This window comes from Hydrocarboniphaga daqingensis, from assembly GCF_900129825.1.
Lineage (GTDB): Bacteria > Pseudomonadota > Gammaproteobacteria > Nevskiales > Nevskiaceae > Hydrocarboniphaga > Hydrocarboniphaga daqingensis.
On sequence record NZ_FQWZ01000002.1, the window covers coordinates 270,680 to 327,563 of the forward strand.

Genomic DNA, 56,884 nt, shown 5'->3' on the forward strand with positions numbered 1-56,884 from the left:
TCCCTCACCCCTGCCCCTCTCCCGGGGGGAGAGGGGTTCTGAGTCACCGGGCTTCGGCTGGCGGTGCTGCTGGCTTTGCTCCCTTCCCCCACCGGGAGAAGGTGGCGCGGCAGCGCCGGATGAGGGTGTTTGAGGATTGAGCCTGGCTTGAGTCTGCGAGTCCCTCACCGCTGCCTCTCTCCCGGGGGGAGAGGGGTTCTGAGTCAACGGGCTTCGGCTGGCGGTGCTGCTGGCTTTGCTCCCTTCTCCCGCCGGGAGAAGGTGGCGCGAAGCGCCGGATGAGGGACTTTCAGAGTGACGCGGTCTTGAACCTGTGAGCCCCCGGCGCTGCAGGCGCCTCACTCCATCCCGAGTTCCTTGATTTTACGGGTCAGCGTGTTGCGGCCCCAGCCCAGCCGGCGCGCGGCCTCCTGGCGTTGGCCATGGCAGGCTTCCAGTGCGACTTCGATCATCGTGCGTTCGAACGCCGGCGTGGCTTCGGCCAGCAGATCGCTGCGTCCGGACTTGAGCTCGATTGCAGCCCAGGCGCGCAAGTGGGCTGCCCACTGACCCTCGTGAGCCGGCGCTGTGGTCGCGGTCGGGATCGTGACCATCGGCAAGCCGATCGCGGCAGCGCTCAACGATGGCGGCATCACAGGCGGGGTCGTGACGACCGGAGGCGCCGGAACCGGCGCGGGTTCAGGAATGGTCTGGGCCGGTGGCTCCGTCGTGCGCTTGGCATCGCGCAACTCGGGCGGCAGGTCTTGCAGGTGCACGTCCTGGCCCGGCGCCATCACCGTCAGCCAGCGGCAGGTGTTTTCGAGCTGGCGGACGTTGCCCGGCCAGTCGAATCGGCACAGCCGCTCCATCACCTCGGGCAGCAGGCGCTTGGGTTCGGTCTTCAGCTCGCGACCGGCCGCGACCAGGAAGTGCCGCATCAGGTGCGGAATGTCTTCGGCGCGTTCGCGTAGCGGCGGGATTCGGACGCGGATCACGTTGATCCGGTGGAACAAGTCTTCGCGGAACTTGCCTTCGCGGACCAGCGTTTCGAGGTCCTGGTGCGTGGCGGCGATCACGCGGACGTCGACGCGCACGGGCGCGACGCCGCCGACGCGGTAGAACTCGCCGTTCTGCAGCACGCGCAGCAAGCGCGTCTGCAAATCGGACGGCATGTCGCCGATCTCGTCGAGGAACAGCGAGCCGCCGTCGGCTTGTTCGAAGCGGCCCTTGCGCTGCATCTGCGCGCCGGTGAATGCGCCGCGTTCATGGCCGAAGAATTCCGATTCCATCAAATCTTTCGGAATCGCCGCCGTGTTGACGGCGATGAACGGGCGGTTCGCGCGCGGCGAATTGTTGTGCAGCGCGCGCGCGACCAGCTCTTTGCCGGTACCGGATTCGCCGGTGATCATCACCGTGATCTGGCTTTGGCTGAGACGACCGATGGCGCGGAACACGTCCTGCATCGCCGGCGCTTCGCCGATGATCGCGGTGGGCGTGGCGTCTTCCTGCGGCTCGATGGCAGGGCGCTTGGATGCGGCGCGGCGCACCAGCGCGGCCACACCGTCGACATCGAACGGCTTGGGCAGGTATTCGAACGCGCCACCCTTGTATGCCGCGACGGCCGAGTCCAGGTCGGAATGCGCCGTCATGATGATCACCGGCAGCAGCGGCTTGCTGGCGCGTACGCGCTCCATCAGCTCCAGGCCGTTGACGCCGGGCATGCGGATGTCGCTGACCAGCACGTCGGGCGTGCCGTCGGACAGCGCGTCGAGCAATTCGGCAGCACCAGGGAACACCGTGACCTGCATGCCCTCGCGTGCCAGCGAGCGCTCCAGCACCCAGCGGATCGACTCGTCGTCGTCGACGACCCAGACCGTCAGTGCCGGGCTCATGCCGGCGTCCCGGCCGAAACGTCGAGCGGCAGGTAGATCGAGAAAACGGTGTTGCCCGGGCGAGACTTGCACTCGATGACTCCGCCATGCGTATGGATCAGGTATTGCGAAATCGGCAATCCAAGTCCCGTGCCTTCGGCACGCATGGTGACCATTGGGTAGAAAATTTTATCGATCATGGCGGGGGGTATTCCGTGGCCGTCGTCTTCGATGTCGATCTGGACGACGAGTCGGTGGCGGATGCCGCCGATGGTGTATTGGCGCCGCGTCCGTGAGCGCAGCGCGATCGCCCCTTCATCGCCGACGGCTTGCAGTGCATTGCGCAGGATGTTGAGCACGGCTTGTACCAACTGCTCGCGATCGCCGATCAGTTCGGGAATCGACGGGTCGTAGTCGCGCATGAAGCTGACGCCCCGCGGCGCCTCGGCTTCGACCAGTTGGCGAACGTGCTCGAGCACTTCGTGCACGTTGACGGCCGTTTTCTGCGGCACCCGGTTGGGGCCGAGCAAGCGGTTGACCAGGTTCTGCAGGCGGTCGACCTCGCGAATGATCACGCGCGTGTACTCGCGATGTTCGCTGTCGGGGAATTCGCGCTCCAGCAACTGAGCGGCACCGCGGATGCCGCCCAGCGGATTCTTGATTTCGTGCGCCAGACTGCGGATCAGCTCGCGGCTGGCCTGTTGCTGGGCCAGCAGCAATTCATCGCGCGAGATCCGCAGGTGGCGATCCATCGGCAGGATTTCGATCAGCAGCCCGACGTGCTTGCCGAGCTGCATCGGCGTTACCGTGCAGTCGACGGTGATCGCCTGGTCGCCGCTCTTGCGCAGCTGCAGTTCGCGCTCGATGAAGCCGGTGCCGGCGCGTAGCGCTTCGCGCAGCCGTTCGGCGTGGGGGATGAACTGGGGCACGGCGTGCGTGAACAACTCACCGATCGCGTAGCGTCGGCTGACGCCGAACACCGATTCGGCCGTGGAATTGATGAACACGACGCGCAAGGCCGAGTCGAGACTGATTACCGCGGTCGTCTGCGCATCCAGAATGTGCGCCGGCGCCGCACTTTTGCTGGGGGCGAGTTTCATTGCTCCGTTTTAGCAAAAGCTGGGCCAAAAAAGAGCCCTAAAAACCGCCGCTTCCGCTCGAGATGCACCGATCTGGTGCGCCGTTACTTCAGCCCGGGCGGGAGTAGGTGCACCAGGACGGGCGCGGCGCGCCCCAACTCCTTGCCGCGACCATCGACGACCGCCGCGCTGACCATGTGCGTGCCCCGGTCGACGTCGGTGATCGCATAACTGAGGTCGCGGATCGGCGCCGGCGTACGCGGGTTGCCGTCCAGCAGGTATAGCAGTCCACCGCCCTCGGGCAGCGGCTGGCTCAGTTGGACCGACACGCGCAGCGTGCGGTCGGTGTTGCGCAAGGTTTGATCGGGTGTCGGCGACACGACGCTGATGCCATGCGCCGGTGTCGTCGGTGCCGGCGCGGTGCCTGCGGCTGTCGACGGCCGCGTCGCGGAGCTGCTACCGGGGATCAGCTGCAAAGGCGGCAGCTGGGCTGGTTTGGCCCCAGGCGTCGGAGGGCGGTCGCCGTAGTGAACCGCGCCTTGAGCGTCGGTCCATCGGTATACCTCGGCGTACGTGGCCGGCGGCAGCAGGGCCAGCAGACACAGCGACCAGCGCAGCAGGGGGCGGAGCGGTTCGAGCATCGTCGTACTGTGGCAGTGCGGTGCTCGGCCTCACTCGAAGCGCAGTCGAACGTCTGCGGATTTCAGATAGTCGGCTTCTTGCTGCAGGTCGGCTTGAGTCAGCGGATGCGCCGCCAGCCAACCGCGCGGAAACGCGAGATCGATCTGCCGCCGCGACTGGCCGCTGCCGCTGCGGATGCTGACCGGCGGGTCCAGCTCCGGTGCCCGGCTTCGGTGCAGCAGCGTGGCCAGGCGCAGCAGCGTGGCCAGCTTGCGGATCGTCTCGGCCTGCGTTGCCGGCAAGTCGTTGAGCGCGCTCTCGCTGAACTTGCTGCGGTGCAGCCGCACCAAGGCTGCGAGCTGCTTCTGGTCGGTCTGAGAAAACCCCTGAAGATCGGCATGCCGCAGGATGTACTCGCCATGCTTCTGGTACGAGGAATGCGCGATCACCAAGCCGATTTCGTGCAGCGTCGCCGCCCAGCCGAGCAGCGTCGTCGCCGCCTTGCGCTCCAGTTGCCACGGTCCGCAGATCTGCCCGAGCAGCTTAAGCGCGGTCTTGTTCACGGCCGCCGCGTGTGCGGCGTCGACGCCGTAACGCAGTGCCATCGCTTGCACCGACTCGTCACGAACGTCGTGATCGGCCAACCGCCCCAGCAGGTCGTAGATCAGGCCTTCGCGCAGGGCTCGGTCGGAGGTCTGCATGCGCTGCAAGTCGAGTGCGTCGAACACGCCGGCCAGTACGGCCAGCCCGCCGGCGAACACCGGACGGCGGTCGTCGCGCAACGCCGGGAAGTCGATTTTCGACACGTGGCCGCGGTCGATTACCAACTCGACGGTCTTTTCCAGGCCGTCGCGCGTGATCTGCTCGTCGGCCCAACCCTGCTCGCGCATCACGCGCCAGACGCCGCGAACGGTGCCGCTGGCGCCGATGGCCACATCCCAGCCGGCGCGGCGATAGCGGTTTTCGAGGAATTCCAACTCGAGCCGGGCCGCGAACCGAGCCTGACGGAACCGCGATCGGCTGATCGTGCCGTCGGCGAAATGTGCGGTTTGATGCACGACGCAGCCCATGCCGACCGACTCCATCAGTTCGGCTGTGGCGCCGCGACCGATGATCACCTCGGTGCTGCCGCCGCCGATGTCGACGACCAGTCGCCGCTGATCTTCCGACCCGCCCATGCCGTGGATCACGCCGCCGTAGACCAGCCGTGCCTCCTCGACACCCGAAATGATCTCGATGCTATGGCCCAACGCCGCTTCGGCCCGTTCGACAAAGCCACCGCTGGCACCGCCCGCTTCCTGCAAGCGACGCAGGGTGTTGGTACCCACGGCGCGGACGCGTTCGCGAGGGATGTGGCTCAGGCGCTGACCGAAGCGTTGCAGGCAAGCCAACGCGCGCGACTCCGCTTCACTGGTCAGGCGCCGCCGCGCGTCGAGTCCGGCCGCCAAGCGCACTGGCTCGCGTAGCCGGTCGATCACTTGCAGATCGGTCCCGGCGCTGCGCGCCACCATCATGTGGAAGCTGTTGGAGCCGAGGTCCACCGCAGCGACGACGGTCGGGTCGGGCGCGGCGCCGAGGCGGTCGGCGTGAGAGCTCATAGTGATAAACCCGACATCAAAAACGTATTAATGCAGAAAAGATCACAAACCACTGTGATCCGGCCGACGAGCGTGTCGACTATATCAACCGCCGGTTCCATACGGCTTTCATTGACCCACGATGCTAAAATCCTCGACAATTTCAAGCTGCTGCCAGCCCCGTCGGCGAATCTCGCCCGCACGAGTGCCAGCGGCCTTAGAACCAACCGTATCCTGGGAGTCGATGGTATGAAACTCGCGCGTCGGGGCATCATGGCCCTTGCCGCTTTGCTGAGCTTGCCTGCCGCAGCTGCGGGCGATCCCGCCGCCGGCCGCGACAAGTCGGACACTTGCGTCGGGTGCCACGGCATCCCGTTCTACGTCAACGCATACCCGAACTACCGCGTGCCCAAGCTCGGCGGCCAGCAGCCGGCGTATCTGGTGGCGGCGCTGAAGGCGTACCGCTCTGGCGAACGCCCGCATCCGACGATGCGCGCCCAAGCTTCCAGCATGACCGACCAGGACATGGAAGACATTGCTGCCTTCCTGACCCAGGCCCCCCGCCATCCGTCCGACAAGGCCGAAAAGTGAAGCGCGCCGTGATCCGTCTCGACCTCAAGACCCTGCTGATCGGCGCCGCTGCGTTGGCGCTGCCGAGCCTGTCGGCCCAGGCGGCCGACCACGGTGCCGCTGGCGCCGCGATCGACCAGCTGTTGCCGGTGTGCCAGTCCTGCCACGGCGAGCATGGCGCCAAACCGATCGTGCCGGAGTACCCGGTGCTGGCCGGCCAGTACGCCAGCTACATCGAGCACGCGCTGAAGGACTATCGCTCCGGCGCCCGCAAGAACGCGGTGATGAAGGCCCAGGCCGCCAATCTGACCGATGCCGATATCGCGGCCTTGTCCCAGTACTTTGCGCACCAGGCGAGCCCGATCTACACGTTCAAGCTCGAGCAGCAGAAGTAGTCTTCAACATCAAAAAAAGGCCGGCGCCGCCGGCCTTTTTTGTGGCCGCGCGGCCGGACGCCGGCGATAGGTCCGGACCGCGACACAACTGATTAGAAAAATGGGTTTTGGGGTGTCATTCGTTATGAAGCGATGGTTAGGAATTGCGCTCGTCGCCGCGTGCCTGAGCGCCTGTGGCGGTAATGTCAGCGACCCGACGGTCCCCGGTGACGATACCGGCACGCCGCCACCGGCGACGGGCGGCGGCGGCAATGGCGGTGGTACCGGTGGTGGAGGGACTGGTGGCGGCGGTAATCCACCACCGCCACCTCCGCCGCCTCCACCACCGCCACCACCTCCGACGGCGAAGAGCTGTGAAGCCGAGTTCGATCCGGCGCGCATCGCGGCCGGCGACGACTGCTCCAACAAGGCGGGTCAGTACTGCGCGCTGCCGCAGGGCTTGTTTGCTCTGTCCGGCTCGGTCGCTCCCTGCGATGGCGTTACCGTGCAGTCCATCCAGTTCACCAGCCGCAGCGGACAGGTCTCGCACTATCTGGTGCTGAAGGGGAGCCGCCAGCCAGCCAGCATCTACATGGCGCTGCACTACCTGGCGTCGCGCGTCGAAACGTTTTCCAACGTCATTCGTCTGCAGGAGCTGGCGCGCGAACGCGACGCCCTGGTCATCGTCCCTCAGGCGCCGTCGGCTTTCGGTCTGGATTCGCTGGGCCTGGATTCGCTCGGACTGGAGGCGCTGGGCCTGCCACTCGGCGGCGTGCTGGACGCGCCCGGTTCTCGCTGGCCGGTCTACCCGGCGGTGGAGGCGGTCGAGCCGTTCATCGAGTTCCTCGACGACGTGGTCTCCGACGTGCGCAACCGCTTTGACGCCGATGGTTTGCCGCTGCTGATCAGTGGCCTGTCCAACGGCGGCGCCATGGCCTACCAGTACGCCTGCCTCGCGTCGGACCGCGTTGACGCGGTGCTGTCGGTGGCCTCGTCGATGAGCGCCGAAATCGCCCGCCGCTGCGCGCCGTCCCGCGCGGTCGGTACGGTGATCGTCCACGGCACCGCCGACGTCGTGACGCCGTACGACGGCGCGCTGAACCTGGGTCTGTCGATTCCGGACGTGCACGCCAAGTTCAAGGCCGCCAACGGCTGCACCGGCAACGACATCCGCTATCAGACCGCACCGGACGACACCCGGCTGACGACCGTGTTCGACGAGGCCAGCAATGGCTGCCGCCAGAATCGCCGGCAGTACCTGGTCACGATCCAGGACGGCATCCACCGCTGGCCGAGCCAGGTGACGGCGATCGAAGGGGCGTTGCCGAGCCAGCTGAACACCAAGCCGGACTCGTTCGACGCCACGCTGCAGGGCTACGACCTGCTCAAGCTGGCCTCGGGTCGCTACTGAGCGTACCGGGCAGCGGCGGCGTCGCCGTCGCTGCCCAGCTTGCCGTCGTTACAGTCGGTGGTCGCGCAGGAAGCCGTCGACCGGCGCCACACTGCGCATCGGATCTTCTTCCTGCGGTACGTGGCCCAGCTCGTCGAACACGATGCGGCGGCTGCCGGCGATGTCGCGCTCAAAGCGCTCGCCTAGCGGCGGCGGAATCAGCCGGTCGCGCCCACCCCAGAGAATCAGTGTCGGTAGCGTCAGCGTCGCGATTCGTGCGACCCACTCGGGGCCAGGGGCACTCTGCTCGAACCGCGCCGCCAGCGCGGCCCGGTTGCCGGTTCGCAGCGTCAGCTCCCAATAGCGGTCGACCAACGCATCGCTGACGCTGGACGGGTCGCCGTAGACGTTGCGCAAGCTGGATTCGATGAAGGCACGCGGCAGCACCTGCCGCATCAGCAGGCGCAAGCCGGGTGTCTGCGCGATGCGGAATCCGATCGGCACCGACTTGGCCGCGCGCGGATAGCCGGCTGCGTCGACCAGCACCAGCGCGTCGATGCGGTCGGGCAGCGCCAGCGCCGTGGTCCACGCCACCTGGCCGCCGAATGAATTGCCGATCAGCACGGCGTGGTCGATTGCCAGGCGGTCGAGCAGCGCGCGCATGAATGCCACGTAGCGCTCGACCCGGTAGTCGCCGTCGGGGAACGGACCGGTCAGCGCAAAGCCCGGAAGATCGAGCGTGATCACGCGGCGCTGCGCCGACAAGGCCGACACCCAGCCTTCCCAGGTGTGCAGGCTGGCCGAGGTGCCGTGCAGCAAGACCAGCGGATGCGCATCGCCGCGCGGCCCGACGTCGCGCAGGTGCACGCGCATGCCGTCGATGTCGACGAACTGCGATGGCGGCGGTGCCCAGCGCGCTGCCAGGTCTTCGACCGGACGATCGGGTGCCAGCGTCAGTGCAACCGCGGCCAACGCGGCTGCCAGCACCAGCAGCGCGGCCGACAACAGCCGCCGGCCGAGCCGTGTCACGACGGTTCGATCGCGGCCAGGTGGCGGCTGACGGTCCACCACGCGCCGGCCACGCCCAGCAGCACGCCGCCGCCGATGATCAGCAGGATGGTGCCGGCACCCGGTCCCTGGACGGCGAAATCGCTGTGGTACAGCGCGGCCAACTGCGCGGCCGGCGTCTGCAGCACGGCCAGCCCGACCGCCAGCATCAGCAGCGCCACCCAGCTGCCGAGCAGCCCCAGCCAGCAGCCGCCGTACAGAAACGGCAGACGGATGAACGCATCCGGCGCGCCGATCAGCTTCATGACTTCGATCTCGTCACGGCGCGCTTCGATGTCGAGTCGCAGCGTGTTGCCAACGATCACCAGCACCGCCACGCCCAGCAGCGCCGACACCAGCAGCACGACGCGTTCGACGATGGTCAGCAGCGTCTGCAAGCGCTGCAGCCATTGCTGGTCCATCTGCGACAGCTCGACTTCGGGCAGCGCCGCCAGCTCTTTGGCCAGCGCTTCGACCTGATCGGCGCTGCGCGACGCATCGGGAGTGACGACGATGACCGCCGGCAGCGGGTTGCGTTCCAGCAGGTCCAGCACTTCGCCAAAGCCCGACAACTCGCGAAACTCGGCCGCGGTCTGCTCGCGCGACAAGTAGCGCGCCTGCTTGACGCCGTCGCGCTTGATGAACGATACGGCCAGCGCCTGACCGCGCGCTTCATCGACCTCGTCCTTCAGAAACAGCGACAGCTGCAGCTCGTCCTGCCAGCCGTAAGCCAGCCGCTGAAAGTTGTTGACCGCCAGATGTAGCGCGGCCGGCAGCGCCAACGCGATGCCGATCACAGCCGCCGTCAGCAGCGCGGCGCCCGGCTGCGACACCAGCTTGCCGAGCGAGAAGAAGAACACCCGGGCGTGATCCTGGGCGATGCGCGCCAACCAGCCCGGCGCTTCAACCTGCATGTCGGCGTTGGGACGCACGGCCATCACAGCACCCCCAGCGACAGCCGCGACGCGGCTTCCATCCCGGCACCCGCGACGACGCGGCCGTCTTCCAGATGCACGATCCGGTGTCCCATGCGCTCGATCAGATCGATCGCGTGCGTGGCCACCAGCACGCTGACGCCGACGTCGTTGAAGCGCTCGAACAAGCGCATCACTTCCTGCGCCATCACCGGGTCGAGATTGCCGGTGGGCTCGTCGGCCAGTAGCAGCAGCGGCTTGGTGACCACGGCGCGCGCAATGCCGACGCGCTGCTGCTCGCCACCGGACAGCGTCGCCGGACGGGCGCGCTCGCGGTGCAACAAGCCGACCGTGTCCAGCGCGGCGCGCACGCGCCGGCCGATGTCCTGGTGCGAATAGCCGCGGATCACCAGTGGCAGCGCCACGTTGTCGAACACGCTGCGGTCGTTCAACAAGTTGAAATTCTGGAAGATCATGCCGATCTGCTGGCGATACAGCGGCACTTGCCCGCGCTTGAGCTGGGCCAGGTTGTTGCCGGCGACGACGACCTGACCGCGGTTGGCGCGCGACAGCAGCGCCAGCAGCCGCAGCAACGTCGACTTGCCGGCGCCCGAAGCGCCGGTCAGGAACACCATCTCGCCGGCGTCGAGCTGAAAGTCGACGCCCTTGAGCACGTCGCCGTTGCCGCCGGGATAGCGATGGAACACCTGCGAAAACTGCACCAGCGCCTGGCTCATGCGCCCGTTCCTCCGATCAGCGATTCCACGTACAGGCCGGCGTCGAACACTTCCAGATCGTCGACCGCCTCACCAAGTCCGACGTAGCGGATCGGCAATGCCATGCGCCTTGCGATCGCCAGCAGAATGCCGCCCTTGGCCGTCCCGTCGAGCTTGGTCACCGCGATGCCGGTCAGGCCAATCGCCTCATGAAACTGGATCGCCTGGTTCAGCGCGTTCTGGCCGGTGGTGGCGTCGACCACCAGCAACACTTCATGCGGCGCGAATGCGTCGTGCTTCTGGATCACGCGCTTGATCTTGCGCAGCTCTTCCATCAAGTGGCTCTGCGTATGCAGCCGCCCGGCCGTGTCGGCGATCACCATGTCGATGCCGCGCGCCTTGGCCGACTGCACGGCGTCGAAGATCACGCTGGCGCTGTCGGCGCCTTCGCCCTGGCTCAGGATCGGCGTGCCGGTGCGCTCGGCCCAGGTCGTCAGCTGCTGCACGGCCGCAGCGCGGAACGTGTCGCCGGCGGCCAGCAAAACGGACAGTTTGTCGTTCTTGAAACGCTGCGCCAGCTTGCCGATCGTCGTGGTCTTGCCAACACCGTTGACGCCGACGACGAACAAAATGTAAGGCCTTACGAATGCCGGGATCTTCAACGGCTTGGCGATCGGCTGCAGCAGCTCCAGCAATGCCTTGCGCAGCGCGTCGCGCAGCTGCTTTTCGGTCTTGATCCGCCCGCCGTCGACATCGGCGCGGACCTTGTCGATCAGCCACTGCGTGGCTTCGAGGCCGGCGTCGGCCATCAGCAGCCGGGTTTCCAGCTCTTCGAGCGCGTCGGCGCTCAGCGCCGCGCCGCTGAACAGCGTCGAGATGTCTTTCGTCAGCCAGCTGTCGCCACCCAGGCCCTTGTTGAGCGTGGTGCGGAACTTGGAAAGCAGGTCGGCCATGCCGGGGGGCGTCGTCTACGGAATCGGGGAAGGGAGCGGCGTCGGAACCACGGCGCCGGTGTCGCGATAGGCGGCAGTGTATAGGCTCGGGTTCTCGGCGATCAGCCACAGCGGGCCGGTCGGGGGCTCGACCTGGCGCTGCTCGTATGGCGGCGGCGCCTTGAAATCGAGCGGCACGGCGCGGTCGGTGACCGGGTAGCGGAACAACCGGTAGTAGGTGCGCGCTGTCTGCGTGCTCAGTGCGCCCAGCCAAACCGCTTCGCTGCCGCCGCCGTCGAGGCCGAGCTGAAAGCCCGAATCCCACAGCCGGATCACGCGCTGATGCTCGTCGTCGATCGGCTGGCGCAGCGCCAGTGCCGGGTGGCGTCCAGCGTGCACCAGCGGCAGCAGCGGCAGGAGGTCGACGCTGCTGGTCGTCGTCAGCCAGCGCAGCAGGTTGCCGCCGGACGGCTCGGCCAGCGGCTGCCAGCCGTCGGCCTTCAGCGCCGCTGCGATCGCGGCCAGATCACCAGCCCATTGCAGGTTGAACGGCGCGCCGCTGCGGCCGCGCAGATCGACACGCTGCAGCGGCAGTTGCTGCCAGCCGCCGGTCCACCAGGTCGCCGGCTGGATCGGTTGCTCGTGGGCGATCGCGAACGGCCGTTCTGGCAACGGGGCGTCGCTGCTCCAGCGCGCGCCGGCGGCGACGAAAAACACCAGACCGACCGGCAGCAAGAAGCCGCGCACGAACAGCCGCTCCGGCTGGTGCCGCCGATAGCCCAAGCCCAGTGCGCCCAGCCAGGTCAGCGACACGACGATCGAGAACAGCGTCAGGCTCCACCATTCGATGCCCAGATACAGCCGCGACAGCAGGATCATCGACACCAGCACCGTGCTGCCGACGTAGAAGCGCCGTCGCAGCCGCTGCGGCCGCTGCGTGGCCAGCAGCACGGCGGCGAAGCCGTAGATGACGATGACCATCACCAGGTCGCGCGGCAGCGCCGCCGCGCCCAGGCCGTGGTAGTAGGTCGCCGGCGCCGGCCGGATCGGCACCGCGTGCAGCCCCAGCGAGATCAGCGCGCCGAACGCCAGTGCCGCCACCCAGTGCGCCGCCGCGCGCGGCTTGCGCCGCGCCACCAGCGAGCCGAGCACGGCCAGCGCCACCGGGCCGTAGACCCAGGGGCTGCCCAGCTGGGCGATCGCATAGGCCAGCAGGTTGCCCCAGGGCGTCTGCAGGTCGTGCAGCGTCTGGTAGATCAGCGCGTCGACCGGTGACGGGTACGGGTGCTCGGCTGCATCGGCCAAGCTGAACAGCCACAAGCCGCCGAGCACGACCAGACTCAGCGCGACGCCGGCCAAGGCCGGCGTTTCCGGCTGCTGCGGATCGGCCAGCGTGGCGCCGAAACGGCCCAAGTGGCGGTGGCGCCGGCTCCAGTCCAGCACCGGGCCCAGCCACCGTTCGCCGCGCTGCTGCAGCGCGGTCATCAGCAGCGGCACCAGCCAGAAGATCAGCCCGCCGAGCACGAACACCAGCACCAGCAAGCCGGCCAGACGGGTCGCCACTTCGGCCGCCAGGCCCATGCTGGCGCCGAACAGCACACCCGGCAGGATGTAGATCAGCGCCCATAGATAAGCCGCGCTGCTGTCGATCAGCACAAACTGCCACAGCGGCAGTCCCGAGGCGCCGGCCATCGCCGGCGTGACCGAGCGCACCGGCCCCAGGAAACGCGCCAGCCAGACGCCCTTGCCGCCATGCCGTTCGAAAAACGCACGGCCCTGGGCGACGAATTCCGGATGGCGGCGCATCAGCGCCATGTTGAACAGCCGCTCGCGGTAGTGGCGGCCGACTCCGAACGAAATCACATCCCCGATCAGCGCACCGGCTGCGGCCACGCCCGCCGCCGGCCACAGGTCGAGCGTGCCCAGCGCCACCAGCGCACCGACCCCGAACAGGAAGATCGACGCCGGCACGAACGCGCCGATGATGAACAGCGCATCCAGCAGCGACGCGGCGAACAGCAGCGCTAGCGCCAGCCCGGGGTGGGCGGCGATCCAGTCGAGAAACGCTTGGGCGTTCGCCAGCACGGCGGCGCTGCGCGGCGGGCTCAGGCGGCAGCGAGGGCAGCGAAGCTGGCGCGCGCCGCGTCCAGCGTATGGGCGATCTCGTCGGGCCCATGCGCGGCTGACAGAAAGCCGGCTTCGTAGGCCGACGGCGCCAGGTACACACCACGGTCGAGCATCAAGTGGAAGAAGCGCTTGAAGCGGTCTTGGTCGCAGGCCGACACGTCGGCCAGTCCGCGGATCGGCCCGTGGCCGAAGTACAAACCGAACATGCTGCCGACCTGGGTCGTCGTGAACGCGATGCCGGCCGCGTCGGCGGCCTGCTGCAGCCCGGCCAGCAGCGTGGCCGTGGTCGCATCGAGCCGCTGGTAGATCGTCTCGTCGGCCAGCGCGCGCAGGATCGCCAAGCCCGCCGCCATCGCCAGCGGGTTACCGGACAGCGTGCCGGCCTGGTACACCGGGCCGATCGGCGCGAGGTGGCGCATCACGGTCGCTGCACCGCCGAACGCGCCCACCGGCAAGCCGCCGCCGATGATCTTGCCCAGCGTGATCAGGTCGGCGCGGACGCCGTAGACGCCGGTGGCGCCGCGCGGTCCGACGCGGAAGCCGGTCATCACCTCGTCGAAAATCAGCAGGCTGCCGCTGTCGTCGCACAGCTGGCGCAGGCCTTCGAGGAAGCCCGGCGCTGGCGGCACGCAGTTCATGTTGCCGGCCACCGGCTCGACGATGATCGCGGCGATCCGGTCGCCGTACTCGGCGAAGATCGCCTGCGCCGAGGCCAGGTCGTTGTAGGTCGCCGTCAGCGTGTACTTGGCCAGGTCGGCCGGCACGCCCGGCGAGGTCGGTACGCCGAACGTCAGCAGGCCGGAGCCGGCCTTGACCAGCAGCGCATCGCCGTGACCGTGGTAGCAGCCTTCGAACTTGAGGATGTGGTCGCGACCGGTAGCGCCGCGCGCCAGCCGCAGCGCGCTCATCGTCGCCTCGGTGCCGCTGTTGCACATGCGCACCATCTCCAGCCCCGGCACGCGCTCGCACAGCAGATCCGCCATCTGCACTTCCAGCTCGGTCGGCGCGCCGTAGGACACGCCGATCTGGGCCTGACGCAGGATCGCCTCGCGCACCGGCTCGCACTGGTGTCCGAGGATCATCGGCCCCCAGCTGCCGATGTAGTCGACGTAACGCCGGCCATCGGCGTCGGTCAGCCAGGCGCCGGTCGCCGAGGCGATGAAGCGCGGCGTGCCGCCGACGGAGCGGAACGCGCGCACCGGCGAGTTCACACCACCGGGAATGCGGACTTGCGCGTGCTGGAACAGTTCTTCGGATCGGGTCATGGCCGGGCGGCCGCAGGGCCGCGTGGGGATTGGCGAATGCCGGATTGTAGCGGTCTGTTGCCAGCCCGGGCCTGACTTGGCGCCCTCGTCGATACCGTTGCCGGCGTTTTGCCGGCCGGAGACGGCGCGTTAGTCGAACAAGCGGGCGTAACGTTGCGCGGCGGCCGCGATGTCGTCGGCGCCGAACACGCCGTCGACAGCCGCGATCAGGCTGGCGCCGGCCTCCAGCAGCGGCGCGGCGTTGTCCGGCGTCAGGCCGCCGATCGCACAGATCGGCAGGCGCAGCTGCCGACGCGCCTGCACCAGCACCTCGATGGCGGCCTGCGGCGCCTGCGGCTTGGTCCGCGAATCGAAGAAGCGCCCGAACGCGACGTAGTCGGCGCCCTGGTCCTGCGCCGCCTGCGCCCGGTCCAGCGAGCCCGAGCAGCTGACGCCGATCAGCGCCGCCGGCCCCAGCAGCGCCCGCGCCGCGGCGACGGCGCCGTCGCTCTGGCCCAGGTGGACGCCATCGGCGCCGATCTCGGCCGCCAGCTGCATGTCGTCATTGACGATCAACCGCGCGCCCATTTGCCGGCAGATGCCGAGCAGATGGGCGGCATTGGCGCGTTTCTGCGCCGGGCTGGCGAGCTTGTCGCGGTATTGCAGCAGCACGGCGCCGCCGCCGATCGCCGCGCGCACTGCCGCGTCGAGCCGGATGGGGTCGTCACAGACCGCTTGCGAGGTGATCGCGTACAAGCCGCGCAGCGGCGCGCCGGCGTTCATCGCGTCGGCAGACGGTTGGGAATGCGCCGGCCCTGGCCGATCGCGTAGGCCCGGCTCAGCGCGTCGTGCACCCAGCGCTGTGCATGGTCCAGCGCCGGTTCCAAGGCATCGCCCAAGGCCAGCCGCGCGGCGATCGCCGAGGCCAGCGTGCAGCCGGACCCATGAAAGCCTTCCGGCAAGCGAGGCCAGTCCCAGCGCCGCGGCTCGCGGCCGGCGACATGCCACTGGTTGTGGACCCAGCCCGGCGTCGGCTCGTCGCCGCCCGTGATCAGCAGGCTGGCGCAGCCCTGGGCCAGCAGTGCGGCGGCGCTGGCGTCGGTGTCGTCCCGCCCGGCCAGCCGGCGCGCTTCGATCGCATTGGGCGTGCTGACCGTGGCCAGCGGCATCAGCTGCTCGACCAGCGCCTGCTGCACGGCGGCGCCGGCCAGGTCGCCGCCACCGCCGGCCCGCAGTACCGGATCGATCACCACCGGCACGTCGAGCTTACGGATCACGCGGACCAGCAACGGCACTTGCTCGGGCGCGCCGACCAGGCCGATCTTGATCGCATCGATGCGGCTGTCCTGGATCAGCAAGTCGAGCTGGCGCGCCATCAGCGCCGTGTCGACCGCCTCGACCGCCAGCACGTTGCGGCTGTCCTGCACGGTCAGCGAGGTGATCACCGTCAGCGGATGGCAACCCAGCGCGGTCACGGCCTGCACGTCGGCGATGATGCCGGCACCGCCGCTGGGGTCGTGGCCGGCGATGCACAGCACGCGCGGCGGGGGGCTAGAGAGCGGCAGATTCGGCATGGGCGGCAGTGTAGCCGCAGCGCCCAGCGCAGCGGAGGCGGGTGCCGGTGGAACCGTTATGCACAGTTCTGATGCAAGGCCTCTGAAAGCGCGTTTTTACCGACATGTTGCTGCAGGAATGTTGCAATATTTCCACAAACAATTGATTCGATTGTGGAAATTAAGCCTGATTAGAAACTGGTCGCCGCGCATAAATGCCAATGGTGGCGATCACTTAAGCTCGTTGCCACGGCATTGCGCACAGTTTTATCCACAGCAACTGTTAGCTAAGCGCAATTTTTCAATGATGCAATGCACTTACGACTGGAACTTCATGTGATCACGTATGGGTGGAACGCATGGCGGTCGGGCATGGCGGTTGCACTGCTCGCGACGTCGGCGAGCAGCTTGGCGGCGCCGCCGACGCCGTCCCTGCGAGAAGCCGGCCGCGTCCAGGTCCCGGACTTGATCGAGCTGTCCGGGCTGGCGCCGTCGCAGCGGGTCGCCGGGCGCTGGTGGGGTCATAACGACAGCGGCGGCGGCGCCTGGCTGTATGCATTTGACGAGCGTGGCCAGGAACAGGGGCGGGTGCTGGCGACGGTCGGCGCTTTCGACTGGGAGGACATGGCCAGCTACCGGCAGCAGGGGGTCGCGCTGCTGGCGGTCGCCGATACCGGCGACAACTTCAGCGCGCGCAACCGGCTCAGCGTGCAGGTGTTCGAAGAGCCGCCGGCCGAGCTGCCGGCGCAACTGACGCCGGTGCGGACCATCGAATTCCGCTTCGAGGACGGCCCGCGCGACTGCGAGGGCCTGGCCGCCGACCCGGCGCAGGACCGCTTCCTGCTGGTCGACAAGGCGCGCCATCCGGTCGGCTTGTACGCGCTGCCGATGCACCCGCCGCCGGGCATCGCCGTTGCGCGGCGCATCGCCAGCCTGCCGTCGCTGTTTCCCGGCGCCGGTCCGCCGGCCGAAGCCCTGGGCGCGTCGCGCTATCGCGGCACGCCAACCGCGCTCGACCTGTCGCCGGACGGCCTGCGCCTGCTGCTGCTGACCTATACGCACTTGCTGGAACTGCGCCGAGAACCCGACCAGAGCTGGGCCGACGCCGCTCGCGCCGGCACGCTGGGCGCGTTGAAGCTGCCCAGAACGCCGCTATTGGAGGCCGCCGCCTACGACGCCGACGGCCGGGGTGCGCTGGTGTCGGGCGAGCGCGCCAACGCGCCGATCCGGCGCTGGAACGGCCGATTCGATCCGCGGCCGGCGCGGTAAGTCGGTGCGCATCGGCTTGGGCTCAAGGCCACGGGTTGTCGCGGGTCATCGCGAAAGCCGGGTATTCCCGACGATCGGCGGCCCGGCGAGGACGAGGGCCGAAGAAGAGGCCCAAGCCCCCAATGCCATCCGTTGCCGAGCCACCTGAGGTTTGCCGCTGGACTCACGCGCGCGGCGCGAGTCGCTGCGGCAATGCCGCGGCGGATTACGGGGCCGCCGAGGTATCGGCTGCCGGCGATTCCGCCGGTGGATCGGCGGGTGGTTCGGCCGGTGCCGGTTCGGCGTCGGTTTCTGCAGGCGGTGACGGCGCTGAGGGGGCGGGCTCGTTGGGCTCGGCCGTAGGGGCGGCCGGTGCGAGCACCGCAGGGACGACCGGACCGCGACGGCCGTCGATCCCCTCATCGCCGGGCTCTTCCCCCGGTGGCGGCTCGGGTTCGTCGTCTTCGACCGGCGCCGGGCGACCGGCATAGCCCATCTGCCGCTGGATCCACGCGGCGCGCTGCTGCACGTAGCGACCCGGCGCCTGGACCCGCCATTTGCGCGGGCTCGGCAGCACCGCGGCCAGCCGAGCGGCTTCGAATGCGCTGAGCTTGGCGGCCGGCTTGCCGAAATAGCGCTGCGCTGCGGCTTCCACGCCGTAGACGCCAGGGCCGAACTCGGCCGAGTTCAGATACACCTCGAGAATCCGTTCCTTGGACCAGGCCAGCTCGATGGCCACGGTCAGCCCGGCTTCGAGGCCCTTGCGGAAATAGCCGCCACCCGGCCACAGAAACAGGTTCTTGGCGGTCTGCTGGCTGATCGTCGAGCCGCCGCGAATCCGGCCGCCGCGACGGTTGCGCTGGTAGGCCTTCTGCAGCGCTTCGACATCGAAACCGTGGTGGTCCCAGAACTTCTGGTCTTCAGCGGCGACGACGGCGCGTCGCGCCACCTCGGCGATCTGCTCGCGCGGCACCCAGTCGTGCTGCACCGGCCGCACCGGGCTTTGCAGCATGTAGCTGGTGACCCAGACCGGCAGGACGCTGCCGAGCAGGATCAACAGCACGGGCAGGCCAACGAACAGCCCGCTGAAGGCCAGCAGCAGGCGCCGCCCCCACTTGCGTCTTCGGCGCGATCGGCTCACGTCGGGAGGGTCCTCGGGTGGATCCGGGTCGACGCCCGCGACCACCGGCCGCGTGCGGCGGTCCGGGACCTGGATCTGATCGGGTGGCAGCGTCGGCATCCAGCGATTGTAGCGGGCCGCCGTTGGATGCCGGGTGCGCCGCTCAGTCGGCGTCGGTGTCGCGGATCGTCAGCGCCGGCAGGCTGATGTTGCGTGCGATCGCCGCCAGCCGCAGGCCGGCGATCACCACCATGCCGGCGTAGGCGGCCGTGTCGCGCGGCACGCCGACACTCTGCAGCAGCACGTACAGCGTGGCGCCTGCGATGACCGCGGTGCCGTAGATCGTGCCGGGCCGCAGCAGCAGCGGGATGTCGTTGCACATCACGTCGCGCAGCACGCCGCCGAAGGTGCCGGTGATCGTCGCCAGCACGACGACGATCAAGCCGGGCAGGCCGGCGGCTTCGGCGATCCGCGCACCGGATATCGAAAACAGCGCCAAACCGAGCGCGTCGGCGATCTGCAGCACGCGCTCGCTCGGATGCCGCCAGCGCAGCAGCACCACGGTGGCGCAGCCGCTGAGCAGAATCGTCACCACGTAGCCGGTGTCGGTGAACCAGAACGGCGTGCGATCCAGCAGCAGGTCGCGCACGGTGCCGCCGCCGGTGGCGGTGATCAGCGCAATCACCAGCACGCCGAGCAGGTCCAGGCCTTTGCGCCCGGCCGCGAGCACGGCCGACACCGCGAACACCGCGGTGCCGAGATACTGCAGCGCCTGCGGCAGCGTCACAGCCGACGGCTCAGGCCATGCCGAGTGCGCGGCACAGCCGCAGCGTCGGCTCGGCTTGGTTCAACGTGTAGAAGTGCAGGCTCGGCGCACCGCCCGCGAGCAGCTTTTCGCACAGCCGCGCGACCACGTCGGTGCCGAAATCCTGCAGCGCGGCCTTGTCGTCGGCCAGCTCGTCGATCCGCAGCCGCAGCCAGCGCGGAATCTCGGCGCCGCAGCCGGCCGAGAAGCGGATCAGCTGCGCCGCGTTGACGATCGGCATGATGCCCGGCACCACCGGCACCGTGACGCCGGCGGCCGCGCAGCGGTCCATGAAATCGAAGTAGGCGTCGGCGTTGAAGAAGTACTGCGTGATCGCCGCATCGGCGCCGGCGTGGACCTTGTCGACGAAGTGGCCGAAGTCGGCCTTGGCGCTGGTGGCCTGCGGATGCAGCTCCGGATACGCCGCGACTTCGATCCGGAAGTGATCGCCATGGGTTTCGCGGATGAACGCGACCAACTCGTTGGCGAAGTGAAACTCGCCGGGCGCGGCCGGACTGTAGGCCGTTGCCGGCAGGTCGCCGCGCAGCGCGACGATGCGCTTGACGCCAGCGTCGCGGTACTGCGACAGCAACTGGGCGATGCGTTGGCGCGTGCTGCCGATGCAGGTCAGATGCGGCGCCGCTTCGACGCCGGTTTCGCGGACCACGGTCATCAGCGTGTCGTAGGTGCCGTTCTGGTCCGAGCCGCCCGCGCCGTAGGTCACCGAAAAGAATTCGGGGCCGGTGGCGGCCAGCGTCTGCAGCGTTGCAGGCAGCTTGGCCGTCCCTTCGGGCGTGCGCGGCGGGAACAGTTCCAGCGAGAAATGCGGTTTGGCGGTCGGGTTCATTCCAGTGATTCCGAAAAAAAGGGCCGCTTGCGCGGCCCTTTGATGTGCGTCGAGCGCCGCTTAGTAGCGGTAGTGTTCCGGCTTGTACGGGCCTTCGACCGGCACGCCGAGGTAATCGGCCTGCGCCTGCGTCAGCTTGGTCAGCTTGACGCCGATCTGCTCCAGATGCAGCGCGGCGACTTCTTCGTCGAGCTTCTTGGGCAGGCGGTAGACGGCCTTCTCGTAGCGGTCCTTGTTCTTCCACAGGTCGATCTGCGCGAGGACCTGGTTGGAGAACGAGGTGCTCATCACGAACGCCGGGTGGCCGTTGGCGCAGCCCAGGTTCACCAGACGGCCTTCAGCCAGCACGTACAGGTTGCGCCCGTTCGAGAACGTGTACTTGTCGACCTGCGGCTTGATGTTGACCTTGGTGATGCCAGCGGCCGTGTTCAGACGGTCCATCTGGATCTCGTTGTCGAAGTGGCCGATGTTGCAGACCAGCGCGTTGTCCTTCATCGCACACATGTGCTCGAAGGTGATGATGTCCTTGTTGCCGGTGGTGGTGACGTAGATGTCGGCCGAGCCGAGCGTGTCTTCCACCGTGGTCACCTGGAAACCTTCCATGGCGGCCTGCAGCGCGTTGATCGGGTCGATTTCGGTGACGATCACGCGGGCGCCCAAGCCGCGCAGCGAATGCGCCGAGCCCTTGCCGACGTCGCCGTAGCCGCAGACGACGGCAACCTTGCCGGCGATCATCAGGTCGGTGGCGCGCTTGATGCCGTCGGCCAGCGATTCGCGGCAGCCGTACAGGTTGTCGAACTTGCTCTTGGTGACCGAGTCGTTAACGTTGATAGCCGGCACCAGCAGCTTGCCGGCTTCGAACATCTGGTACAGGCGGTGCACGCCCGTGGTGGTTTCTTCCGACACGCCGCGCCATTCGGCGGCGACCGCGGTCCAGAAGCCGGGACGCTCGATCCGCGTGCGCTTGAGCAGGTCCTTGATCACCTGCTCTTCATGGTTGGACGAGGCGGTGTCGACCCATAGCGAACCCTGCTCCATCTCCAGGCCCTTGTGGATCAGCAGCGTCACGTCGCCGCCGTCGTCAACGACCATCTGCGGGCCCTTCAGACCCGGATGGGTGACGCAGTCCAGCGTGCAGTCCCAGTACTCTTCCAGCGTCTCGCCCTTCCAGGCGAACACCGGGATGCCGGCAGCGGCGATCGCGGCGGCGGAATCGTCCGAGGTCGAGAAGATGTTGCACGAGGCCCAGCGCACCGAGGCGCCGAGCGCGGTCAGCGTCTCGATCAGCACCGCGGTTTCCTTGGTCATGTGCAAGGAGCCGGTGATGCGCACGCCGGCCAGCGGCTGCAGCGGCGCGTACTTGGCGCGGATCGCCATCAGGCCCGGCATTTCTTCTTCGGCCATCGTGATGCGCTTGCGGCCGAGTTCGGCCAGGGACAGGTCGCGGACTTTGTAGTCCTGCGCGGGGACGAGCGGAGCGTTCATTGAAGGGTTCCTGGTGGGGTCGCTGGTGAGTATATCCGCTTATACGGATGGAGAGATATGCCTGGATGCGGGGGCCTGAGGTATGCCAATTGCTTGCGCCTGAGGGCATGAACAGCCCCGACGCGTCGCCCGACTCCGCTCTGCCCGCCGCCCGCGGTACGCTCGACGCGCCGTTGCGCGAGGACGTGCGCCATCTTGGCGCCACCGTCGGCGAACTGCTGACCGAACAACTGGGCGAGGATGCCTTCCATCGCGTCGAAGCGATTCGCACGCAGGCGATCGCGCGCCGCGAACAGGGCCGGCCGCTGGCCGAGCTGGCCGCACCGCTGCTCGACCTGCCGGTCGACACCGCCGAATCGCTGACCCGCGCGTTCTCGACCTACTTCCAGATGGTCAACATCGCCGAGCGCGTGCACCGCATCCGGCGCCGGCGCCAATACCAGCGCGACTCGACGCGGCCGCAGCCCGACGGTCTGCTCGACGCGCTGCACAAGCTCAGGGCCGACGGCGTCGGCGTCGACGAGCTGCTGGCGATGCTCGACCGGCTCGACGTGGAGCCGGTGTTCACTGCGCATCCAACCGAGGCGATCCGCCGCTCGCTGCTGGAAAAAGAGCAGGAAATCGTCCGCTGCTTGGTCAATGGCTTCGACGATGCGCGCACGCCGATGGAGGCGCGCGCCGACTGGGAGCGGCTGCGGATGGCGATGACCGCCGGCTGGCAGACCAGCGACACCTCCAGCGTGCGGCTGACCGTGCAGGACGAGTTTGAGCACGTCGGGTTCTATCTGGGCGGCCCGCTGTATCTGGTCGTACCGGTGTTCTACGAACTGCTCGAAGACGCGCTGGCACAGGTCTACGGCGTCACCCGCGAGCTGCCGCGGCTGCTGCGTTTTGCCACCTGGGTCGGCGGCGACATGGACGGAAACCCGAACGTCGGTGCCGACACGATTGCCGCGACGCTGTCGGCGCAGCGCGCGCAAGTGCTCGACCGCTACGCCGCCGACGTCGGCGAGCTGGCGCGGCTGCTGTCGCAAACCGTCAACCGCGCCGCGATCGCGCCCGAGGTGCTGGCGCGCTCGGACGATTATCGGGCGCGCTTCCCGGCTGCCGCCGCTGCGATCCGGCCGCGCCACGCCGACATGCCGTATCGCGTGCTGCTGACGCTGGTGCGCGCGCGGCTGCGCGCCACGCAGCGCGACGAGTTGCATGCGTATCCCGACGCGGCCGCGTTTCTGGCCGACATCGATCTGATCGCCGACAGCTTGCGCGCGCATCGCGGCCTGCACGCCGGCTGGTTCCAGGTACGGCGTCTGCGCTGGCGCGTGCGCACGTTTGGCTTTCACCTGGCGCGGCTGGACTTGCGCCAGGACTCGCGGATTCACGCGCAAGCGGTCGGGGCGCTGTTGAACGACCCCGACTGGGCCGAGCGCGATGCCGCCGAACAGGCCGACACGCTGACGCCGTATGCGGCCGGCGATGCGCGCTTTCCGCGGCCGGGCGCCGCCGTGGCGTCGCGCACGCTGGCTATGTTCGACCAGCTCGACCAGTCCCGGGCGCGCTACGGCGCAGACGCGACCGGGCTGTACATCATCAGCATGGCGCAGCGCCCGGCTGATGTGCTCGCGGTGCTGGCGCTGGCGCGCCAGGGTGGATTGGCCGAGCCGGGCACCGATGTGCCGCTCGACATCGCGCCGCTGTTTGAAACGGTCGATGACCTCAAAGGCGGGCCCGACACACTGCGCGCGCTGCTGGCCAACCCGGTGTACAAGGCGCACCTGCAAGCGCGCGGCAACCGTCAGTACGTGATGCTGGGTTACTCCGACAGCGGCAAGGACGGCGGCACGCTGGCCTCGCGCTGGGGCTTGCAGCGCGCGCAGGTCGAGCTGCTCGAAGCCGCCGCCGAACTCGGCATCCGCATCAGCTTCTTCCACGGTCGCGGCGGCTCGGCCAGCCGCGGCGGCACGCGGATCATGCCGGCGCTGATGGCCAGCCCGCGCGGCTCGGTCGGCGGCACGTTCCGCGTCACCGAACAAGGCGAAGTGATTCATCGCAAATACGGCATCCGCGCGCTGGCGCTGCGCGAACTGGAGCAGTCGGTCGCTGCCACGCTGCGCGCCAGCTTGAGGCCGCGCATCACCGAGCCGCGCGAGCAGCACTGGAAGCAGATGATGGCCAGCATCGCTGGGACCAGCCGTCAGGCGTATCGCGCCTTCGTCGGCGACGCGGCCTTCGTCGACTACTTCCGCCGCGCGACGCCGATCGACGTCATCGAAAAAATGACGCTGGGCTCGCGGCCATCGCGGCGCGGCACGATGAAGGGCGTCGAGTCGCTGCGCGCGATCCCGTGGGTATTCGCGTGGACGCAGTGCCGCGCGGTGCTGACCGCGTGGTATGGCTTGGGCAGCGCGCTGGAACGCGGTGCCGCCGAGTTCGGCGAGGATGCGCTGCTGGAAATGGCGCGCGACTGGGGCTTTGTGCGCTCGATGCTCGACGACGTCGACATGGTGCTGGCCAAGTGCGACCTCGACATCGCCGAGACGTTTTCACAGCTCGCCGGCGATCTGCATGCGCATTTCTTCCCGATGATCCGCGCCGAATTCGACCGCACCGTGTACTGGGTGCTGCGGCTGAAAAACGCCGATCGCCTGCTGGCCGGCGACGCCAAGCTGGCGCAGTCGATCCGGCTGCGAAATCCGTACGTCGACCCGATCAGCCTGATCCAGGTCGACTTGCTGCGCCGCTGGCGCGATGGCGGCAGCCAGGACGAGGCGCTGCTGCATGCGCTGGTCGCCACCGTCAACGGCGTGTCGCAGGGCTTGCAGAATACCGGCTGATCGCGCAGCGTTCGTCGCCCCCTTTTGCCAATCGATCCTCCATGGCCAGTAGCCTGCTGATCCTGCTCGACGACATCGCCGCGATTCTCGACGACGTGTCGGTGATGACCAAGGTCGCGATGAAGAAAACCGCCGGCGTGCTCGGCGACGACCTGGCGCTGAACGCGCAGCAAGTCACCGGCGTCAACGCCGACCGCGAGCTGCCGGTGGTCTGGGCCGTGGCCAAGGGATCGCTGGTCAACAAGGCGATCCTGGTGCCGTCGGCGCTGGCGATCAGCGCACTGGCGCCGGTGCTGGTGACGCCGCTGCTGATGATCGGCGGCGCCTATCTGTGCTTCGAAGGCGCCGAAAAGCTCGCGCACCGCTACCTGCACGACGCCTCTGCCGACGCAGCCGAACGACAAGCGCATCTGCAGGCGCTGGCCGATCCGTCGATCGATCTGCTGGCGCTGGAAAAAGACAAGATCAAAGGCGCGGTGCGCACGGATTTCATTTTGTCGGCCGAGATCATCGCGATCTCGCTGGGCACCGTCGCCGATGCGACGCTGGCGCAGCAGACCACGGTGCTGGTCGGCGTTGCGCTGATCATGACGGTCGGCGTTTATGGACTGGTCGCCGGCATCGTCAAGATCGACGATGCAGGGCTGGCGCTGAGCCGCAAGTCCAGCGCGGCCGCACGCGCGTTGGGGCGCGGCTTGCTGGGCATGGCGCCCAAGCTGATGAAGCTGCTGTCGATCGCCGGCACGGCCGCGATGTTCCTGGTCGGCGGCGGCATCGTCACGCACGGCATCCCGCCGCTGCACCATGCGATCGAACACGCGGCGACCGCCGTCGGGCCGATTGCCGGCGCTGTGACGCCGATGCTGCTCAACGGCGTCGCCGGCATCGTCGTTGGCGCGGTCATCGTCGCCGTCGTCACGCTGGTCAACGCGCTGCGCGGCCGTCGTCACTAGCCGGACGTGGCGTCTGACGCAGGCCGACCGGCCGTGACGACCGCGTTGCGGATCAGCACCGACCCCACCGAGCTGGATGTCACGCTGATCCATGCGTTTCTAAGCACGCAATCCAGCTGGGCGCGCGGCATTCCGCTGGCGACGCTGCAGCGGGCGATCGCCCACTCGCTGTGCTTCGGCGCGTATCGAGGCCGCCAGCAGATCGGCTTCGCGCGCGTGGTCAGCGACCGCGCGACCTTCGCCCAATTGCTCGACGTATTCGTGCTGCCCGAGCATCGCGGCCAGGGCTGCGCCCGCGCGCTGCTGCAAGCGGTGATCGATGAGCCGGACTTGCAGGGCCTGCGTCGTTTTGCGCTGAACACCTCGGACGCCCACGCTTTGTACGCCGCTTTTGGTTTTGCGCGGGTGCAGCGCCCCGAGACGGCCATGGAGCGCTTTGATCCTGCGGTCTACACGCGGCGCAGCGGCGGCGGCAAGCCGATTCCGCCACCGCAGCGACGGCGCAGCGGGCAGTAAGGGACGGCCGTTGGCCGTCAGCACCGCACCGCGCTATTCCTCGATGTACAAGTCCATCTGCTGGCCGACGTAGACCGGCTTTTCGACCGGGTTGGCGAACCGAAACACCACTTGCAGCACGCGCGTGTCGACGCGCTCAGCCACCATGCCGGTCAGCGAACGCTTGGGTATCACCAGCGGCTCGATGCGCACGAACGTCAGCGGGATCGCCCGGTCGGGCTCGCCCTTGATGTAGCCCACGGCGTTCTTGCCGGGCTTGATCCGTGGCGCGATCTGCTCGTCGACGTCGGCGCGAACCTGCACTTCGTCGATCGCACCGAGCACCATCGGCGCCACCGCCGACTGCGGCGCGACGAATTCGCCGGGCGAGATGCTCATCTGCAGCACGCTGCCGTCGATTGGTGAGGTCACGCGCGTGCGTTCGACCAGCGTCTGCGTGGCCTTGACGGCGGCTTGCGCGGCTTCCACTTGCGCCTTGGCGACCTCGACTTCGTCGGCGCGTGCCGACACTTCGCCGCGGGTGACCGCGTATGGATCGGCGACGGCGGTCAGCCGTTGGTGCACGGCGCTGATCCGTGCGAGCTGGGCTTGGGCGACGCGCAGATTCGCCTGCTGCAGCAGCAGTTGCGCGCGCAGGTCACGGTCGTCGACCTGAAACAGCGGCTGGCCGACCTTGATGCGGTCGCCGACGCCGACGAACACCTGCGAGACGATGCCGGCGACCGGCGCGCCGAGCTGCGTGTTGTCGTGGATCGCTTCGACCAGCCCGGCGGCGCTGATGCCTTTGATGCCGGGCTTGACCGGGGGCTGCCCGGTCGGCGGCGGCGGCTCAGGGCGGTGCGACAGCCGATAGATCTGGATACCCATCATCACGATGCTGATGAGCGCGATGTAGAAGGTGATTTTGCGGAGCACGATCATGGATGGCGCACCTGGGTTCGCATCGTCGTCATAGGGGCAGCAGCGCGAGGCGCGGGCTGGTTTCGGTCGGTAGCGGCACCCAGGTCAGCGATGCCGGCTGCAGCGTCTCGACGCGGCTCGATGTCGCTTTTTCGCGCGCTGCGCCGTTGTCAGCCGGGGCCATCGCCGGGGCATCGTCGACCGGTGTCGACGGCGCTGCGGCTGGGACGTCCGCCGGCGTCGGCGACGGCATCGGCTCGGGTACCGGAAGCGGCGCAGGCTCTGGCGCGGGGACGGCTACAGGGACCGGAACTGGAACGGGAACCGGCTCCGGCGCCGGTACGGGGACCGGCGGCGGCGTGGCGGTGTCACCGGCAGGGCCGGGCTCGGTTGAACCGGTTGCTTCGGTGGCAGCGGCGCCGGCATCGGCATCCGATTCGGCGTCAGCGTCAGCGCTCGCGTCCGCGGTTGGCGCGGTTGGTGTCGCGGCTGCGGCGGCGTCCTTGGCATCCGGCGCAGCGGGCGCGTTGGATTCGCTGACGATGGGCGCGGCGACCGGCGCCGGCGCCGTCTGCGGCGCTTCCGGCGATGCGGGTGACGCGTGGACGATCGGGCTGCCGCCGAGCGCCAGAGCCAGCGCGATGCGGTTGTTCAGCAGCGCGGTATCGACATCGAGCAGACGCAGTTCCACTTGCAGCATCCCGCGCTGCGCCGCCAGATGCGTCGCACTGTCGAGCGTGCCGTTGTCGTAGCTCTGCTGCGCCAGCGCCGCGTTGCGCTGCGCCAGTTCGAGCATCCGCTGCATCTGCTCGCGCTGCTGGCGCAGTGCGGCCTCGGTGGCCAAGCCGTCTTCGACTTCGCGGAATGCGGTCAGCGCCTTGTCGCGGTAGCGATGGATCGACTCGATCATCAGCGCGCGCTGCGCGCGAATGCCGGCGCGGATCTGGCCACCGTCGAAGATCGGCTGCAGCAGGCCGCCGCCAATCGACCACGTGAAGCTGTCGTCGTCGAACAGAATGTCGCGGTACTTGGCTTGCGTGGCGCCGGAGCCGTTCAGCGAGAACCGCGGCAACAGATTCTTCTTGGCGGCCAGCAGCCGGTTGTCGCTGGCGGTGACACGCAGCGCGGCGGCCTGGATGTCGGGGCGCCGTTCCAGCAGCGACGATGGCAGTCCGGCGGCGACCGGTGGTGGCATCGGCGGCAACGCGACGTTGCCGACCAGATTGGCGGCTGGATAGCGGCCGAGCAGCACTTCGAGCTGGCGGGCGAGGCGGTCGCGCTCGACACGCCGGCCGATCAAGTCGATCTGCGCCGCCGCATCGTCGCTTTGCTGGCGGATCAGCTCGGCCGTCGTCAGCAGACCGGAGCGCTCGCGCTCGCCGGCGATCCGCAGCGATTCGGCGACGCTGGCCTGCAGCGCTTCGGACAAGGTCAGACGGCGGTCAGCGGCCAGCAGCGAAAACCACAGGCTGGCGGTCTGTGCTGCCAGCGAGAAGCGCGCGGCTTCGACGTCGAGCATCGCCGACACCACATCGCCTGTGGCCGCGCGGCTCAGGTCGAGCACGCGGCTCCAGACGTCCAGCTCCCACGACAAACCTACGCCGAGCCGGATGCGCGAGATGTAGGCGTCGTCGGGCGTCAGCGCGGTGCCGCCGAGAAAATCGTTGATCTGCCGCTGCCGACCGACCGAGGCCTGGAAGTCGAGCCGAGGCAGGTTGGCGGCCTTGTCGACGGCCGCCCGCGCTGCGGACGCATCGCGCCGCGCGATCGCCGACAACAGATTCGAGTTGTGCGCCCAGGCTTCTTCGACCAGGTCGGTCAGCGTTGCGTCGTTGAAGTCGGCCAACCAGTTGTCGGCTACCGCGGTGGCGGCCGTGTTGCCGGTCGCGGGTGCCGACCACTGCGCGGGCACGACGCCGCTGACGACCGACTGCGGCGCCGCCGGCGCCTCGCGCTGAAACAGCGAGCAGCCGCTCAGCGCGCTGCCGCTGATCAACGCGCTGCCCACCAGCAGCAGACCGCGCCGCAGCGGGCGGGTCCGGTCCCTGCGCCCCTGATCGCTCATCGTCGTTGCCGGCCGGACGATCAGGGCGCGATGTTGGCGATCGCGAAGCGCGGCGTGGTGATGCCGAGCCGCTCGGCACTCCAGGTGGCCCAGTCGTGGCCGACACGGCTGGTGATCGGGTCGGTCGAGGTATCCGGCACGTTGGCGTAGCTGACCGTGCCGTGGCGCGGCGTGGCCACCGGCGTTACCGACGTCAGGCCGGCCAGCGCGGCGGCGCTGTACGCATCTTCGGCATACGCGGGCAGCACGAAACAGGCGTTGATGTCGGCGACGCCGGCCGTCGCCAGCTTGCTCGCCGGGAAGCTCAGCGTGCGCGCATCGACGACGCTGACGTCGCTGTCGGCGACGTTGATGCTGACGCGGCAGCTGTCGGATTCGAACGCGATCGCGCCGGTCTTGGTGATCGGTTCGTTGAAGCGAATCACGAACTGGCTGCCGTCGTAGAAGCCCAGCGTCATCAGCGGCGGCATCAGGTCGCGCAAGCGCACTTGAGCGCGGGTGGCGGTATCCGGCGTCAGGCCGTTGCGGTCGCGGATCGCCGCGCTGACGTCGATCGTCGCCGTGCCCGGGCTGGCATCGGCGGCCAGCGCGAACACGCCGCCGACGGCCATCGCTAGCAGGTCGGACTGGCTGCCGTCCTCGTTGGTGACGCCATTGAGTACACCCGAGGCGCTGACCGTGGTGCTGACGCCGCTGGTGACCAGCGCGCCGCCGGTCGACACGCTCGGCTCGGTCAGCGCGATGCCGAGCACCGGTGCCGTGGCAAGGAAGGCCTGCGTGCCGTCGGCGTCCCCGATCGTGCTGGTCGCCGGCAATGTCGTGACGATGCTGTCGTTGCGCAGCTCGACATGCGACAGGCCGAGCAGCTCCTGGTCGCCGCGCCAGCTGTCGGCGGCATAGCCGCTGCTGCTGTCGTTGACGTCGGCCGCCTGCGGCGTGATCGACAGCAACACCGTTGCCGGGCTCGACGCGCCGCCGGGCGTGATCACGCCGCCGCCGCCGCCGGTATAGGTGCCGCCGCCAGCGCCGGCGATGATCGCGTCGAGCAACTGCAGGGCCACGCTCGGCCGGCCGATGTCCTGCAGCGTCAGCGAACTGCTGCCGCCGAGCACGCCGCCGGCATTGCGCGAGGTGATCTTGAACACGTCGCCCGGCTGCACGACGACGCTAGCCGGCACGCGGCTGACGATCAGCAGATCGAAGCTGCTGGCACCGCCCGGCGTGATCACGTAGGTCGGCCCGCTGTTGTCGATGAACTGACTGTTGCGCGGATTGCCGCTGCTGTTGACCACCGGATAGAACAGCACGTCCTGCTTGACCCCGCCGCGTTCGAGCGACACGACGAAGTCGGTCGCGTCGGCCGGTGCGCCGATGCGCACGCGCGCGGTGCCGGTCTGCACGCTGCGCGTGTCGGCCGGGGCGATCGCCGTCTTCAGCGCGGCCAGCGCCGCCGTGGCGCCGCTGCTGTTGAGTTGTTCCAGCGCCGGCGCACTGTCGTAGGCGACGGCGGTCGAGGTCGGCGTCAGCGCCGGGTTGATCGTCGTCGCCGCAGCGTCGACCGTGTCGATCAGCGCGTCGGTGCTCAGGTAGGCCAGATCATTGACGGCCGGCGTTGCCAGCTGGCTCGCCGTGGCGGCGCTGGCCACCGTGTTGTTCGATGCAAAGCTGATCAGCGACAGCACCAGCTCCTGGCTGGACAGGCTGTCGTAGGCGATCGTCGAGCCGTCGGCGATGCCGTTGCCGGCGCTGTCCTTGAGCGCTTCGCGCGCGATCCGCAGTGATACCGCGGTGTTGGCCGGCAGTGGCTGCGCGAGCACGATCTGCGCACTGACCGCATCGGGCTGGCTGGCGCTGGCGACGGCCGCAGCAGTCTGGTTCGGCGCCGTGCCCAGCACGACCGCCACATCGCCGGCGTCGAGCGCGGCCTGCATCGGCTCGCTGAAGCGCAGCGTGAACGTGGTCGTGACCCGGCTTTCAAGGCGGGCCTGTGCTTGCGTGGGGTCGATCACGCCATCGAGCGACGACACCACCGGCGGCGTCGTGTCGGCGCTGGTGAACGGGGTCAGCGCGACGCTGGCCAGTTGGACCGGGCTGCTGGCATTGCGCGTCCGCAGGTTCAGCGTCGCGGTGTCGGTGGCGGTGCCGCCGATTGGGCACGGCGGTGCCGATCCGCTGATGCCGTCGATTCGGAAGCCCGACACCGACAGCTGCAGGCAGCTGTCGTTGAAGACCGAGGTCAGCTCGAAGCGGCCGTCGGCAGCGCTGATCACCGGCAGCAAGCTGCCGGCGTCGTAGCTGGTGGCGACACCGGTGACGGTGCTGCTGCCGAATTCGACGCCGACGAAGTCGAGGCTGACGCTGGCGCCGGCCAGCGCGGCGCCGGTGCTGCTGTCGCGCAGCACGCCGCTGACCGTCGAGGCCAGCGCCGGCAGCCGCACCACGCCGACGCCGACATTGAAGTTGTCGATGAACACCGTGCCGCCGCCGACGGTGCCGGTGCTCTGCGCGGTCGGCAGCGCCTGAACGGTGGCGCCCATATAGCGGACGCTGCCGCCGGTCGGCGGCGCGATCGCCAGCGTGATCGGGCCGTTGGCGTCGTTGGTCGCCGTGCCGGACACGCCGGTGACAGTGACGCCCGACATCGAAAACTGGCCGTCGGCATTGGTCGTGGCCGCCAGCGCGCTGCCCGATTCGGTGGCACCGGCGTAGCGCACGATGGCCCCGGCGATCGGGGTTCCATCGGTGTCGAGGATCGTGCCGGTAATCGTGCCGGTCAGCGACGTGACCTGCGGTGGCTCGCCATCGTCATTCGGCGACGAGCAGGCGCTCAGCACCAGGGCCACGGAGGACGCCGACAGCAAGCAGCGGGCCGCCATGAAACGGCCGTTGAAAAACCTCATCACGATCTCTCCCTGAAGCGCTCTGAAGGCGGTCCGACGTCCTGCGCCGGCTCGCAGCCCCTGGTCCCACCGAGCCGGCTGCCATCCCAGCCGGCTCGCACCGACATGAGCTTATTCCGGCTAATGCAAGTTCCATGCGCTGATTCGGGCCAGGATTGCACGAAGCTTGCGGGTGCCCGGCAGGCGCGCCGGCTCCGGCGCCTGACATCCGGGGGGACGTCATGATCTGTAAGCCGAGACGGATTTCGCAGCACGCGACTCAGGCCACCGGCAGCGGCCGCTGGCGGTTGATGCTTTTCATGTTGGCGGTGCCCGGCATCGCGTCCGCCGCCGACCCGGCGCCGTCCGACGCGCCGCCGGTGCTGAACGTGATTCCGGTCGAAGGCGCTGCCGATGCGGCGCCTGACCCGGCGCGAGAGTCCGAGCCGGTCGCGCTGGAGGAGATCTTCGTCACCGCGCAGAAGTCGCGGCAGAGCTTGCGCCAGGTGCCGGCCTCGGTCAGCACGCTGTCCGGCGAGTCGCTGCGCAACTCGAAGATTCTCAGCGCCGGCGACGTCAACGGGTATGTGCCCAACACGCAGCTTCGTGTGTCGCCGTTCGCTGGCGAGCTGCGCATCCGCGGCTACGGCACCTCGCTGAGCAACGTCGGCTTCGAGCCTTCGGTCGGCTTGGTGATCGACGATGTCTATTACGGACGCAGCGCGTTTCTGTCGACGCTGATGTACGACGTCGACCGCTTGGAGGTGATCCGCGGCCCGCAAGGCGCATTGTTCGGCAAGAACACCGTGGCGGGCGTGGTGAACATCACCACGGTCGATGCCGACCGCGTGCGCACCGGCGATCTGACCGTGTTCGCGCGTCGCGACGGCGAGATTCTGGATGCACGCGGCGGCGTCTCGCTGCCGCTGGGCGACGCCTTGTTCTCCCGGCTATCGGGCGCGGTGCAACAGTTCGACGGCTTGTACTACAACACCGCGCTGGACCGGCCCGAGGCCGATCTCCAGTCGTACGCCGGCCGCGCCAAGCTGCGTTTCACCGAGCTGCCCGGCGACGCCGAGCTGCGGTTGGCGGTGTCGGGCGGGCGGCAGACTGGCAATGGCAATCTGTTCCAGCTGTCCAAGGCCAGTGACGCGACGCTGGCGCTGTTTCGCCAGTACGACCCCGATGTCGAAGCCAATCCCTACGACCGCAATCTGTCGAGCAACGTGCCGTCGCGGGTCGACGTCGAAACCCAGACCGCCAGCGCCGCGATCGAAGTGCCGTGGACCGAAACCGCCGGCTTCGATACGTTGACGCTGACGTCGGTCAGCGCTTACGCCCGGTCGGATGTGCGCGAACGCACAATCGACTTCGACTTCTCGCCGCTGCCAGTGGTACGACTCGACCTGGTCGAGCCGACGCCGTACACCCAGTTCAGCCAGGAGCTTCGCTTCAACGGCTTGGCGCCGAGCTTGTTCGGCGCCTTCGGCCGCACCGAGTTCGTCGGCGGCCTGTACTACCTGCAGTCGAGCTTGCTCAGCCACGACTTGGCCGCGGTTGAAGACCTGGGCGCCGCTGCCGCGTTCGTGATTGCCGCGCGCAGCGGTAGCGCCGCACAAGGTCGGCCGCTCGGCGGCGCGCTGGCCGACTCGCTGGCCTCGCTGCTGGGCCGCATCGTCGCCTCCCCGCTGGACGATGCGCTGGTCACCGGCCAGACCAACCGCGAGCGCGCCGAGCTGCTGCTGGACCAGCGCCAGCAGGCCGCGGCGGCTTACGGGCAGTTCACGACGTATCTGACCGAGCGCTTCGCCGGCATCGTCGGCTGGCGCCTGGGCGTGGAATCCAAGCGCGCGCATTTGTCGTCACAGGCGCCGGACGGTGCGATCTTTCTGCCGGCGATTCTCGGCCAGGCCAACTTCGACACGCGCCGTCAGCGCAACGAAACCGAAAGCTCGCCCAAACTCGGCATCAAGTACGACTGGACGCCGGCGATTGCCTCGTATCTGGTCTGGGCCAAGGGCTACAAGGGCGGCGGCTACAACGCGCTGCCGTTCAACGACCAGAGCCTCGAATACGGCCCCGAGACGGCCAACACTTATGAAGCCGGGCTCAAGACGCGGCTGCTCGACAGCACGCTGGACGTCAATCTGGCCGCGTTTCTGACCGACTTCGACGACTTGCAGGTGTCGGTGTTCGACGGCAGCAGTTTCAATATCCAAAACGCGGCTTCGGCCCGCAGCCAGGGTTTCGAAGCCGACTTCCGCTGGTTGTCGCCGTTCCCCGGCACCTCGGTGCGCGGCAACGCCGGCTATACCGATGCCTACTATCGTCGCTATCCGAACGGCCCGGCGCCGGCCACGGCCGACGTCGACTCGGTCGATCTGTCCGGCCGCACGCTGGCGTCGGCGCCGCGCTGGTCGGCCAGCCTGATCCCGCAAGTGAGCTTGCCGGGGGCGTCTCCAGCCTGGGGCGTGCAGCTGCAGGTCGAAGCGCTGTACACCTCGCAGCGCTATCTGGACGTCGATCTGGACCCGAACACGCTGCAGCCCGAGACGCTGATGTTCAATGCGCGGGCTTCGGTCGGTGCCCGCGACGGCGCTTGGAGCCTGTCGCTGTTCGCTGCCAACCTGAGCAAGGAACGCGTGCTGGCCCAGGTCACCGACGAGCCGGTGGCGCCCGGAAACTTCGGTGCGGTACGCCAGGATCGCGGCCGCGAGCTGTACGCGGCGCTCAAGCTCGATTTCTGAGGCAGCCGCTCAGAAATCGTAGTCGGGGTTGTCGATGTCGAAGTCTTTTGCGCCGAGCCCCGGCGCGAGGTTCCACTGGCGGAAGCGGTAGTGCTCCATTAGCTGGCCGTTCTGGTGCCAGAAACGCACTTCGGTCGGCATCGCCAGCGCCTTGTCGAAGCACAGCTCGGCGGCACCGATCGGATACGGTGCGTTCTGCTCTTCACGGCCGATGCCATCGCGGTGCAGACACAGCGAGGCTTGGCCGTCGACGTCGCGCTCGGTGGTATCGGGGGCGTCGATCGTGCCGCTGGCCGCGCGGCGCTGGATGTCGGCCTTGAGCATCGCCGCCATGTTGTAGACGCCGGCCTGACGGATCGGCCGCAGATTGCCTTGGCGCGCCAGCGATCCATCCGGGTCCAGCGACAGCGTGGCGATGCCGAGCAGCCCGCCTTCGTGGACCTTGATCTTGCCGTCGTAACGATCGCTGCACAGGATCACTTCGCGGCCCTGATTCGGCTCAGCGATCCATTTCATATAGCGGCAGTCGGGGCTGCGGGTCTGCTTGAGCAGCAAGGTTTCGGCCGGCGACAGCGTGCCGCCGATGCGCTGCTGCTTGGTCATCACCACCTGATAACCCGGCAGCGCGTCGACCTGGTCGACGAAGCGCTGCACCAGCGAGCGCACTTGCTCGGGTACTTCACGGGCGGCCGGCAGCGGGCTGCGCTCGCTGGCGTTGGCCACGGCCGACAAGCCGCCGATCACCGCGGCTGCCAACATCGACAGGCGCGGCGCGCGCATCAGACCGGGTCCGCTACGCGTTCGAGGCCGAGCCGGTAATAGCGCGCCGCCTCGTCCGGGTTCTGGGTCTGCTCGGCCAGTTGGGCCAGCGCCAGATAAGTGGCCGGCGCCGGCTGGATGCGCGCCGCCGATTCCAGATAGCTGCGCGCCTTGCCCCAGAGCTTGTTTTGCAGGCAGGCCTGACCGGCGGTGACCAGCAGTTCGAGGCGCTCGCCGTATTGCGTCAGCCATTGTTCGATCGACGCCAGCCGGGTTACGCCGTCGCTGCCGTGCAAATGGCCATAGAGCGTCACCAGCTCGCCATCCCACTGCTGGCGCAATGCCTCGCCGACCAGCGCGGCGGCATCGGCGTCGGCATTGAGCCGGTGCAATGCGCGGGCGTAGCGCAGGCGCAGCGCCGGCTGCTGTCGCTGCGCCGGCTCGCTGGCATCCCATAAAGCCTTGAGCCGGTCGAGCTGCGCCGTCGCTTCGGCCTGGGTGATCAGTTCGGCCGTGGTGCGATCGAGCAGGGCCTGACGTCGTTCCGTGGTCAGTGCCGCCGTCTTGGCGGTCTCGACCAGCAGGCCGCGCAGGGCCTGCCAGTCGCCGAGGCCTTCGAATGCACGGGCCAGCAGGTCGATTGCATAAGGGTGCTGCGGGTCTTTTTCGCGCAGGTGCAGCGCGGTGTCGCGCGCCGGCGCGTATTCGGCCCGTTCCAGCTGTAGCTCGGCTTGGGTCAGCAACACGGCAAAGTCGTGGCCGCTGCTGGCATTGGCCGCCAGTTGCAGATAGTGGTCGCGACGCTCGGGGGCGCCGAGACGCTGCGCGGCGCGGGCAGCGCCCAAGTAGTTCAAGTGCGAGGCATGATGGTCGGCCGCGCGCCGTACCAACTCGATCTCGGCACGCTGCCAGTTGCCTTCCAGCAGCCGCAGCAAGCCTTCTTCGAACGTGTCGCGGGCGCGCTCCTGGCGGCGGCGGTCGAGCAGCCGCTTGATCGCGCCGGGCAGGCGCACGCCGGCCAGCAGCAGCCGCAGGCTCCAGACCACGGCGGCGAGCCCGATCAGCAGCGTGGCGAACAAACCCAGCAGCGAGGTTTCGACGATCCAGGGACCGTAGTTCATCAGCACGTAGCCGCCGTCGGCGCGCAGCAGCCAGGCGATGGCAGCGCCGACCGCCAGCGCCACGATCAGCAGCAGCCAGGAGCGGATCACGGCGGCGCCGATTCGATCGCCTGACGCAGCAGCGTCAGCGACTCGCTCAGGTCGGGTGCCGGGGCCGACAGCTCCAGGCTCTGCAAGCGCTCGATTTCCGCCAGCGACGCTTCGACGCCCGGATCGCCGTTGCGGAAGAAGCGCCGCAGCCAGTCGGCCGCCGATCCCAGCGATTCGCGCAGGCTCGCGGTCTCGCCGCGCAGCAGCGCCACGCGCGCCGATTCGAGCTTGAGAATCAGCACGTGGACGATCACCGCTTCATCTTCGGGCGGCAGCAGGCGCAGGTTGCCGGCCTTATCGTCGCGACGGACGACGAACAGATTGGCCAGCGCGGTGCGGATCGCATCGCCGATGCGCTGATACCAGGCGGTATCGACCGTGGCCGTGTCTTGTGCCGCGCTGTTGCCGCCGCGCAGGCCGCCGCCGAACACGCGCGGCTCGATCCGCGCCCGCAGCGGCAGCGTCGCCGCGCGGTCGATCAAGCTCGACAGCGTTAGCGAGGCCGAGGTCAGGTCGGGGCGCGGCAACGCTTGCAGCGCGGCGCGCTCGCGGGCAATCGCCTCGCGTACCCGGAACAGGCGGGGATCGTTCATCGTGCCCAGACGCTGATCGGCAATCTGCAGCGCCAGCAGCGCCGAGCGCACGTCCTGCTGCAGCAGCAGTCGGTCACTGGCCAGCAGCAGCAGTTGCTCGACCGAAGCCAGTGCAAAGCGCGTCCGGCCGCCTTGCAGCTCTTCGGTGATGCGGCCCATCAGCTGCTCGCTGTTGTCGATGCGGCCCTGCAACGCCGCCAGATCGCTGCTGGCGCGCTGCATCACGCGGGCGAGGTCCGACTGACGCGTCGCGGTCTGCGAGCCCTGGTTTTCCAGCTCGGAGGTCATCCGCATCAAGCGACGCAGCGCGTGATCCTGGGCTTGCAGCAACGCGCCCTGGTTTTGGCGCAGGTCCCACAGCAGCCAGCCGCCGTAGCCGAGTGCACCGGCCAGCACCACGACCAGCAGCCAGGCGACGATGCCGCTGCTGCGCGATGGCGCCGCGACAGCGGGCGGTGGCGGTGGGCTGTCGCGGGTCGCGGAGCGGGACGGGTCGGCGGCATCGCCGGCCGCGCCGGGTTCGCGGACCATCTTGGTGCCGATGGCGATCGGATCGGGCGTGGTCATGTCGGAATCCGGTTTTCGCTGCGCCTGCCATTGGCACAGGCAACGGACGATCGCCTCGTCGCTGACCGCCTCGGGCAGCAGCGGGTCGGCAAAGCCGAGCGCCAGCGCCTGCTCGCGGATGCGCGCGCTGGGCACGATCAATTGCAGCGCCCGCAGCAGCGGGCGCATCGGCTCCGGCGTCAGTGCCCACAGCCGGTCCAGCGTCTGGCCGCTGGTGATGACGATCGCATCGGCGATCGCCAGCTCGGATTCGATGCGCTCGGGTTCGTGCTCGACCGGCCGGCGCCGATACAGCGTCAGCGTGTCGACCGTCGCGCCGCGCGCCTGCAGCGTCGGTGCGATCAGCTCGCGGCCGTTTTCGCCGGTGATCAGCAGGAAACGCTGACCGTCGATCTGCTGCAGGCCTTCGAGGGCCAGCAGCGTTTCGCTGGACGCGGGCTCCTCGGGGACCGCGGCACCGGGATGGCCCGCAGCATCCAGTGCCGCAGCCGTGGCGGCGCCGATCGCATACAGCGGCGGCCAGCGCGCGTCGGCGATGTCAATTTCCGCGGCATAGCGCACCGCGTTGGCGCTGGTGAAGAGCCAGCCGGCGTCATCGCGGTGTGCGTCGAGCGTGGCGCGTGTGGCCGCATCGTCGCCGCTGGCCTCGACGGCATACAGCGGCAGCCGCGCCGCTTGCGCGCCTTGGGCTTCGAGCAGCAGGCACAGCGTGCCGGCCTGCAGGTCGGGCCGGGTGACGATGATGCGCAGGCCGGACAATGGCAGCGCGTCGGCGCGGGCTCTCATACGAGCACTCCCAGCCGTTGCAGGATCGTGCCGGCGCCGTCGGCCAGCAGTCGCTGTGCCAAGGCCACGCCGAGCGCTTCGGCCTGGTCGGCCGGGCCGCGGATTTCGTCACGCACCTGTTGAGTGCCGTCGGGGTCGCCGACCAGCGCCTGCAAATGCAGCGTGCCGTCAGCGGCAATCCGTGCATGGCCGGCCACCGGCACCTGGCAGGCGCCGCCGAGGCGCGAATTCAGCGCACGCTCGGCGCGCAGACGCTGGGTCGTCGCCGGGTCGTGCAGCGGCGCCAGCAAGTCGCGCGTCGCGTGGTCGTCCTCGCGGCATTCAATGCCGATCACCCCCTGGCCGATCGCCGGAATGAAACGTTCGACGTCGAGGAATTCGCCGATCCGCGCTGCAAGCCCGAGCCGCAGCAGGCCAGCGGCGGCCAGCAGGATCGCGTCGTAGTCGCCGTCGTCGAGCTTGCGCAGCCGGGTGCCGACGTTGCCGCGCAGCGGCGAGATCCGCAGATCGGGCCGCAGCCCGCGCAGCTGGGTCTGACGGCGCAGGCTCGACGTGCCGACGTGCGCACCTTGCGGCAGCTCGGCGATCGAGCGGTAGCGGTTGGACACGAACGCGTCGCGCGGGTCTTCACCGGCCAGGAACGCGCTCAGCACCAGCCCCTCGGGCTGTTGCGCGGGCACATCCTTCATCGAATGCACGGCGATGTCGGCGCGCCGTTCGAGCATCGCTTGTTCTAGCTCTTTGACGAACAGACCCTTGCCGCCGACGGCCGACAGCGGGCTGCCGAGCAGCTGGTCGCCACGCGTGGTCATCGGCACCAGTTCGACGCTCAGCGCCGGGTGCAGGTCCTGCAAGCGACGCTGCACGTGGTGCGCCTGCCACAGCGCGAGCGGCGACTCGCGTGTGGCGATGCGGACGCGGGTCGCCGTCGCCGCCATGCTCAGACGACTTCGGCGGCGCTGCTGATGATCTTGCCGACGAGGCCGTATTCCTTGGCTTCCTGGGCGCTCATCCAATGATCGCGTTGCGTGTCGGCGGCGATGCGCTCGACGCTCTGACCGGTTTCCTTGGCGTAGATCTCGTTCAGACGCTGGCGCATCCGCACGATTTCCTTGGCCGCGATGGCGATGTCCGACGCCGTGCCGCCCATGCCGCCAGACGGCTGGTGCAGCAGGAAGCGCGTATTGGTCAGCGCGTAGCGGTTTTCGGGCTTGGCCGCGCTGTAGATCAGCGAGCCGGCGCTGGCGCACCAGCCGGTGCCGATCATCCGGATTTCGGGCTTCACGAACTTGATCATGTCGTAGATCGTGTCGCCGGATTCGACGTGTCCGCCCTGGCTGTTGATGAAGATCGTGATCGGGTCCAGCGACTCGGCCTGCATCGCCAGCAGCCGGCTGGTGACCGCTTCGGCGAGCTTCTGGTTGATGCCGCCGTAGATCAGGATCGTGCGCGCCTGGAACAGGCGCTCTTCGAGCGCGTTGGGGCGCTTGGGCGTCACCGCGTCGGCCTTGTCGTCATCGGCGGCGATGATGGGGTCCAGCATGGGACAAACTCCTCGGGGTCATGTCGCCCATCTGCTACGGGCAAGGAGCGACATATTAGGCAAACTTGCGCCCGCGTGACGGTTTGCGCGCCGACGACCCCCGTCGGCGCGCGCGCCGGGCGCCTCAGCCGTCGGTGAGAAAGCGCCGCACTTCGGCCAAACGACGGCGCGACACCGGCAACGGTTTGCTGGCGTGCTTCATCTTCAGCCAGTGGTGCTGCTCGCCGCCGCGCTCGCGCTCTAGGCTGGCGATGAAGCGCGTCGCCACCAGCGCCTTGCGATGGATGCGCAGGAACCAGGGCGCAAAGTCGTCTTCGAGCGTCTTGAGCGATTCTTCGATCAGCACTTCGCCGTGCAGATGGCAGACCGTCGTGTACTTCTGGTCGGCCAGGAAGTAGACGATGTCATCGACCGGAATCCGCACCAGGCCTTCGCGCGTCGTGGCCAGGATGTGTTCGCGCTTGGGGCGCTCGCCGGCGGCCGGCACGGTGGCGGGCGACTTCTGTGCGCGGGTCGGGCGGCGTGCGCGCAGCAGCGCTTCCTTGAGCTTTTCGACACGGATCGGCTTGAGCAGATAGGCGTCGGCGTTGGCGTCGAAGGCCGACAGCGCGTGTTCTGAATAGGCGGTCGTGAAGATGATCGCCGGCGGCGGATCGTATTCCGCCAGCTGGCGGGCGACCTGCAGGCCATCGACGCCGCCCATGCGGATGTCGAGCAGCACCAGGTCGGGCTCTTCGTTGTCGACGACCTCCAGCGCGGTTTCACCGTCACCGGCTTCGCCGACGATCTCGTAACCCGGAAACTCCGACAGCAGACGGCGCAGGCGCTCGCGCGCCAACGGTTCGTCATCCACGATCACCACTCTCATCGCGCAACTCCTCCCTGTGCAACGGCCTGGACACTGGGGGAGCCGGCTCGCCGGTGGCGCTATGTCGGCAGAAACAGCCTTGCCTTGTATAGCCCGTCGTCGATGCCAAGTTCGACCCGCCCACGCTCACCGTAAATGAGCCCGAGGCGACTCGCAATGTTGTCGACGGCCACTTGGTTGCCGCTGTGTGAACCACCGACGCGGACCTCGTCCTGCGGTGCCAGCGGATTGCTGACTTCGATGATGATTTCGTTACGGTCGCGGCGCACGCTGACCTGGATCGTGCCGCCGTCGCGGCGTTTGGACACCCCGTGATGCACCGCATTCTCGACCAGCGGCTGAATGATCAGCGACGGCACCGGGTGGTTGAGCAGGTCTTCGGGCACGTCCCAGTCGACTTGCAGGCGCTCGTCGAGCCGGGCCTTCTCGATCCGCAGGTAGGCGTTGCAGATGCTGATTTCGTCGACCAGCGGCGCCATCTGGCCCTGCTTTTCGAGGCTGGCGCGGAACACGTCGGCCAAGTCTTCGACCAGACCCTCGGCTTCAGCCGGGCGCACGCTGATCAGTGCGGCCAGGCTGTTGAGCGCGTTGAACAGAAAATGCGGCCGGATGCGCGCGTTCAGCGCCTGATAACGGCTTTCGGATTCGGCGCGGACCTGTTCGCGCCACTGGTGGCGCGTCCAGAAGTAGCGCAACAGCAGCACGGCGACGATCGCCGCGATCGCGCTGTGGCGCATCACGAACCACAGCCGCGGTTCATTGGGGTCCAGCACGCCCCAGCGCGGGTTGGTGCCGACCATCCAGGCCAGATTCGACAACACCATCACCGCAATCACCAGCGCCGCCCAGCAAACGAAGAACACCAGGCCCGGCCGCGCGATGCTGAGGAAGCGTCGCAGCCAGCACAGGCTGGCCGCGCTGCACAGACCGATCCACTGCAGATACAGCGACAGCAAGCCGAGGCGCTGGATGAAGCCGCCGGTGCGCACACTGGCGCTGAGCGTGAAGCACAGCGCCACCAGTTCCATGGCCAGCGCCAGCGACAAGGCCACTGGCAACGTGCAGAAATTGGGAATCAGGCGAACGCGGGTCGCCGGATTGGACTGGACTTGGAGCATGGTTCCGGCGGTGGACTGTGAACACGGTCCGCAAGCGGACGACCTGCGTATTGTAAGCCGCAGCTTACGGAGATCGTCCCCGCGCTGGCTCCATCGGGTTGGCGAAGGCCGCCGCTGGTCGGCCGCTATACTGCCCGGCCCGACGCCGTAATCCGTCTTTTCTTCCCGAAACCGCATGAGCCAGCCCGACAACAAGAACCGCATGTGGAGCGGCCGCTTCAGCGAATCGACCTCCGAGCTGGTGGCCGCATTCAGCGAATCGGTCAGCTTCGACCAGCGTCTGTACCGCCAGGACATCGCCCAAAGCACCGCGCATGCCCGGATGCTGGCGCGCGTCGGCGTGCTTAGCACCGCTGATGCCGATGCGATCACCGCCGGTCTTGAACAAGTCCGCGACGAGATCGAGCGCGGCGCCTTCGTGTGGAAGACCGAGCTCGAAGACGTGCACATGAACATCGAGGCGCGGCTGACCGAAATCATCGGCGACGCCGGCAAGCGGCTGCACACCGGCCGCTCGCGCAACGACCAGGTCGCCACCGACATCCGGCTGTACACGCGCGATGCGATCGACCGGCTGCTGCCGCTGATCGACACGCTGGCCGACGGCCTGCTCGGCCTGGCCGAGGCCGAGGCCGACAGCGTGATGCCGGGCTTCACGCACTTGCAGATCGCGCAGCCGGTGACGTTCGGGCATCACATGCTGGCCTGGCGCGAACAGATCCTGCGCGATCGCTCGCGGCTGGTCGATGCGCGCGCACGGCTCAACGTGCTGCCGCTGGGCAGCGCCGCGCTCGCCGGCACCGTCTATCCACTGGATCGTCACTACGTCGCCGAGCAGCTGGGCTTTGCCGCGGTCAGCGAAAACTCGCTGGACGCCGTGTCGGATCGCGATTTCGCCATCGAGTTCTGCGCGGCCGCCGCGATGATCCTGGTGCACCTGTCACGCTGGAGCGAGGAGCTGATCATCTGGTCGACGCCGATGTTCGGCTTCGTGTCGCTGCCCGACCGCTTCTGCACCGGCAGCTCGATCATGCCGCAGAAGAAAAACCCCGATGTGCCCGAACTGGTGCGCGGCAAGACCGGGCGCGTGATCGGTGATCTGAACGCGCTGCTGGTGCTGATGAAGGGCCAGCCGCTGGCGTACAACCGCGACAACCAGGAAGACAAGGAGCCGTTGTTCGACGCGATCGACACGGTGACGATCTGTCTGCGCGTCTATGCCGAAATGGTGCCGCACATCGTCGTGCGCCGCGACGCCTGCCGCGCCGCTGCCGCCAAGGGGTTTTCGACGGCCACCGATCTGGCTGACTACCTGGTCGGCAAGGGCCTGCCGTTCCGCGACGCGCACCACGTCGTCGGCGCCGTGGTCGGTTATGCGGCGCAGCATCAGCGTGATCTGGCCGAGCTGAGCCTCGACGAACTGCGCCGCTTCTCATCGGCGATCGAAGCTGATGTACATCAGCACATCACGTTGGAAGCCTCGGTCTCGGCGCGCAAAACCTATGGCGGCACCGCGCCCGACCAAGTGCGTGCTGCGATTGCGCGCGCGCGTCGTGCCCTCGCGCAGCGGAGTCCGCGATGATCGTGCTCGTCACCGGTGCCAGCGCCGGCTTCGGCACGGCGATCGCCCGTCGTTTCGCGGCCAGCGGCGCTCGCGTGATCATCGCGGCGCGCCGCCGTGAGCGGCTCGACGCGCTGGCCGCCGAGTTGGGCGATGCCGCCTATCCGTTGGAACTCGATGTGCGCGACCGTGCATCGGTCGAGCGCGCGATCGGTTCGCTGCCACCGCCGTGGTCGTCGATCGATCTGCTGGTCAACAACGCCGGCCTTGCACTGGGCTTGGAGCCGGCGCACCGCGCTTCGCTCGATGATTGGGAGACGATGGTCGACACCAACTGCAAGGGCTTGATGACGGTGACGCGCGTTGTATTGCCGGGCATGGTCGAGCGCAATCGCGGGCACATCGTCAACATCGGCTCGACGGCCGGCGAATGGCCCTACGCTGGCGGCAATGTGTACGGTGCGACCAAGGCGTTCGTCCAGCAGTTTTCGCTGAACCTGCGCGCCGATCTTGCCGGCACCTTGGTGCGGGTATCGAACGTCGAACCCGGCCTCTGCGGCGGCACGGAGTTTTCGAACGTGCGGTTTCACGGCGACGATGAGCGCGCCGCCAAGCTCTACGAAAACGCCAATGCGCTGCGCCCGGAAGACATCGCCGATACGGTCTACTGGATCGCGTCCTGCCCGCCGCATATGAACGTCAACACGATCTCACTGATGCCGGTGTCGCAGTCGTTCGCCGGCCTGTCGGTCAGCAAGAAGCCCTGATGCCAGCGCCGCTGCGCTGCGGCTTGGACGAGGCGGTCGATCGGATCATCACCGAGCTCGGCAAGGACATCCGCATCGGCGTACCGCTGGGCTTGGGCAAGCCGGTGGAGCTGATCAATGCGCTGTACCAGCGTGCTCAGCGCGACGCGACGCTGCAGCTGACGGTGCTGACCGCGCTGTCGTTGGAGCGGCCGCAGCCCAAGGGGCTGGAAGCCGCGCTGCTGACGCCGTTTCTGGATCGTGTGTTCGACGGCGTGCCGGTCCTGCAGTACGCCGTCGACCAGACCGCGGGACGCTTGCCGCCGAACGTGCGCATCGTCGAGTTCTTCATCGCGCCGGGCAGCCGGCTCAACGATCTGCAAGCGCAGCGTGACTACATCAGCACCAACTACACGTTTGCTGCGCGCGACGTGTTTGGCCAGGGCTGCAACCTGGTTGCGCAGATGGTCGCGCAGCGCCAGACCGAGCAGGGTGTTTGCTTCAGCCTAAGCAGCAATCCGGATACCGGGCCGGAATTGATGCGCCTGCTGCGTGCCGCGCAGGCAAGCGGCACGCGACGCAGCCTGGCCGTTGCGCTGGTCAACCCGCAGCTGCCGTACATGAGCGGCGATGCCGAAGTCGCCGAAAGCAGCTTCGATATCGTGCTCGACGATGCCGCGTACGACCGCGCGCTGTTCTCGACGCCGAAGACGCCGGTGGGCATCGCTGATTATGCGATCGGCTTGCAGGCATCGACGCTGGTCCGCGACGGCGGCACCTTGCAGATCGGCATCGGCAGTCTCGGAGACGCGATTGCGCATTGTCTGCGGCTGCGCCATGTCGACAACGCGGCGTACTGCAGCGCGGTCCAGGCGCTGCTGACACAACCGCAGCAGACCGAGCTGGCCGCGCGCATCGGCGGCACCGCGCCGTTCGAGCTGGGGCTGTACGGCGCCAGTGAAATGTTCGTCGACGGTTTTTGGGAGTTGATGCAGGCCGGCGTGCTCAAGCGCGAGGTCTATGGCCATGCGGCCTTGCAGCGCGTCGTCGAACGCGGTCATCGCACCGTGGATGCTGCGCTGCTCGATGCGCTGGTTGACGAGGGTCTGCACTACATCGGCGAGCGAGACCTGAGCGTACTGCAGCATCACGGCGTGCTGCGCGCCGATTGGCGCTATCAGCAGGGCGAACTGCAGGGTGACGATGGCGAGCGGGTGTCGGCCTGCCTCGTCGACCCGCCGTCGCGCGCCACGATCGCGTCACGGGGCCTGGGTCCGGGCCTGCAACGCGGCGTGGTCATGCACGCCGGATTCTTTTTGGGGCCGCGCCGGTTCTACGCGGCGCTGCGCGATATGACACAGGCACAGCGCGACCGGATCGCGATGACCGGCGTCGAGCACGTCAACCAGCTCGACCTCGATCCGCCGCTGTATCGCGCGCAGCGGCGGCATGCGCGCTTCATCAATACCGGGATGATGGCGACGCTGTCCGGCGCCGTGGTGTCCGACGGTCTTGCTGATGGTCGCGTGGTATCGGGCGTCGGTGGCCAGTACAACTTCGTCGCGCAAGCGCATCAGCTACCGGATGCGCGGTCGATTCTGCTGGTGCGCGCGGTCCGCGAATCCGGTGGCCAGGCAACCAGCAACATCGTGTTCAACTACGGCCACTGCACGATCCCGCGTCATCTTCGCGACATCGTCATCAGCGAATACGGCATCGCCGATCTGCGCGGCAAGACCGACTGCGATGTTGCCAAGGCGATGATCGGCATCGCCGATTCGCGCTTCCAAGCCGAGCTGCTCGCGCAAGCTCAGCAAGCCGGCAAGATCGAACGCCAGTGGCAACTGCCGGCATCCCATCGCTACAACACACCGCAGCGGCTGGCGGCGCTGCTCGGATCACGCCGCGACGTATTCCCGGTGTTTCCGTTCGGTCATGAGTTCACGGCACAGGAGCTACGCCTGGCGCAGGCGCTCAAGGCCGTGCAGGCGCGTGTGGCAGCGCTGCCGCGTTGGCGTTTGCTGATCAAGGCGGCTCGATCGCCAGCGGTGGTCGACGACGGTGTGATGGCCGATCTGCGGCGCGTGCAACTGCAGGCGCCGCGCGGCTTGCAGCAGCGCGTCGCGCGAGCCTTGTTGATCGAAGCGCTGCAGCAGAATCCCGGCGACGCCTCTCAAGTCAGATAGGTGTAGCCCGACAAGCCGGCTTCCAGCTCAGCCAGCAGCGCCGTGCGTTCCGCTTGCGGCAGGTTCAGGCTCGCCATCTTCTTGCGATAGCTCTGCGCCAGTTCTTCGGGCACCAGATGCACGTAACGCAGTAGCTCATCGGTGCGGTCGCCGTGCTCGGCGCCTTCCAGATGCCAGCCTTGGGGCGCGCGCTCGTCGAGCACGACGTTGACCGCATTGGTGTCGCCGAACAGGTTATGGATGTCGCCGAGGATTTCCTGGTAGGCGCCGACCATGAACAGCGCGATCAGGTACGGCTGACCTTCTTCGAGCGGGTGTACCGCCAGCGTCGGCATCACGCCTTCGCGGTCGACGTAGCGGTCGAGTCGGCCGTCGGAGTCGCAGGTCAGATCGCAGAGCCGCGCCCGCAGCGCCGGCTCCTCGTCGAGCCGATGGATCGGCAGGATTGGAAACACTTGCTCGATCGCCCAGGCATCGGGCACCGACTGGAACACCGAGAAGTTACAAAAGTACTTCGCCGACAGCTTTTCGCTCAGTCCTTCATCGGCGTCGCGCTCGGCACGGATGCCGCTGTCGAGGCGCGGCTGCACCAAACGTGCGACGGCAAAGTACGCGCGCTCGGCCCAGGCGCGCTGCGCCAAGCTCAGCAGGCCTTCGGTGTACAGCGCTTGGGCTTCACCGAGAAACTGCGCGGCTTCGTGCAGCGACTCGATCGGACCGCGCGTATCGATGTCGGTGATCAAACCGTGCAGCTCCAGCAGCACGCTGGGTGCATCAGCGCCGGGCGCTTCAATCGCCGACGTCGGTACCACTTCCTGGTCGATCACGCTGGTGATCAGCACCGCGTGGTGCGCCGTCAGCGCACGGCCGGATTCGGAGATCACGTTCGGCTGCGGCTCGCCGGCTTCGATGCAGACGTCGCGTAGTGTGCGCAGGATGTTGCGCGCGTATTCGCGCAAGCCGTAATTCATCGAGCAATGGCTGCGCGAGCGCGTGCCTTCGTAGTCGACGCCCAGGCCGCCACCGACGTCGACGACGTCGATCGGCGCGCCGAGCCGGCGCAGCTCCACATAGAAGCGCGCCGCCTCACGCAGACCGCGCGCGATGTCCTGCACAGCGGCGACCTGCGAGCCAAGATGGAAGTGCACCATGCGGATCGAGTCGATCCGCCCGGCATCGCGCAGCATCTCGACCGCTTGCAGCACTTGCGGCGTCGTCAGACCGAACTTGGCCTTCTCGCCGCCGGTATTCTGCTGCGTGCTCGACGAATCCGCCGCCAGGCGCACGCGCAGGCCGATCATTGGCGCCACGTCGAGCGCACGCGCTTCTTCGAGCACGATCGGCAGCTCCGACAGTTTCTCGACGACGATGTAGACCGAGTGGCCGAGCTTTTGGCCGATCAGCGCGCGGCGGATATAGCCGCGGTCCTTGTAGCCGTTGCAGACGATCAGGCTGCCGCTTGGCGCAAGACCAAGCACCGCGGCCAGCTCCGGCTTGCTGCCGGCTTCCAGCCCGACGCGCGTACCGCCGTGGCGGACGATGGTCTTCACCACGTCGGCCTGCTGATTCACCTTGATCGGATATACGGCCGTGTAGCGGCCTTGGTAATGCAGCGCTTCGATTTCGTGGGCGAACGCGCCGGTCAGGGCGTCGATGCGGTCTTCGAGAATGTTGTTGAAGCGCACCAGCACCGGCAGGTCCAAGCCTTCCAGCGGCAGTCGCCGCGCGATCTCGTACAAGTCGATCGCCGGGCCCTCGGCGTCGCGGAACGGCCGTACCAGTACATGGCCGGCCGACGGGCCGGACTCGGCGACATCGAAGTAGCCCTCGCCCCACTGCGGCAAGTTGTAGCGTTCGCGGGCGCGGGCGGCGGACCAGACAGGCTTGGGCATCGGATCGTCACTCAAACAAGATGATGGGCCTTTATACTCGCGCCCTGATTGCAGACCTACTTACGTTACGAGAGCGCGACATGGCACTGGATAGCAGCTGGTTCACCGAACCCGTCGAGGCCACCGGCACGGCATTTTCGCTCAAGCTGGGCGAAAAGCTGCACGAAGAGCAGACGCCGTACCAGAAGATCGAGATCTTCCGGACCGAAACCTTCGGCTACCTGATGTCGATCGACGGCTGCACGATGGTGTCGACCCGCGACAACTTCCTGTACCACGAGATGATGTCGCACGTGGCGCTGAACTCGCATCCCGACCCGCAGAACGTCGTCGTCGTCGGTGGCGGCGATTGTGGGACTTTGCGGGAGGTTTTGAAACACCCGGAAGTCCGCAAAGCGACGCAGGTCGAGATCGACGAACGCGTCACGCGCTTAGCCGAACAGTATTTTCCTGAGCTGTGCACCGCCAACAACGATCCGCGCGCCACGCTGTTCTTCGGCGACGGCATCCAGTGGATGAAGGATGCAGCGCCCGGCAGCATCGACCTGATCATCATCGATTCGACCGATCCGGTGGGTCCGGCCGAAGGTCTGTTCGGCAAGAAGTTCTATCTGGACTGCCTCAAGGCGCTCAAGCCCAACGGCATGCTGGTGCAGCAGTCCGAATCGCCGCTGCTGCATCTGCCGCTGATCAGCGAAATGCATCAGACGATGCGGGTCGCCGGCTTCGCCCAGACGCATCTGTTCACGTTCCCGCAGCCGCTGTATCCGTCGGGCTGGTGGTCGGGTTCGATCGCCTGCAAGTCGGCCGGCGCGCTGGCCGAACGCCTCGATGCCAGCGCTGTGCAGGCGCTGGATGCGCAGTACTACAACGCAGCGATTCATCGCGGCGCTTTCGCGCTGCCCAACTACGTGGCCAAGGCGCTGGCCTGAGCCGGATCGGAAGGCCGACGCCGCGCTAATGCAGCGCGGCGCCGGCCGCGTTGCCGCATAGCTGACGCCGATCGCGCTCGGTTTCCAGCAGCAGCAGTCCGGTCTGCGCCGGTGACAGCGCGTAAACGTTGCCGTCCGGATCGCGACCATAGATCTGCACGGCGCTGCGATAGCCGTCGAGGCGGTCGCGTAGCTGCTGACACTCCAGGCGACGCTGCGCTGCATCGGCTGCCGAGCGCTGTGGCTCGCCGGCGGGCGCCGGCGCGATCCGCCGCTGTCGTAAATCGTCCTGGGTCAGCGCCGGTCCGCCGTCGCGGTTGACATCACCATACCGCGCTTGGCCATTGCCGTCGGTTCCTTTGTAGACCGCGGCCTTGGCATCGCCAAACGGTGCGGTCAGCAGCGCGGCCGCCAGCAGCGCGGCGGCGCGTTGCCGGCTCACGAACCGCCCTCGGTCGCGCCCTCGCCACAGGCGATCCGGACTTGTTGCGCGCCGATCTCGAGCAGCTTGGCTTTCTGCTGCGGGTCGTATTCGCGGCGCTGGCCGAGCGCATCGGTTTCGACCACCGAGGTCGCGCGGCGGTAGGTTTCGAGCTGGCTTTTGCGGCGCTCGCACTCTTCGCTGCGGGCGGTCTGTACCGGGTCGGTCGGCACCGGTGCCGCGCCGCTGCCTGGCTTGACCTCGACGGCACGGGCGCCAGGCGTGCGCGCGTCACCGTAGTGGACACGGCCGCGATCATCGGTCCAGCGATAGACCGTGGTCGCGTGCACGGTGCTGGCGCCGGCACTGGCCAGCACGCCCAGCCACAGCGCGATCGGGACCCGGTAGACGCCTCGCAAGCTCATCGATGCCATGCAACCAGTCAAATACGGACGGCGATCAGTCTAAGCGCATCAGCCGCCGAGGCTTGCGCCTAGAATCCGACCATCACTACCGCCGGACCGCTCCTTGAAACTTGGCACTTTGCTGCTGCGATCCATGCTGCTGTTGGGCCTGCTGGCGGCCGGAGCGCAGTGGTGGTTACTGCGCGAAGCGGAGCGCAGCCTGCAGCGCATCGCCTACCAATGGCAGGGCTACGGCACGCTGCGTTATGAGCGGCTGTGGTTCAACCTGTGGGGTACCGGCGTGCTGTACGACGTGTCGTTCCACCCCAATGGCTTGATGCAGGGCATGCTCGGCACCCCGCTGGACTACCGGATCAGCGTCGGCGAAGTCCGCATCGACGACTTGGACTTGGGCGACGACCGCAGCCTGCAGCGCGTGCGCCTGCGTCTGATCGATCTGGACTTGCCAATGAGCGACGGCTATCGCCTTCGCGGCCGCAACGCACCGCCGTCGCTGGCCACGCTGGGCTACTCCAGCCTGCGCTTGCAGGCGGCTCTCGATGTGCGCGCGCTGGCCGATGCCGGGCTGCTGCTGGTCGGCGGGGATATCGGCGGCGACGACAGCGCGTACCTGCGATTCGACTTGCAGCTCGACGCCACGCCGTCGCAGCTGGCGCGCGCGCCCGACCAGATCGGGCTGCGCAAGCTGCGGCTGGACTTCGAGGATCGGGGTTTGATGCAGCGCTACCAGGACCGGCGAGCGGCCGAGTTGCAGGTGGATCGCGAGCAAGTGGGTGAGGCCATCGTCCGCCTGCTCGATCAGCGCGCGCGTCGCGAACGCTGGCGCTGGGATGCTGGATCGGCTGCAGCGCTGCGCAGTTTCGTCCGCGCGCCGGGTGCTTGCCGCATCACGCTCGACCCGCCGGACACGGTGCTGTTGCGCAACCTCAACTTGTACTCGGTCGGCGACTGGCCGCCGTTGCTGGGATTTCGCTTTGAGCGACTGCCGGACGCGGCGCCGCGCTGAGGGCGTCGCATGCGGCGCCCGCGCCTCGGGCGAGGCGTTCGAGCGCCGTGTTGGAGCGGCGACTAAACCGCGTCGATGCCGTTTTCGCCGGTGCGGATGCGCACCGTCTGGCCCAGGTCGTAGACGAAGATCTTGCCGTCGCCGATCTGGCCGGTGCGCGCAGCCTTGCTGATCGCGTCGATCGCCTTGTCGACGTTGTCCGGCGTCAGGGCAACTTCCAGTTTGATCTTCGGCAGCAGGTCGACCGTGTATTCGGCGCCACGGTACAGCTCGGTGTGGCCTTTCTGGCGACCAAAGCCGCGGACTTCGGTAACGGTCATGCCCTGCACGCCGATGTCCGACAGCGCCTCGCGCACCGCGTCGAGCTTGAAGGGCTTGATGATGGCGATGAGCATTTTCATGACGGACAGGCCTTGCTGGTGAGGGTGACTGGGCCGCAGTCTAGCCAAAGCGCAGGCGCTTGGAGAAGCGCCGTTTCCAATACGCCGCCTGCTTAGTGTGACGAGGCCGCTGGTGACGAGCCCGCCAAACCGTCGACGGCCTGTGCTTTGAGCTGCGGCAACCTTGCGTCCTTGCGCGCCCACAAGTCGTTGAGCCAGGCCTGAAACGCGGCCCGGTAAGCAGGGTCGCCGTCGTGGTCGCCGTTGATCACCGCCTCGGGTATCGCCTTGATCTCGGCTTCGACGACCAGCGTCTGCTGCTGGCCGCACAGCCAGCTCCACACCAGGCTGGTTCCGCCGGTGGGCTTGTAGGCAATCGTCACATCGATGATGCCGGCGAACTGGTCGCTCATTGCATTGAGCGTGAATGCCAGGCCGGCCGACTTCGGCCGCAGCAGATGGGCGTAGGGCACGTCTTGCAGCGCGCGCTTGGCCGGCGTGAAGCGCGTGCCTTCCGGGAACATGATCGCGGTGATCGGCTGCCGCCGGTACTTTTCGCAAAACTCGCGCGTCGTCCGCAGATCGTCGCCGCGCAGTGCCGGATTGCGGGCGATCGCCTCGCGTGAGTGGCGCTTCATAAACGGCATGTCCAGCGCCCAGCAGGTGACGCCGATGATCGGCACCCAGATCAGCTCGCGTTTCAGAAAGAACCGCGGGAAGTGATTGCGCCCGCGCAGCGCGTCGCACAGCACCAGAATGTCGGCCCAGCTCTGGTGATTGCAGATCAACAGATAGCTCTTGCCCGGCTCGACCACGCCGTTGAAGCGCACCTGCCAGCGCAGGTCCTGGATCAGCCGGTAGATCAGTGCATTGCCGACCACCCACAGATCGGCGACGCCGGTCAGGTAGCGCGTTGCGAGCCGGCTGGCCGACGGCAGCCTCAGCACGAATGCAAACACCGTCTTGAGTGCGATGCCGGGCACCAGCAGCGCGGTGATCATCAACAGCCAAGCCAACATCACGCAGAACGTGGCAACGCCGATCAACGGCGCCGGCAGCAGCATCGACAGCATCGGCTCTCCTTTTTCTCGGCTCTCAGGCCGATGGCGTGCCCACGTGGTACGCCGGACTCAGTTCGCGCACGGCGTCGATCATCGCAGCCGCGTGCTCGGGCGGCGTCTGCTGCAGAATGCCGTGCCCCAGATTGAACACGTGGCCCGATCCCGGCCCATAGCTATGCAGTACCCGCGCGACTTCCGCGCGGATGCGCTCCGGCGAGGCGAACAGCGTCACCGGGTCGAGATTGCCCTGCAGCGCGACGCGACCGCCGACGCGCTCGCGGGCGGTCGCAAGATCGGTGGTCCAGTCCACGCCGAGCGCATCGCAGCCGGTGTCGGCCATGTCGGCCAGATGATGGCCGCCGTTCTTGGTGAACAAAATCACGGGTACGTCGGGCGCCACCGCCTTGATGCCGGCGACGATCGCCTGCATCGGCTGCAGTGACAGGCGCTGATACGCATGCGGCGCCAGCACGCCGCCCCAGGTGTCGAACACCATGACCGCGTCGGCACCGGCTGCGATCTGCGCCAGCAGGTACTGCGTGACCGTGCGCGCCAAGCGCGCCGTCAGCCGGTCGAAAGCATCGGGTTCGTTCAGCGCCAGCGCTTTGACCTTGGCAAAGTCGTGGCCGCCGCGTCCTTCGACCATGTAGGTCGCCAGCGTCCACGGGCTGCCGGCAAAGCCGATCAGCGGCAGCGTGTTGCCGAGCGCCGAGCGGATCGTGCGCACCGCATTCATTACGTAGCGCAGCTCGTCCTCAGGGCCGGGTTCGGGCAGCGCGTCGATCTCGGCCACGCTGCGCAGCGGACGGGCGAACTGCGGGCCTTCGCCTTCGGCAAAGCTCAGGCCCAAGCCCATCGCGTCGGGAATCGTCAGGATGTCCGAGAACAGAATCGCCGCGTCCAACCCGAAGCGGTCCAGCGGCTGCAGCGTTACTTCGCAGCACAGCTCGGCGTTGCGGCACAGGTCCATAAAGCCGCCCGCTTTTGCGCGGGTGGCGCGGTACTCGGGCAGATAACGCCCGGCTTGCCGCATCATCCAGACCGGCGTGCGCGGCGTGTGCTCACGGCGCAGTGCGCGCAGGAACAGGTCGTTATCGAGGGATCGGCGGGAGGGGGCGGGCGTGGTCATCGCTCATTGTCACCTGCGGGGCGGTCGTTGACGATGGCCGGTGACGGAGTCGACGGCATCGGCACGAAGCGTTGCTGCTCGTCGACAGCGGTATCGGCGCGCTGCAGCCGTCGCAAGCTGTAGCCGGCAAATGCCAGCAACACGACGAACACCGCCACGTAAAGGCCAGCGGGCCCGATCAGATGCATCACGGCTGCACTGGCGACCGGCCCGAGGCATTGACCAACGCCGTAGCACAGCAGCAGGCTGGCATTGGCGGCCACCGGATTGCGACCCTGCGTGCGGTCATTGAGCCGGGCAAGGCAAGCCGGATACAGGCACGACGCGGTCGCTGTGAACAGCATGCTGGCGCCAAACAGTGCGGCCAGCGACAGCTGCCCGATCGTCGCCGCCAGCAGCGATGCGGCCGCCACGGCCAGCGCGATACCGAGGATCACGCGGCGACGGTCGTAGCGGTCGGACCAGCGTCCGAGCGGATACTGCAGCGCCATCGACGCCACCACGGCGCAGGCCATGTAGCGCGCCACGGTTTGAACGTCGTGGCCCAAGTCCTTCACCGACACGGGCGACAGCTGATAGAACGCGGCCATCGCAAAGCCGGCCGTCAGTGCGCCGACGACGCTGACCGGCGAGGCGCGAAACAGCTCGCCAAACTTCAGGCGCGACGAGGCGGGCAGCGCCGGCGCCGGTCGCGACGTCAGCGACAGCGGCACCGAGGCTAGCACCAGCAGGGCGGCGGCCATCGAGAACAGTCGCGTATCGCCGGGCGGATACAGGCCGACCAGCAGCTGTCCGCCTGCGCCGGCCAGGTAGTAGTTGACCATGTACAAGCTCATCAACCGACCACGCGCCTGCGGCGTGGCATGGGCGTTGATCCAGCTTTCGAGCACGATCAGCAGCAGTGCGCCGCAGAAGCCGGACACGGCGCGCAACAGCGCCCACAACCGCTCGTCAAACACGATGCTATGTGCCAGCGCGGCGCAGCAGGTCAGCGCGGCGAACGCGGAGAACACGCGGATGTGGCCGACCCGACGGATCAGCCTCGGCCCGGCGATCGAGCCGAGCATGAAGCCAAACGAATAGCACATCATGATCAGGCCGATCTGCATCGGCCCGAGCCCGGCAGCCGAAAGGCCGAGCGACAACTGAGTGCCGAGCAGCATTTGCCCGGCGACGAACAGCGCGGCGGCCATGAAGACCGAGGCAGCGGAGAGCAACAGGGGCAGCATGCGGTTGTGATAAAAAAGCGTCTAAAAGCGCTTTTTATATCAATCCGAAAAAGGGTGTGCGGGTATTGTCCGGCAAACGGTGGAGACGTGCATCTTGGTTATGAATCAATAAACAAAATACTGAATAGCAATAAATAATCTCAAAAGTGAGATAAAACAGTTAACTTAAAACGATTTAGCAATTAAAAATCGCATTTGGCTTGAATGGTGATGCGGCTTGCGAACGCCGGCTGTTTGTGATCAAAGCGATGCGATTGGTGGTTAGTTATTGTTTTTATAACATTCACAAAAACACCGAATACAAGGGACCATCACATGACGATTGATCTGCTGTCCGAACCCGCCGTGCGCCTTTCGCTGGTGGCGACCGGCGTCTTCTTTCTGTCGGGATTGCTGACCGGCGTCTGGAAGTACCTGCACTTCGCGCGCAGCGCCGACGCGACCGCGCCGGCCTATGTCGACATCGCGCACCGTGCGTCGCTGATGTACAGCTTCGCCTCGCTGCTGCTGTCGGCGTTTGCCGCGTTGTCGGCGTGGTCGGCCGTAGTCGACTTCTGGGCGGTGGCACTGCCGCTGCTGTTCTTCGCTGGCGCGATCGTCGGCTACGTCGTCCACGGCCTGCTGCGCGACACCGACAACCAGTTCCGCCGCCCGCACACGGTCGGCCCGGTCGCGCTGCCGCGTCACGGCCTGCTGCTGTTCATGGTGGCGCTCGCCGCCGCCGAAATCGGCGGTTTCGTCGTGCTGTTCGCCGGCGTGCTGAGGACCTTGGGGCTGGTTTAATGTGACGCTGACCCAGCGCGCTGGATCATCGGACTGTCATGCTATTACGGCGACACTGCTCGTCTCGTCACGAATTTTGCAGGGGTCGCGCAAGGGGTATACCGGCCGCCATGGCTCGTAGCCCCGGAGATCCTCCCGTGTAGGCTCGGTCGCCGTGTCCATGACGCAGATATTTCTCCATGTCGGCCCCCATAAAACGGGCACCTCGACGATACAGAACTGGCTCAGCGCCAACCGCGACGTGCTTCGGGCGGAGGGTGCGCTTTATCCCGGGCAGGCCTTGAACCACAACAACGTTGCCAACCAGCTGCGTGTCGGGCGGGCAACACCTTTCGGTTCGATCGTCGACGAGATCCGCAGCGCCCCTCCGGGAACGCGAGTGATCCTCAGTGCGGAAGCCTTTACCCGGGTCCCAGGCGAGGATCGGGCGCGGCTACTGCGCGACCTGTCGGCCTGGCCGGTGACCATCATTTACTACCTGCGGCGATCCTGGGAGCGGGCGGCGTCCTCGCATACCCAGGGTCTGAAGAATCTCTACCGGTTCGGCCCGGTTATGGGCAAGGTCGAGCGACGTGTTGGGCGAGGTGATTACCGCGATCTGGAAAGCTGGACGGGCTACGACAATTGCCGGCTCAGTGTTCGAGTATTCGACAAGGCCGAATGGCCCAACGGTAACTTGATCGAGGATTTTCTCTCGGTGGTGGGCTTGCCGGCGCTGGGTGGCGGACCGCGTTACGTCGCTGTGCCTAACCGCAACGAGATGCCCGGTCTGCCGGCGTTGCGCGTCTACGCCTCGGTGGATCCGACGCAAGTCGAGCCACTCGGTCACAGTGCCAAGCGACAGGTCCGTGAACACGTCGAGGTGATCGCGTCTCAGCTGGGCTGGAACCAGCCGCGCGCTGTACTGGTCAGCAGCGAGGACATTCGGCGATATGAAGCCATGCTGGCGCCGGAGTATCAGCGGATCGCCATCGACTTTCTCGGGCGTCGCGATGGTGTGCTGTTTGCGCCGCTGGCATCGGACGCTGAATTCGTAGCCGACTCGCTGACGGCCGACGCGCTGCCGGTCGAGGATCGGCAGCGTTTCGTCCGTGCCGCCTGGGACCACGCGCTGGACCAATGGGAGGCGCTAGGCCTACCTCCGTTGCCTGCCAGCTTGCCGGAACACCGCGAATCGCGGCGACGCTCGGAGTTGGCCACGGTGCTGGGCTTGCCACCCTGCATTACGGAGTCCGACGACCGTCGGGGAATGATGGCCCAGGGCTTGATTGCCAAGATCGAAGCGGATCTGGGTT

48 protein-coding genes and 1 pseudogene (1 of these 49 only partly in view) are annotated in these 56,884 nt (G+C 67.7%); 16 read left to right on the forward strand and 33 right to left on the reverse strand.

Annotated features, from left to right (window positions below; genetic code table 11):
- Positions 1-338: 338 nt before the first annotated feature.
- The 4 genes from ntrC to BUB09_RS04290 form a co-directional block, all read right to left on the reverse strand.
- Positions 339-1,871, reverse strand: a complete 1,533-nt coding sequence (gene ntrC, locus BUB09_RS04275; RefSeq protein WP_072894623.1) for a nitrogen regulation protein NR(I) — start codon at positions 1,869-1,871, stop codon at positions 339-341.
- Positions 1,868-2,950: a nitrogen regulation protein NR(II) gene (gene glnL / locus BUB09_RS04280; RefSeq protein WP_072894626.1), complete on the reverse strand. Its 1,083-nt coding sequence runs from the start codon at positions 2,948-2,950 to the stop codon at positions 1,868-1,870. Before glnL ends, ntrC begins: the two co-directional genes overlap by 4 nt.
- An 83-nt stretch (positions 2,951-3,033) precedes the next feature.
- Complete coding sequence (locus tag BUB09_RS04285; protein WP_072894628.1) at positions 3,034-3,570, reverse strand: DUF4124 domain-containing protein; 537 nt, start codon at positions 3,568-3,570, stop codon at positions 3,034-3,036.
- Between the two features lie 30 nt (positions 3,571-3,600).
- Entirely contained in the window at positions 3,601-5,148 is a 1,548-nt protein-coding gene (locus BUB09_RS04290) for a Ppx/GppA phosphatase family protein (RefSeq protein ID WP_072894630.1), read from the reverse strand.
- Positions 5,149-5,376: 228 nt separating this feature from the next.
- On the opposite strand from BUB09_RS04290, the gene BUB09_RS17625 reads away from it, so the two are divergent.
- The 3 genes from BUB09_RS17625 (at position 5,377) to BUB09_RS04305 (ending at position 7,482) form a co-directional block, all read left to right on the forward strand.
- A complete protein-coding gene (locus tag BUB09_RS17625; RefSeq protein ID WP_072894633.1) occupies positions 5,377-5,718 on the forward strand; it encodes a c-type cytochrome in 342 nt (113 codons plus the stop codon).
- Between the two features lie 8 nt (positions 5,719-5,726).
- Entirely contained in the window at positions 5,727-6,092 is a 366-nt protein-coding gene (locus tag BUB09_RS04300; RefSeq protein ID WP_245793131.1) for a c-type cytochrome, read from the forward strand.
- 124 nt (positions 6,093-6,216) lie between these two features.
- Entirely contained in the window at positions 6,217-7,482 is a 1,266-nt protein-coding gene (locus tag BUB09_RS04305) for a CE1 family esterase (protein WP_072894635.1), read from the forward strand.
- A gap of 48 nt (positions 7,483-7,530) precedes the next feature.
- Here the strand turns inward: BUB09_RS04305 and BUB09_RS04310 are convergent, their stop codons facing one another.
- The 8 genes from BUB09_RS04310 to thiD all read right to left on the reverse strand — a co-directional run bounded on the left by BUB09_RS04310 (position 7,531) and on the right by thiD (position 16,015).
- On the reverse strand, positions 7,531-8,490 hold the full coding sequence (locus BUB09_RS04310) for an alpha/beta fold hydrolase (RefSeq protein WP_072894637.1): 960 nt from the start codon (positions 8,488-8,490) through the stop codon (positions 7,531-7,533).
- Positions 8,487-9,446: a permease-like cell division protein FtsX gene (gene ftsX / locus BUB09_RS04315; RefSeq protein ID WP_072894640.1), complete on the reverse strand. Its 960-nt coding sequence runs from the start codon at positions 9,444-9,446 to the stop codon at positions 8,487-8,489. Before ftsX ends, BUB09_RS04310 begins: the two co-directional genes overlap by 4 nt.
- Complete coding sequence (ftsE, locus tag BUB09_RS04320; RefSeq protein WP_084083156.1) at positions 9,446-10,159, reverse strand: cell division ATP-binding protein FtsE; 714 nt, start codon at positions 10,157-10,159, stop codon at positions 9,446-9,448. The genes ftsX and ftsE overlap by 1 nt, the downstream gene beginning before the upstream one ends.
- Positions 10,156-11,091, reverse strand: coding sequence for a signal recognition particle-docking protein FtsY (gene ftsY, locus BUB09_RS04325; protein ID WP_072894642.1), 936 nt, complete (start codon positions 11,089-11,091; stop codon positions 10,156-10,158). The genes ftsE and ftsY overlap by 4 nt, the downstream gene beginning before the upstream one ends.
- A 15-nt stretch (positions 11,092-11,106) precedes the next feature.
- Positions 11,107-13,155 carry a VTT domain-containing protein gene (locus tag BUB09_RS04330; protein WP_072894645.1) on the reverse strand — a complete coding sequence of 683 codons (2,049 nt, stop codon included), beginning with the start codon at positions 13,153-13,155 and terminating at the stop codon, positions 11,107-11,109.
- A 20-nt stretch (positions 13,156-13,175) separates the two neighbouring features.
- Positions 13,176-14,462, reverse strand: a complete 1,287-nt coding sequence (gene hemL / locus BUB09_RS04335) for a glutamate-1-semialdehyde 2,1-aminomutase (RefSeq protein WP_072894647.1) — start codon at positions 14,460-14,462, stop codon at positions 13,176-13,178.
- Positions 14,463-14,591: 129 nt separating this feature from the next.
- A complete protein-coding gene (gene thiE / locus BUB09_RS04340) occupies positions 14,592-15,224 on the reverse strand; it encodes a thiamine phosphate synthase (protein WP_072894649.1) in 633 nt (210 codons plus the stop codon).
- Positions 15,221-16,015, reverse strand: coding sequence for a bifunctional hydroxymethylpyrimidine kinase/phosphomethylpyrimidine kinase (gene thiD, locus BUB09_RS04345; protein ID WP_072894651.1), 795 nt, complete (start codon positions 16,013-16,015; stop codon positions 15,221-15,223). Before thiD ends, thiE begins: the two co-directional genes overlap by 4 nt.
- On the opposite strand from thiD, the gene BUB09_RS16885 reads away from it, so the two are divergent.
- Both BUB09_RS16885 and BUB09_RS04350 read left to right on the forward strand, forming a co-directional pair.
- Positions 16,014-16,334 carry a hypothetical protein gene (locus BUB09_RS16885; protein WP_139250114.1) on the forward strand — a complete coding sequence of 107 codons (321 nt, stop codon included), beginning with the start codon at positions 16,014-16,016 and terminating at the stop codon, positions 16,332-16,334. The two genes, thiD and BUB09_RS16885, sit on opposite strands and share 2 nt — an antisense overlap.
- A 32-nt stretch (positions 16,335-16,366) precedes the next feature.
- Complete coding sequence (locus tag BUB09_RS04350; RefSeq protein WP_072894656.1) at positions 16,367-17,263, forward strand: SdiA-regulated/phytase-like domain-containing protein; 897 nt, start codon at positions 16,367-16,369, stop codon at positions 17,261-17,263.
- Positions 17,264-17,720: 457 nt separating this feature from the next.
- Here the strand turns inward: BUB09_RS04350 and mtgA are convergent.
- The 4 genes and pseudogenes from mtgA to ahcY all read right to left on the reverse strand — a co-directional run.
- A pseudogene (gene mtgA / locus BUB09_RS04355) lies at positions 17,721-18,428 on the reverse strand (monofunctional biosynthetic peptidoglycan transglycosylase); the annotation flags it as partial.
- 97 nt (positions 18,429-18,525) lie between these two features.
- Positions 18,526-19,149, reverse strand: a complete 624-nt coding sequence (locus BUB09_RS04360) for a trimeric intracellular cation channel family protein (protein WP_072894659.1) — start codon at positions 19,147-19,149, stop codon at positions 18,526-18,528.
- Between the two features lie 10 nt (positions 19,150-19,159).
- A complete protein-coding gene (metF, locus tag BUB09_RS04365) occupies positions 19,160-20,014 on the reverse strand; it encodes a methylenetetrahydrofolate reductase [NAD(P)H] (RefSeq protein ID WP_072894661.1) in 855 nt (284 codons plus the stop codon).
- Positions 20,015-20,074: 60 nt separating this feature from the next.
- Entirely contained in the window at positions 20,075-21,499 is a 1,425-nt protein-coding gene (ahcY, locus tag BUB09_RS04370; RefSeq protein ID WP_072894664.1) for an adenosylhomocysteinase, read from the reverse strand.
- Between the two features lie 107 nt (positions 21,500-21,606).
- On the opposite strand from ahcY, the gene ppc reads away from it, so the two are divergent.
- The 3 genes from ppc to BUB09_RS04385 are packed head-to-tail and all read left to right on the forward strand — an operon-like array spanning position 21,607 to position 25,802.
- The gene (ppc, locus tag BUB09_RS04375; protein ID WP_072894667.1) at positions 21,607-24,333 is read left to right on the forward strand and encodes a phosphoenolpyruvate carboxylase; all 2,727 of its coding nucleotides are present in this window, start codon (positions 21,607-21,609) and stop codon (positions 24,331-24,333) included.
- Positions 24,334-24,374: 41 nt separating this feature from the next.
- Positions 24,375-25,286, forward strand: a complete 912-nt coding sequence (locus tag BUB09_RS04380; protein WP_072894670.1) for a DUF808 domain-containing protein — start codon at positions 24,375-24,377, stop codon at positions 25,284-25,286.
- A gap of 33 nt (positions 25,287-25,319) precedes the next feature.
- Positions 25,320-25,802 (forward strand): GNAT family N-acetyltransferase, encoded by a 483-nt coding sequence (locus tag BUB09_RS04385; protein ID WP_139250115.1) that lies wholly within the window; start codon positions 25,320-25,322, stop codon positions 25,800-25,802.
- Positions 25,803-25,835: 33 nt separating this feature from the next.
- Here the strand turns inward: BUB09_RS04385 and BUB09_RS04390 are convergent, their stop codons facing one another.
- Genes BUB09_RS04390 through BUB09_RS04400 form a run of 3 tightly spaced genes read right to left on the reverse strand, consistent with a single transcriptional unit; the run spans position 25,836 to position 31,667 of the window.
- Positions 25,836-26,723, reverse strand: coding sequence for an efflux RND transporter periplasmic adaptor subunit (locus BUB09_RS04390; protein ID WP_072894676.1), 888 nt, complete (start codon positions 26,721-26,723; stop codon positions 25,836-25,838).
- 28 nt (positions 26,724-26,751) lie between these two features.
- Positions 26,752-28,767 carry a TolC family protein gene (locus BUB09_RS04395; protein ID WP_072894679.1) on the reverse strand — a complete coding sequence of 672 codons (2,016 nt, stop codon included), beginning with the start codon at positions 28,765-28,767 and terminating at the stop codon, positions 26,752-26,754.
- 20 nt (positions 28,768-28,787) lie between these two features.
- Positions 28,788-31,667, reverse strand: a complete 2,880-nt coding sequence (locus BUB09_RS04400; RefSeq protein ID WP_139250116.1) for an Ig-like domain-containing protein — start codon at positions 31,665-31,667, stop codon at positions 28,788-28,790.
- Between the two features lie 299 nt (positions 31,668-31,966).
- Between BUB09_RS04400 and BUB09_RS04405 the strand changes: the two genes are divergently transcribed.
- Positions 31,967-34,393 carry a TonB-dependent receptor gene (locus tag BUB09_RS04405; RefSeq protein ID WP_175550105.1) on the forward strand — a complete coding sequence of 809 codons (2,427 nt, stop codon included), beginning with the start codon at positions 31,967-31,969 and terminating at the stop codon, positions 34,391-34,393.
- A 9-nt stretch (positions 34,394-34,402) separates the two neighbouring features.
- Here the strand turns inward: BUB09_RS04405 and BUB09_RS04410 are convergent, their stop codons facing one another.
- The 7 genes from BUB09_RS04410 to BUB09_RS04440 form a co-directional block, all read right to left on the reverse strand.
- A complete protein-coding gene (locus BUB09_RS04410) occupies positions 34,403-35,173 on the reverse strand; it encodes a DUF1571 domain-containing protein (protein WP_072894686.1) in 771 nt (256 codons plus the stop codon).
- Complete coding sequence (locus BUB09_RS04415) at positions 35,173-36,363, reverse strand: heme biosynthesis HemY N-terminal domain-containing protein (RefSeq protein WP_072894689.1); 1,191 nt, start codon at positions 36,361-36,363, stop codon at positions 35,173-35,175. Before BUB09_RS04415 ends, BUB09_RS04410 begins: the two co-directional genes overlap by 1 nt.
- Entirely contained in the window at positions 36,360-38,309 is a 1,950-nt protein-coding gene (locus BUB09_RS04420; RefSeq protein WP_072894692.1) for a uroporphyrinogen-III C-methyltransferase, read from the reverse strand. Before BUB09_RS04420 ends, BUB09_RS04415 begins: the two co-directional genes overlap by 4 nt.
- Complete coding sequence (hemC, locus tag BUB09_RS04425) at positions 38,306-39,247, reverse strand: hydroxymethylbilane synthase (protein ID WP_072894695.1); 942 nt, start codon at positions 39,245-39,247, stop codon at positions 38,306-38,308. Before hemC ends, BUB09_RS04420 begins: the two co-directional genes overlap by 4 nt.
- A 2-nt stretch (positions 39,248-39,249) precedes the next feature.
- A complete protein-coding gene (locus BUB09_RS04430) occupies positions 39,250-39,852 on the reverse strand; it encodes an ATP-dependent Clp protease proteolytic subunit (RefSeq protein WP_072894697.1) in 603 nt (200 codons plus the stop codon).
- Positions 39,853-39,976: 124 nt separating this feature from the next.
- A complete protein-coding gene (locus tag BUB09_RS04435) occupies positions 39,977-40,720 on the reverse strand; it encodes a LytR/AlgR family response regulator transcription factor (protein ID WP_072894700.1) in 744 nt (247 codons plus the stop codon).
- Between the two features lie 59 nt (positions 40,721-40,779).
- Positions 40,780-41,838: a sensor histidine kinase gene (locus BUB09_RS04440; RefSeq protein WP_072894703.1), complete on the reverse strand. Its 1,059-nt coding sequence runs from the start codon at positions 41,836-41,838 to the stop codon at positions 40,780-40,782.
- A 175-nt stretch (positions 41,839-42,013) separates the two neighbouring features.
- Between BUB09_RS04440 and argH the strand changes: the two genes are divergently transcribed.
- The 3 genes from argH to BUB09_RS04455 are packed head-to-tail and all read left to right on the forward strand — an operon-like array spanning position 42,014 to position 46,331.
- Entirely contained in the window at positions 42,014-43,420 is a 1,407-nt protein-coding gene (argH, locus tag BUB09_RS04445; protein ID WP_072894705.1) for an argininosuccinate lyase, read from the forward strand.
- The gene (gene ydfG, locus BUB09_RS04450) at positions 43,417-44,166 is read left to right on the forward strand and encodes a bifunctional NADP-dependent 3-hydroxy acid dehydrogenase/3-hydroxypropionate dehydrogenase YdfG (protein WP_072894708.1); all 750 of its coding nucleotides are present in this window, start codon (positions 43,417-43,419) and stop codon (positions 44,164-44,166) included. Before argH ends, ydfG begins: the two co-directional genes overlap by 4 nt.
- Positions 44,166-46,331 (forward strand): acetyl-CoA hydrolase/transferase C-terminal domain-containing protein, encoded by a 2,166-nt coding sequence (locus BUB09_RS04455; protein ID WP_072894711.1) that lies wholly within the window; start codon positions 44,166-44,168, stop codon positions 46,329-46,331. Before ydfG ends, BUB09_RS04455 begins: the two co-directional genes overlap by 1 nt.
- Here BUB09_RS04455 and speA read toward each other — a convergent pair.
- Positions 46,319-48,223, reverse strand: a complete 1,905-nt coding sequence (gene speA, locus BUB09_RS04460) for a biosynthetic arginine decarboxylase (protein WP_072894714.1) — start codon at positions 48,221-48,223, stop codon at positions 46,319-46,321. The two genes, BUB09_RS04455 and speA, sit on opposite strands and share 13 nt — an antisense overlap.
- An 80-nt stretch (positions 48,224-48,303) precedes the next feature.
- Here speA and speE point away from each other — a divergent pair, with 80 nt between their 5' ends.
- Entirely contained in the window at positions 48,304-49,155 is an 852-nt protein-coding gene (speE, locus tag BUB09_RS04465) for a polyamine aminopropyltransferase (protein ID WP_072894717.1), read from the forward strand.
- A gap of 25 nt (positions 49,156-49,180) precedes the next feature.
- On the opposite strand, the gene BUB09_RS04470 is transcribed toward speE, so the two are convergent.
- Both BUB09_RS04470 and BUB09_RS04475 read right to left on the reverse strand, forming a co-directional pair.
- Positions 49,181-49,597 (reverse strand): hypothetical protein, encoded by a 417-nt coding sequence (locus BUB09_RS04470; protein ID WP_072894720.1) that lies wholly within the window; start codon positions 49,595-49,597, stop codon positions 49,181-49,183.
- On the reverse strand, positions 49,594-50,010 hold the full coding sequence (locus BUB09_RS04475; RefSeq protein WP_072894723.1) for a DUF4124 domain-containing protein: 417 nt from the start codon (positions 50,008-50,010) through the stop codon (positions 49,594-49,596). The genes BUB09_RS04470 and BUB09_RS04475 overlap by 4 nt, the downstream gene beginning before the upstream one ends.
- A gap of 94 nt (positions 50,011-50,104) precedes the next feature.
- Between BUB09_RS04475 and BUB09_RS04480 the strand changes: the two genes are divergently transcribed.
- A complete protein-coding gene (locus tag BUB09_RS04480; RefSeq protein WP_139250117.1) occupies positions 50,105-51,007 on the forward strand; it encodes an aq_1923 C-terminal domain in 903 nt (300 codons plus the stop codon).
- 62 nt (positions 51,008-51,069) lie between these two features.
- Here the strand turns inward: BUB09_RS04480 and BUB09_RS04485 are convergent, their stop codons facing one another.
- From BUB09_RS04485 to BUB09_RS04500, 4 genes are all read right to left on the reverse strand, one after another.
- Entirely contained in the window at positions 51,070-51,408 is a 339-nt protein-coding gene (locus BUB09_RS04485; RefSeq protein WP_072894728.1) for a P-II family nitrogen regulator, read from the reverse strand.
- A 92-nt stretch (positions 51,409-51,500) separates the two neighbouring features.
- Complete coding sequence (gene yihG, locus BUB09_RS04490; protein WP_072894731.1) at positions 51,501-52,460, reverse strand: 1-acylglycerol-3-phosphate O-acyltransferase, YihG family; 960 nt, start codon at positions 52,458-52,460, stop codon at positions 51,501-51,503.
- 22 nt (positions 52,461-52,482) lie between these two features.
- Positions 52,483-53,577, reverse strand: a complete 1,095-nt coding sequence (hemE, locus tag BUB09_RS04495) for a uroporphyrinogen decarboxylase (RefSeq protein WP_072894734.1) — start codon at positions 53,575-53,577, stop codon at positions 52,483-52,485.
- Complete coding sequence (locus BUB09_RS04500; protein WP_072894737.1) at positions 53,574-54,806, reverse strand: MFS transporter; 1,233 nt, start codon at positions 54,804-54,806, stop codon at positions 53,574-53,576. The genes hemE and BUB09_RS04500 overlap by 4 nt, the downstream gene beginning before the upstream one ends.
- 315 nt (positions 54,807-55,121) lie before the next feature.
- Between BUB09_RS04500 and BUB09_RS04505 the strand changes: the two genes are divergently transcribed.
- Complete coding sequence (locus BUB09_RS04505; protein ID WP_072894741.1) at positions 55,122-55,589, forward strand: hypothetical protein; 468 nt, start codon at positions 55,122-55,124, stop codon at positions 55,587-55,589.
- A 160-nt stretch (positions 55,590-55,749) separates the two neighbouring features.
- A protein-coding gene (locus tag BUB09_RS04510) for a hypothetical protein (protein WP_072894743.1) crosses the window boundary here: on the forward strand, positions 55,750-56,884 show its 5' portion. Its footprint extends 386 nt past the window's final position; the window shows 1,135 of its 1,521 coding nt (coding positions 1-1,135); it begins with the start codon at positions 55,750-55,752; the stop codon falls past the right edge of the window.

What these genes read in the sequence shown, in the direction of transcription:
- ntrC (WP_072894623.1), bottom strand. Translation starts at nt 1,871, where the DNA reads ATGAGCCCGGCACTGACGGTCTGGGTCGTCGACGACGACGAGTCGATC.
- glnL (WP_072894626.1), bottom strand. Translation starts at nt 2,950, where the DNA reads ATGAAACTCGCCCCCAGCAAAAGTGCGGCGCCGGCGCACATTCTGGAT.
- BUB09_RS04285 (WP_072894628.1), bottom strand. Translation starts at nt 3,570, where the DNA reads ATGCTCGAACCGCTCCGCCCCCTGCTGCGCTGGTCGCTGTGTCTGCTG.
- BUB09_RS04290 (WP_072894630.1), bottom strand. Translation starts at nt 5,148, where the DNA reads ATGAGCTCTCACGCCGACCGCCTCGGCGCCGCGCCCGACCCGACCGTC.
- BUB09_RS17625 (WP_072894633.1), top strand. Translation starts at nt 5,377, where the DNA reads ATGAAACTCGCGCGTCGGGGCATCATGGCCCTTGCCGCTTTGCTGAGC.
- BUB09_RS04305 (WP_072894635.1), top strand. Translation starts at nt 6,217, where the DNA reads ATGAAGCGATGGTTAGGAATTGCGCTCGTCGCCGCGTGCCTGAGCGCC.
- ftsX (WP_072894640.1), bottom strand. Translation starts at nt 9,446, where the DNA reads ATGGCCGTGCGTCCCAACGCCGACATGCAGGTTGAAGCGCCGGGCTGG.
- ftsE (WP_084083156.1), bottom strand. Translation starts at nt 10,159, where the DNA reads ATGAGCCAGGCGCTGGTGCAGTTTTCGCAGGTGTTCCATCGCTATCCC.
- ftsY (WP_072894642.1), bottom strand. Translation starts at nt 11,091, where the DNA reads ATGGCCGACCTGCTTTCCAAGTTCCGCACCACGCTCAACAAGGGCCTG.
- hemL (WP_072894647.1), bottom strand. Translation starts at nt 14,462, where the DNA reads ATGACCCGATCCGAAGAACTGTTCCAGCACGCGCAAGTCCGCATTCCC.
- thiE (WP_072894649.1), bottom strand. Translation starts at nt 15,224, where the DNA reads ATGAACGCCGGCGCGCCGCTGCGCGGCTTGTACGCGATCACCTCGCAA.
- BUB09_RS16885 (WP_139250114.1), top strand. Translation starts at nt 16,014, where the DNA reads ATGGGCGGCAGTGTAGCCGCAGCGCCCAGCGCAGCGGAGGCGGGTGCC.
- thiD (WP_072894651.1), bottom strand. Translation starts at nt 16,015, where the DNA reads ATGCCGAATCTGCCGCTCTCTAGCCCCCCGCCGCGCGTGCTGTGCATC.
- BUB09_RS04350 (WP_072894656.1), top strand. Translation starts at nt 16,367, where the DNA reads ATGGCGGTTGCACTGCTCGCGACGTCGGCGAGCAGCTTGGCGGCGCCG.
- metF (WP_072894661.1), bottom strand. Translation starts at nt 20,014, where the DNA reads ATGAACCCGACCGCCAAACCGCATTTCTCGCTGGAACTGTTCCCGCCG.
- ahcY (WP_072894664.1), bottom strand. Translation starts at nt 21,499, where the DNA reads ATGAACGCTCCGCTCGTCCCCGCGCAGGACTACAAAGTCCGCGACCTG.
- ppc (WP_072894667.1), top strand. Translation starts at nt 21,607, where the DNA reads ATGAACAGCCCCGACGCGTCGCCCGACTCCGCTCTGCCCGCCGCCCGC.
- BUB09_RS04380 (WP_072894670.1), top strand. Translation starts at nt 24,375, where the DNA reads ATGGCCAGTAGCCTGCTGATCCTGCTCGACGACATCGCCGCGATTCTC.
- BUB09_RS04390 (WP_072894676.1), bottom strand. Translation starts at nt 26,723, where the DNA reads ATGATCGTGCTCCGCAAAATCACCTTCTACATCGCGCTCATCAGCATC.
- BUB09_RS04395 (WP_072894679.1), bottom strand. Translation starts at nt 28,767, where the DNA reads ATGAGCGATCAGGGGCGCAGGGACCGGACCCGCCCGCTGCGGCGCGGT.
- BUB09_RS04400 (WP_139250116.1), bottom strand. Translation starts at nt 31,667, where the DNA reads ATGAGGTTTTTCAACGGCCGTTTCATGGCGGCCCGCTGCTTGCTGTCG.
- BUB09_RS04405 (WP_175550105.1), top strand. Translation starts at nt 31,967, where the DNA reads ATGTTGGCGGTGCCCGGCATCGCGTCCGCCGCCGACCCGGCGCCGTCC.
- BUB09_RS04410 (WP_072894686.1), bottom strand. Translation starts at nt 35,173, where the DNA reads ATGCGCGCGCCGCGCCTGTCGATGTTGGCAGCCGCGGTGATCGGCGGC.
- BUB09_RS04420 (WP_072894692.1), bottom strand. Translation starts at nt 38,309, where the DNA reads ATGAGAGCCCGCGCCGACGCGCTGCCATTGTCCGGCCTGCGCATCATC.
- hemC (WP_072894695.1), bottom strand. Translation starts at nt 39,247, where the DNA reads ATGGCGGCGACGGCGACCCGCGTCCGCATCGCCACACGCGAGTCGCCG.
- BUB09_RS04430 (WP_072894697.1), bottom strand. Translation starts at nt 39,852, where the DNA reads ATGCTGGACCCCATCATCGCCGCCGATGACGACAAGGCCGACGCGGTG.
- BUB09_RS04435 (WP_072894700.1), bottom strand. Translation starts at nt 40,720, where the DNA reads ATGAGAGTGGTGATCGTGGATGACGAACCGTTGGCGCGCGAGCGCCTG.
- BUB09_RS04440 (WP_072894703.1), bottom strand. Translation starts at nt 41,838, where the DNA reads ATGCTCCAAGTCCAGTCCAATCCGGCGACCCGCGTTCGCCTGATTCCC.
- argH (WP_072894705.1), top strand. Translation starts at nt 42,014, where the DNA reads ATGAGCCAGCCCGACAACAAGAACCGCATGTGGAGCGGCCGCTTCAGC.
- ydfG (WP_072894708.1), top strand. Translation starts at nt 43,417, where the DNA reads ATGATCGTGCTCGTCACCGGTGCCAGCGCCGGCTTCGGCACGGCGATC.
- BUB09_RS04455 (WP_072894711.1), top strand. Translation starts at nt 44,166, where the DNA reads ATGCCAGCGCCGCTGCGCTGCGGCTTGGACGAGGCGGTCGATCGGATC.
- speA (WP_072894714.1), bottom strand. Translation starts at nt 48,223, where the DNA reads ATGCCCAAGCCTGTCTGGTCCGCCGCCCGCGCCCGCGAACGCTACAAC.
- speE (WP_072894717.1), top strand. Translation starts at nt 48,304, where the DNA reads ATGGCACTGGATAGCAGCTGGTTCACCGAACCCGTCGAGGCCACCGGC.
- BUB09_RS04475 (WP_072894723.1), bottom strand. Translation starts at nt 50,010, where the DNA reads ATGGCATCGATGAGCTTGCGAGGCGTCTACCGGGTCCCGATCGCGCTG.
- BUB09_RS04485 (WP_072894728.1), bottom strand. Translation starts at nt 51,408, where the DNA reads ATGAAAATGCTCATCGCCATCATCAAGCCCTTCAAGCTCGACGCGGTG.
- yihG (WP_072894731.1), bottom strand. Translation starts at nt 52,460, where the DNA reads ATGCTGTCGATGCTGCTGCCGGCGCCGTTGATCGGCGTTGCCACGTTC.
- hemE (WP_072894734.1), bottom strand. Translation starts at nt 53,577, where the DNA reads ATGACCACGCCCGCCCCCTCCCGCCGATCCCTCGATAACGACCTGTTC.
- BUB09_RS04500 (WP_072894737.1), bottom strand. Translation starts at nt 54,806, where the DNA reads ATGCTGCCCCTGTTGCTCTCCGCTGCCTCGGTCTTCATGGCCGCCGCG.
- BUB09_RS04505 (WP_072894741.1), top strand. Translation starts at nt 55,122, where the DNA reads ATGACGATTGATCTGCTGTCCGAACCCGCCGTGCGCCTTTCGCTGGTG.